This is a genomic window from Stenotrophomonas sp. AS012628 (genome assembly GCF_010608305.1).
GTDB classification, from domain to species: domain Bacteria; phylum Pseudomonadota; class Gammaproteobacteria; order Xanthomonadales; family Xanthomonadaceae; genus Stenotrophomonas; species Stenotrophomonas geniculata.
The window spans coordinates 1-54900 of the sequence record NZ_VMBJ01000024.1; the positions used below are offsets into that span (position 1 = coordinate 1).

At 66.2% G+C, this 54900-nt stretch carries 58 protein-coding genes and 2 tRNA genes (1 of these 60 only partly in view); 25 read left to right on the top strand and 35 right to left on the bottom strand.

Features of this window, described 5'->3' with window-relative positions:
* Positions 1 to 74: 74 nt before the first annotated feature.
* From ampE to G5A07_RS12060, 5 genes are all read right to left on the bottom strand, one after another.
* Positions 75 to 962, bottom strand: coding sequence for a regulatory signaling modulator protein AmpE (ampE, locus tag G5A07_RS12040; protein WP_019336615.1), 888 nt, complete (start codon positions 960 to 962; stop codon positions 75 to 77).
* A gap of 146 nt (positions 963 to 1108) precedes the next feature.
* Positions 1109 to 2014: an NAD(+) diphosphatase gene (nudC, locus tag G5A07_RS12045; RefSeq protein ID WP_191863359.1), complete on the bottom strand. Its 906-nt coding sequence runs from the start codon at positions 2012 to 2014 to the stop codon at positions 1109 to 1111.
* Positions 2015 to 2174: 160 nt separating this feature from the next.
* Positions 2175 to 2567: an iron-sulfur cluster insertion protein ErpA gene (erpA, locus tag G5A07_RS12050; protein WP_010482634.1), complete on the bottom strand. Its 393-nt coding sequence runs from the start codon at positions 2565 to 2567 to the stop codon at positions 2175 to 2177.
* Between the two features lie 31 nt (positions 2568 to 2598).
* A complete protein-coding gene (locus tag G5A07_RS12055; RefSeq protein WP_010482635.1) occupies positions 2599 to 3063 on the bottom strand; it encodes a polymer-forming cytoskeletal protein in 465 nt (154 codons plus the stop codon).
* Positions 3064 to 3067: 4 nt separating this feature from the next.
* Positions 3068 to 3811, bottom strand: a complete 744-nt coding sequence (locus tag G5A07_RS12060; protein ID WP_005411304.1) for a DUF6776 family protein — start codon at positions 3809 to 3811, stop codon at positions 3068 to 3070.
* A gap of 179 nt (positions 3812 to 3990) precedes the next feature.
* On the opposite strand from G5A07_RS12060, the gene G5A07_RS12065 reads away from it, so the two are divergent.
* The 3 genes from G5A07_RS12065 to G5A07_RS12075 are packed head-to-tail and all read left to right on the top strand — an operon-like array spanning position 3991 to position 8772.
* Positions 3991 to 4608 carry a DUF4126 domain-containing protein gene (locus G5A07_RS12065; RefSeq protein ID WP_010482636.1) on the top strand — a complete coding sequence of 206 codons (618 nt, stop codon included), beginning with the start codon at positions 3991 to 3993 and terminating at the stop codon, positions 4606 to 4608.
* Between the two features lie 44 nt (positions 4609 to 4652).
* Positions 4653 to 6539 (top strand): EAL domain-containing protein, encoded by a 1887-nt coding sequence (locus G5A07_RS12070; RefSeq protein WP_191863360.1) that lies wholly within the window; start codon positions 4653 to 4655, stop codon positions 6537 to 6539.
* Position 6540: 1 nt separating this feature from the next.
* Positions 6541 to 8772 (top strand): ATP-binding protein, encoded by a 2232-nt coding sequence (locus G5A07_RS12075; protein ID WP_191863361.1) that lies wholly within the window; start codon positions 6541 to 6543, stop codon positions 8770 to 8772.
* 1 nt (position 8773) lies between these two features.
* Here G5A07_RS12075 and bfr read toward each other — a convergent pair whose 3' ends face one another.
* The 4 genes from bfr to G5A07_RS12095 form a co-directional block, all read right to left on the bottom strand.
* Positions 8774 to 9244, bottom strand: a complete 471-nt coding sequence (gene bfr / locus G5A07_RS12080; protein ID WP_019336610.1) for a bacterioferritin — start codon at positions 9242 to 9244, stop codon at positions 8774 to 8776.
* 142 nt (positions 9245 to 9386) lie between these two features.
* Positions 9387 to 9596 (bottom strand): bacterioferritin-associated ferredoxin, encoded by a 210-nt coding sequence (locus G5A07_RS12085; protein WP_005411309.1) that lies wholly within the window; start codon positions 9594 to 9596, stop codon positions 9387 to 9389.
* Positions 9597 to 9696: 100 nt separating this feature from the next.
* On the bottom strand, positions 9697 to 9888 hold the full coding sequence (locus tag G5A07_RS12090; RefSeq protein ID WP_231298738.1) for a hypothetical protein: 192 nt from the start codon (positions 9886 to 9888) through the stop codon (positions 9697 to 9699).
* Positions 9889 to 9998: 110 nt separating this feature from the next.
* Positions 9999 to 10622 carry an RNA pyrophosphohydrolase gene (locus G5A07_RS12095; RefSeq protein WP_010482644.1) on the bottom strand — a complete coding sequence of 208 codons (624 nt, stop codon included), beginning with the start codon at positions 10620 to 10622 and terminating at the stop codon, positions 9999 to 10001.
* A gap of 121 nt (positions 10623 to 10743) precedes the next feature.
* Between G5A07_RS12095 and G5A07_RS12100 the strand changes: the two genes are divergently transcribed.
* Both G5A07_RS12100 and G5A07_RS12105 read left to right on the top strand, forming a co-directional pair.
* Positions 10744 to 10820: transfer RNA gene (locus G5A07_RS12100), tRNA-Met, on the top strand.
* 55 nt (positions 10821 to 10875) lie between these two features.
* Positions 10876 to 10950, top strand: a tRNA-Gln gene (locus tag G5A07_RS12105).
* Between the two features lie 300 nt (positions 10951 to 11250).
* Here G5A07_RS12105 and rpsI read toward each other — a convergent pair.
* Together rpsI and rplM are read right to left on the bottom strand one after the other, a co-directional pair.
* Entirely contained in the window at positions 11251 to 11643 is a 393-nt protein-coding gene (gene rpsI / locus G5A07_RS12110; RefSeq protein ID WP_005411311.1) for a 30S ribosomal protein S9, read from the bottom strand.
* Positions 11644 to 11645: 2 nt separating this feature from the next.
* Positions 11646 to 12074 carry a 50S ribosomal protein L13 gene (gene rplM, locus G5A07_RS12115; protein WP_005414692.1) on the bottom strand — a complete coding sequence of 143 codons (429 nt, stop codon included), beginning with the start codon at positions 12072 to 12074 and terminating at the stop codon, positions 11646 to 11648.
* 197 nt (positions 12075 to 12271) lie between these two features.
* On the opposite strand from rplM, the gene coq7 reads away from it, so the two are divergent.
* On the top strand, positions 12272 to 12916 hold the full coding sequence (gene coq7, locus G5A07_RS12120; RefSeq protein ID WP_191863362.1) for a 2-polyprenyl-3-methyl-6-methoxy-1,4-benzoquinone monooxygenase: 645 nt from the start codon (positions 12272 to 12274) through the stop codon (positions 12914 to 12916).
* Between the two features lie 85 nt (positions 12917 to 13001).
* Here coq7 and sugE read toward each other — a convergent pair whose 3' ends face one another.
* A complete protein-coding gene (gene sugE, locus G5A07_RS12125; RefSeq protein ID WP_005411314.1) occupies positions 13002 to 13322 on the bottom strand; it encodes a quaternary ammonium compound efflux SMR transporter SugE in 321 nt (106 codons plus the stop codon).
* A 167-nt stretch (positions 13323 to 13489) separates the two neighbouring features.
* A complete protein-coding gene (speD, locus tag G5A07_RS12130; protein ID WP_006473908.1) occupies positions 13490 to 14284 on the bottom strand; it encodes an adenosylmethionine decarboxylase in 795 nt (264 codons plus the stop codon).
* Between the two features lie 149 nt (positions 14285 to 14433).
* Between speD and crp the strand changes: the two genes are divergently transcribed.
* Both crp and G5A07_RS12140 read left to right on the top strand, forming a co-directional pair.
* Positions 14434 to 15123 carry a cAMP-activated global transcriptional regulator CRP gene (crp, locus tag G5A07_RS12135; protein WP_010482649.1) on the top strand — a complete coding sequence of 230 codons (690 nt, stop codon included), beginning with the start codon at positions 14434 to 14436 and terminating at the stop codon, positions 15121 to 15123.
* Between the two features lie 62 nt (positions 15124 to 15185).
* Positions 15186 to 15947: a sulfite exporter TauE/SafE family protein gene (locus tag G5A07_RS12140; protein WP_010482650.1), complete on the top strand. Its 762-nt coding sequence runs from the start codon at positions 15186 to 15188 to the stop codon at positions 15945 to 15947.
* Between the two features lie 97 nt (positions 15948 to 16044).
* Here the strand turns inward: G5A07_RS12140 and G5A07_RS12145 are convergent, their stop codons facing one another.
* The 7 genes from G5A07_RS12145 to G5A07_RS12175 form a co-directional block, all read right to left on the bottom strand.
* On the bottom strand, positions 16045 to 16761 hold the full coding sequence (locus G5A07_RS12145; RefSeq protein WP_010482651.1) for a haloacid dehalogenase-like hydrolase: 717 nt from the start codon (positions 16759 to 16761) through the stop codon (positions 16045 to 16047).
* Positions 16758 to 17552, bottom strand: a complete 795-nt coding sequence (gene trpC / locus G5A07_RS12150) for an indole-3-glycerol phosphate synthase TrpC (protein ID WP_134958853.1) — start codon at positions 17550 to 17552, stop codon at positions 16758 to 16760. Before trpC ends, G5A07_RS12145 begins: the two co-directional genes overlap by 4 nt.
* A gap of 74 nt (positions 17553 to 17626) precedes the next feature.
* Positions 17627 to 18658: an anthranilate phosphoribosyltransferase gene (gene trpD, locus G5A07_RS12155; RefSeq protein ID WP_191863363.1), complete on the bottom strand. Its 1032-nt coding sequence runs from the start codon at positions 18656 to 18658 to the stop codon at positions 17627 to 17629.
* Positions 18659 to 18674: 16 nt separating this feature from the next.
* The gene (locus G5A07_RS12160; RefSeq protein ID WP_049448425.1) at positions 18675 to 19262 is read right to left on the bottom strand and encodes an aminodeoxychorismate/anthranilate synthase component II; all 588 of its coding nucleotides are present in this window, start codon (positions 19260 to 19262) and stop codon (positions 18675 to 18677) included.
* A 2-nt stretch (positions 19263 to 19264) separates the two neighbouring features.
* Entirely contained in the window at positions 19265 to 20044 is a 780-nt protein-coding gene (locus tag G5A07_RS12165) for an SIMPL domain-containing protein (protein WP_010482656.1), read from the bottom strand.
* Positions 20045 to 20111: 67 nt separating this feature from the next.
* On the bottom strand, positions 20112 to 21587 hold the full coding sequence (gene trpE, locus G5A07_RS12170; RefSeq protein ID WP_049411792.1) for an anthranilate synthase component I: 1476 nt from the start codon (positions 21585 to 21587) through the stop codon (positions 20112 to 20114).
* 178 nt (positions 21588 to 21765) lie between these two features.
* Positions 21766 to 24123, bottom strand: a complete 2358-nt coding sequence (locus tag G5A07_RS12175; RefSeq protein WP_191863364.1) for an XVIPCD domain-containing protein — start codon at positions 24121 to 24123, stop codon at positions 21766 to 21768.
* A gap of 105 nt (positions 24124 to 24228) precedes the next feature.
* Here G5A07_RS12175 and G5A07_RS12180 point away from each other — a divergent pair, with 105 nt between their 5' ends.
* Positions 24229 to 25092: an ankyrin repeat domain-containing protein gene (locus G5A07_RS12180; RefSeq protein WP_224328685.1), complete on the top strand. Its 864-nt coding sequence runs from the start codon at positions 24229 to 24231 to the stop codon at positions 25090 to 25092.
* 15 nt (positions 25093 to 25107) lie between these two features.
* On the opposite strand, the gene yegS is transcribed toward G5A07_RS12180, so the two are convergent.
* The 5 genes from yegS to G5A07_RS12205 form a co-directional block, all read right to left on the bottom strand.
* Complete coding sequence (gene yegS, locus G5A07_RS12185) at positions 25108 to 26043, bottom strand: lipid kinase YegS (protein WP_010482660.1); 936 nt, start codon at positions 26041 to 26043, stop codon at positions 25108 to 25110.
* A gap of 200 nt (positions 26044 to 26243) precedes the next feature.
* The gene (locus G5A07_RS12190) at positions 26244 to 26843 is read right to left on the bottom strand and encodes a hypothetical protein (RefSeq protein ID WP_049480640.1); all 600 of its coding nucleotides are present in this window, start codon (positions 26841 to 26843) and stop codon (positions 26244 to 26246) included.
* Between the two features lie 7 nt (positions 26844 to 26850).
* A complete protein-coding gene (locus tag G5A07_RS12195; protein ID WP_049480638.1) occupies positions 26851 to 27330 on the bottom strand; it encodes a GNAT family N-acetyltransferase in 480 nt (159 codons plus the stop codon).
* Positions 27331 to 27390: 60 nt separating this feature from the next.
* A complete protein-coding gene (rpe, locus tag G5A07_RS12200; protein WP_032127160.1) occupies positions 27391 to 28065 on the bottom strand; it encodes a ribulose-phosphate 3-epimerase in 675 nt (224 codons plus the stop codon).
* A gap of 57 nt (positions 28066 to 28122) precedes the next feature.
* On the bottom strand, positions 28123 to 28452 hold the full coding sequence (locus tag G5A07_RS12205; RefSeq protein ID WP_005411327.1) for a DnaJ domain-containing protein: 330 nt from the start codon (positions 28450 to 28452) through the stop codon (positions 28123 to 28125).
* Positions 28453 to 28593: 141 nt separating this feature from the next.
* Between G5A07_RS12205 and G5A07_RS12210 the strand changes: the two genes are divergently transcribed.
* The 8 genes from G5A07_RS12210 to G5A07_RS12245 all read left to right on the top strand — a co-directional run bounded on the left by G5A07_RS12210 (position 28594) and on the right by G5A07_RS12245 (position 36399).
* Positions 28594 to 29520: a phosphoribosylaminoimidazolesuccinocarboxamide synthase gene (locus G5A07_RS12210; RefSeq protein ID WP_008266180.1), complete on the top strand. Its 927-nt coding sequence runs from the start codon at positions 28594 to 28596 to the stop codon at positions 29518 to 29520.
* A gap of 135 nt (positions 29521 to 29655) precedes the next feature.
* Complete coding sequence (locus G5A07_RS12215) at positions 29656 to 30141, top strand: Mpo1-like protein (protein WP_191863365.1); 486 nt, start codon at positions 29656 to 29658, stop codon at positions 30139 to 30141.
* Positions 30142 to 30473: 332 nt separating this feature from the next.
* Complete coding sequence (locus tag G5A07_RS12220) at positions 30474 to 33305, top strand: monovalent cation/H+ antiporter subunit A (protein ID WP_191863366.1); 2832 nt, start codon at positions 30474 to 30476, stop codon at positions 33303 to 33305.
* A complete protein-coding gene (locus tag G5A07_RS12225; protein WP_010482669.1) occupies positions 33305 to 33697 on the top strand; it encodes a Na+/H+ antiporter subunit C in 393 nt (130 codons plus the stop codon). Before G5A07_RS12220 ends, G5A07_RS12225 begins: the two co-directional genes overlap by 1 nt.
* A complete protein-coding gene (locus tag G5A07_RS12230) occupies positions 33694 to 35229 on the top strand; it encodes a monovalent cation/H+ antiporter subunit D (protein WP_191863367.1) in 1536 nt (511 codons plus the stop codon). Before G5A07_RS12225 ends, G5A07_RS12230 begins: the two co-directional genes overlap by 4 nt.
* Positions 35226 to 35732: a Na+/H+ antiporter subunit E gene (locus tag G5A07_RS12235; RefSeq protein ID WP_049435698.1), complete on the top strand. Its 507-nt coding sequence runs from the start codon at positions 35226 to 35228 to the stop codon at positions 35730 to 35732. Before G5A07_RS12230 ends, G5A07_RS12235 begins: the two co-directional genes overlap by 4 nt.
* A complete protein-coding gene (locus tag G5A07_RS12240) occupies positions 35729 to 36013 on the top strand; it encodes a K+/H+ antiporter subunit F (RefSeq protein WP_005411334.1) in 285 nt (94 codons plus the stop codon). The genes G5A07_RS12235 and G5A07_RS12240 overlap by 4 nt, the downstream gene beginning before the upstream one ends.
* Positions 36010 to 36399, top strand: a complete 390-nt coding sequence (locus tag G5A07_RS12245; RefSeq protein WP_010482673.1) for a Na+/H+ antiporter subunit G — start codon at positions 36010 to 36012, stop codon at positions 36397 to 36399. The genes G5A07_RS12240 and G5A07_RS12245 overlap by 4 nt, the downstream gene beginning before the upstream one ends.
* 135 nt (positions 36400 to 36534) lie before the next feature.
* Here the strand turns inward: G5A07_RS12245 and G5A07_RS12250 are convergent, their stop codons facing one another.
* A complete protein-coding gene (locus G5A07_RS12250; protein WP_100446899.1) occupies positions 36535 to 37500 on the bottom strand; it encodes a sodium:calcium antiporter in 966 nt (321 codons plus the stop codon).
* Between the two features lie 74 nt (positions 37501 to 37574).
* Positions 37575 to 38231, bottom strand: a complete 657-nt coding sequence (locus G5A07_RS12255; protein WP_019338588.1) for a hypothetical protein — start codon at positions 38229 to 38231, stop codon at positions 37575 to 37577.
* A gap of 125 nt (positions 38232 to 38356) precedes the next feature.
* Between G5A07_RS12255 and G5A07_RS12260 the strand changes: the two genes are divergently transcribed.
* Positions 38357 to 38893: a hypothetical protein gene (locus G5A07_RS12260; protein ID WP_191863368.1), complete on the top strand. Its 537-nt coding sequence runs from the start codon at positions 38357 to 38359 to the stop codon at positions 38891 to 38893.
* Positions 38894 to 39096: 203 nt separating this feature from the next.
* Here G5A07_RS12260 and hmgA read toward each other — a convergent pair whose 3' ends face one another.
* Positions 39097 to 40404 (bottom strand): homogentisate 1,2-dioxygenase, encoded by a 1308-nt coding sequence (hmgA, locus tag G5A07_RS12265; RefSeq protein ID WP_191863369.1) that lies wholly within the window; start codon positions 40402 to 40404, stop codon positions 39097 to 39099.
* A gap of 102 nt (positions 40405 to 40506) precedes the next feature.
* Positions 40507 to 41619 (bottom strand): 4-hydroxyphenylpyruvate dioxygenase, encoded by a 1113-nt coding sequence (hppD, locus tag G5A07_RS12270; protein WP_191863370.1) that lies wholly within the window; start codon positions 41617 to 41619, stop codon positions 40507 to 40509.
* A gap of 129 nt (positions 41620 to 41748) precedes the next feature.
* On the opposite strand from hppD, the gene G5A07_RS12275 reads away from it, so the two are divergent.
* Together G5A07_RS12275 and G5A07_RS12280 are read left to right on the top strand one after the other, a co-directional pair.
* On the top strand, positions 41749 to 42243 hold the full coding sequence (locus G5A07_RS12275) for a MarR family winged helix-turn-helix transcriptional regulator (protein ID WP_049467584.1): 495 nt from the start codon (positions 41749 to 41751) through the stop codon (positions 42241 to 42243).
* 547 nt (positions 42244 to 42790) lie between these two features.
* Positions 42791 to 43018 carry a hypothetical protein gene (locus tag G5A07_RS12280; RefSeq protein WP_191863371.1) on the top strand — a complete coding sequence of 76 codons (228 nt, stop codon included), beginning with the start codon at positions 42791 to 42793 and terminating at the stop codon, positions 43016 to 43018.
* A gap of 690 nt (positions 43019 to 43708) precedes the next feature.
* Here the strand turns inward: G5A07_RS12280 and G5A07_RS12285 are convergent.
* The 5 genes from G5A07_RS12285 to G5A07_RS12305 form a co-directional block, all read right to left on the bottom strand.
* Entirely contained in the window at positions 43709 to 44722 is a 1014-nt protein-coding gene (locus tag G5A07_RS12285; RefSeq protein ID WP_191863372.1) for a hypothetical protein, read from the bottom strand.
* A 71-nt stretch (positions 44723 to 44793) separates the two neighbouring features.
* Positions 44794 to 45933: a hypothetical protein gene (locus tag G5A07_RS12290; RefSeq protein WP_191863373.1), complete on the bottom strand. Its 1140-nt coding sequence runs from the start codon at positions 45931 to 45933 to the stop codon at positions 44794 to 44796.
* Positions 45934 to 46159: 226 nt separating this feature from the next.
* Entirely contained in the window at positions 46160 to 46765 is a 606-nt protein-coding gene (locus G5A07_RS12295) for a thioredoxin family protein (RefSeq protein ID WP_049411763.1), read from the bottom strand.
* A gap of 19 nt (positions 46766 to 46784) precedes the next feature.
* The gene (locus G5A07_RS12300) at positions 46785 to 48284 is read right to left on the bottom strand and encodes an oligopeptide:H+ symporter (protein WP_043399407.1); all 1500 of its coding nucleotides are present in this window, start codon (positions 48282 to 48284) and stop codon (positions 46785 to 46787) included.
* Positions 48285 to 48465: 181 nt separating this feature from the next.
* Positions 48466 to 49341, bottom strand: a complete 876-nt coding sequence (locus tag G5A07_RS12305) for a tryptophan 2,3-dioxygenase family protein (RefSeq protein WP_019338596.1) — start codon at positions 49339 to 49341, stop codon at positions 48466 to 48468.
* Between the two features lie 335 nt (positions 49342 to 49676).
* Between G5A07_RS12305 and pdhA the strand changes: the two genes are divergently transcribed.
* From pdhA to G5A07_RS12325, 4 genes are read left to right on the top strand one after another with little or no spacing between them, the layout of a single operon-like run.
* A complete protein-coding gene (pdhA, locus tag G5A07_RS12310; RefSeq protein WP_054172659.1) occupies positions 49677 to 50759 on the top strand; it encodes a pyruvate dehydrogenase (acetyl-transferring) E1 component subunit alpha in 1083 nt (360 codons plus the stop codon).
* On the top strand, positions 50752 to 51819 hold the full coding sequence (locus tag G5A07_RS12315; RefSeq protein ID WP_019338598.1) for an alpha-ketoacid dehydrogenase subunit beta: 1068 nt from the start codon (positions 50752 to 50754) through the stop codon (positions 51817 to 51819). The genes pdhA and G5A07_RS12315 overlap by 8 nt, the downstream gene beginning before the upstream one ends.
* A gap of 1 nt (position 51820) precedes the next feature.
* Positions 51821 to 52174, top strand: a complete 354-nt coding sequence (locus G5A07_RS12320; protein WP_005411349.1) for an SH3 domain-containing protein — start codon at positions 51821 to 51823, stop codon at positions 52172 to 52174.
* Entirely contained in the window at positions 52171 to 53559 is a 1389-nt protein-coding gene (locus G5A07_RS12325; RefSeq protein WP_191863374.1) for a dihydrolipoamide acetyltransferase family protein, read from the top strand. Before G5A07_RS12320 ends, G5A07_RS12325 begins: the two co-directional genes overlap by 4 nt.
* Positions 53560 to 53679: 120 nt before the next feature.
* On the opposite strand, the gene G5A07_RS12330 is transcribed toward G5A07_RS12325, so the two are convergent.
* Entirely contained in the window at positions 53680 to 54066 is a 387-nt protein-coding gene (locus tag G5A07_RS12330) for a VOC family protein (protein ID WP_191863375.1), read from the bottom strand.
* Positions 54067 to 54419: 353 nt separating this feature from the next.
* On the opposite strand from G5A07_RS12330, the gene G5A07_RS12335 reads away from it, so the two are divergent.
* Positions 54420 to 54900, top strand: the 5' portion of a protein-coding gene (locus tag G5A07_RS12335) for a S1 family peptidase (RefSeq protein WP_191863376.1). Its footprint extends 1007 nt past the window's final position; only the first 481 of its 1488 coding nucleotides appear in the window; it begins with the start codon at positions 54420 to 54422; its stop codon lies beyond the right edge, outside the window.

The window sequence follows — 54900 nt, forward strand, 5'->3', positions numbered from 1 at the left end:
CAACCCAGAGCCGCTTTGGCTTTGGCTTTGGCTTTGGCCTCTGCAGGTGCAGGGCTGCAAGCCCTGCAAAGCAACTACGTCACCCAGCCTGCAATCACCAGCAGGGCGAGGATCGCCAGCCACAGCAGCAGCATCCGCCACACCAGGCTCATCGCATCACGCAGGTCCGGCAGCCGCTGCCACACCGGCAACAGCCCCGCCTCGGTGTAATCGTGCGCGTCCTCGCGCAGCTCGGCGTTGACGCTGGCCCGCGCCACCGCGCCCAGGAACCCGATGTTGCCGGCCAGGCGCTCACCATGGGCCTGGCGCCAGGCCTTCCACGCCGTATCGAAGTTGCCCACCAGCGCCATCGAGAACGCCATCAACTGCGCCACCGGCCATTCGATCCAGCCCAGCAGGCGCTGCGCCAGCGCCAGCGGCTCCACCGGCACGCGGGCACGCATCGGGCTTTCCGCCATCAATGCCAGCAGGCGATAGCCCAGCGCACCGGCCGGGCCCAGCAGCAGGAACCAGAACAGCACCGCGAACCAGCGCCGCAGTGCATTGAGCACGGTCGCCTCGACCAGCGAGGGCACGTCCTCGCGCAGGCTGCCCCCGGCCGACTGCAGGTTGCGCACGGCCGCCTGTCGTGTCGCCGCGTCATCGGCATCGATGATGGCCTCGATATCGCGGTCCAGATCGCGTGGCCCCCAGCACCAGGCCAGCACGCCCACGCCCAGCAACAGCGACGGCAGACCGAACAGCACCCCGCGCAGCAACCACGCCAGCAGCACCATCAGCAGCAGCGGCGGCAGCAATGCCAGGGCCACGCCTGCCTGACCCTGCCAGGCCTTGCCGCCGCGCGCGTCCAGCCAGCCCAGCCAGCGCCGGAAGCCGTCGAAACGGCGCAGCGAGGCGGCAGCGGCCGGGGCAACATGGCCCAGGGCCAGCGCCACCAGCACGGCGGCCAGAGTGGTGAACATGGCAGGTCTCCCTACGAAACAGAACGCTCGGCGCCGCTACCTTACCTGTCGCAGCGGCGCCCTCAGCGGTGAACCGGACTGTAACCCGGGCCGTGTTCAGGTGGCGGCAATACAGCTGCCATGAACGGACCGGCAGCGGTTCGGGTTCAGCCCTTCTGCTGGCGGTACCAGTGTTCGATCAGGCCGCGCGAAATCGAGATCGGCGGCGACAGGCGGATGCCCTGGCCATCGTCCTCCACATCGCGTGCCAGTGCCGCGCCCACCTCGTCGGCGCTGAACCAGCGCGCGTCTTCCAGCTCGCCATCCACGGTCGGCAGGTCATCCTGCGCCTGTGCACGGAAACCGATCATCAGCGCGCCCGGGAACGGCCACGGCTGCGAGCCGAGGTACTGGCAGGCGGTCACCCGCACCTTGCTCTCCTCGTGCACTTCGCGCACCACGGTCTGCTCGAAGGTCTCGCCGGGTTCGACGAAGCCGGCCAGCACCGAGTAACGCCGCGGTGCCCAGTTGGACTGCCGGCCCAGCAGCAGCCGGCCCTGGTTTTCCACGGCGACGATCACGGCGGGATCGACACGCGGGTAGTGCTCGGTGGAACACTGCGCGCAACGACCGACGAAGCCGCCACGGGCAAACGCCACGGCGCCGCCGCACACACCGCAGAAGCGGGTGCGCGAATGCCAGTAGGACATGCCGCGGGCATAGCTGAAGGCGGTCGCATCGGCCATCGACCACAGCAGAGCGGCCTGGCGCAGGTCGAGGCGACGTGGTGCGGTGACCGTGACGCCGGCGGCTTCAACCGAGAACCACGCTTGTTCCCCGCGCAGGCCGAGGAAGATCGCGGAGCCGGGACCACCACCGATGTCGGCGCCGGTCAGCGCCAGCGGCTGGTCGTCATCGCCGGTGAAGGCGCTGCCGTCCTGATCGAGCACGAGAATGCGCGCACCCGGCCACAGGCGCGCCAGTGCATCGGCATCGTCGCGCAGGGCATCGGCGCGCTCCAGCGGTTCGCCAACGAAGGCGAAACCGGAAAGCGGCGAAGAAGTATTGGGCATCCGGCAAGCGTGCCGCCAATCGATGCGGGTGGCAAGGTCGGCGCTGTGCGCAATCTGCTGTTGTGGGCTGGAGGGCACAGAGCATCCACGCATGGCGTGGATCTACTGATCCGCTCTGGCAGGTGCCAACCTTGGTTGGCACATCCTGGCCACAGGGCTCTTACATGCTGAAGCTGCTGCCGCAGCCGCAGGTGGTCTTCGCGTTCGGGTTGCGAATCACGAACTGCGCACCGGTCAGGCTCTCGGTGTAATCCACCTCGGCGCCCATCAGGTACTGCAGGCTCAGCGGGTCGACCAGCAGGGTCACCCCGCTGGTCTGTACCGCCAGGTCGTCCTCGGCACGGTTCTCGTCGAACTCGAACCCGTACTGGAAGCCCGAACAGCCACCGCCTTCGATGTACACGCGCAGGGCCAGGTCGGGGTTGCCCTCTTCCTGGATCAGGGATTTGACCTTGGCGGCCGCCGACTCGGTGAAGTTCAGCGGGCGCTCCAGCGACTGGTAATCGGGCGCGGCAACCGGGGTGGTGCCGGGCAGGGAGACTAGCGTGCTCATGCCGTCAGCATGGGGGTGCCGACGATGGCTTTCAAGCCATCGCCTCGGCCAGCTTGCGGCGTGCGGCGGTGTCACCCTTGCCACCATTGGCCTCTTCGCCTTCCGGAGCCGGCAGGGCGGCCATCGGGGCGCTGGCATGGATCAGGCGACCGTTCAGCTGGGCGCCCGCATTCATCTCCACCACCTGGTAATGGACGTTGCCATTGACCCGTGCGCTCGGGGTCAGTTCGACCTTCTCGGTGGCATGCACGTCGCCGTCCAGGCGGCCACTGATGACCACCACCTGGGCACGGATCTCGCCCTCGATCACGCCATGCTCGGCGACCGTCAGGGTCGCGCCACTGGCGCCTTCGGCGGCGATCACCTTGCCGTGGATGCGGCCTTCCACATACAGGCCCCCACTGAATTCCACATCACCGCGGATCACCACCTGGTTGCCGATCAGGGCATCCACCACCAGCTGGCCTTCACGGTTGGATTTGCTGCTTCCGAACATCTGCCTACTCCCCTTTGCTGGCCGGCGCACCGGCCTGTTTCCAGTCGAATACCTGGGTGGTACCCCCCGTACCACTCCCCAATGTCACCCGCACGCGTTGCGGGGTGAAGTCAGCCGGCAGCATCACGCTGCCGGTGAGCTGCTGGAAGTACCGGAACGAGTAATCCTGTCCCGGCACCTTGCTGCGCTGGTGCAGATCATCCCAGCTGATCGTGGCCAGCTTGCCGTTCTTGACGCCTTCCACGGTGAAGCGCATCTGCCCCTGGCTGATGGCGCCACGGTTGAGGTTCTGGGTCAGCACCGCGGTGTACTGCCAGGTGCCGGCCGCTTCCGGGCTGAACTCGATCGAATGGGTGTTCAGGCCCTTGCGCTGGCTGGTGGAGCCCACCAGGCGCTCATAGAAGGCGACGTCGGCGCGCAGGCCGGCGATTTCCTCATCGCGCTCGGCCAGCGAGGACTGCACCTCGGTATTGGCGGCGCGGCTGATGCGGTCGGAAGCTTCCAGCGTGGCCTGCTTCTGGCGCAGTTCGGTCAGCTGCGCCTGCAACGTCTCGGCACGCTTCTCGGCAGCCTGCAGGCGCTGGCCTTGTGCATCGCGCGGCGTGGCCATCCAGCAGCCACCCAGCACCGCCAGCACCAGGCTGAGCAGCCAGATGCCGCCGATCACCAGCAGGCGGCGACGGTCGGCCGGTGGTTGTGGTGCGCCGGGCAGGCGGACCTGCACGCGCATGGGAGGACGGTTGGTCATGGGTGGATTCCGGGGCATCGCGAGGGCGACACCGGTACGGCCCCTGTGGCAAACGACGGGCTAGTGTATGACAGGACGGGTGGGTTTCCTGCGCAGTGGCGAGCCACGGTCTGTGGCGTTCAGGCATGCCATCGTTGATAGTGTGGTCCCCTGCACAGTTCCGTCGCCGGAGCATCGCCATGACCGAAGCCCACCTGTTCGTGATCGGCATCCTGCTGGCCTGGCTGGCCGGCATCCGCGTCTACCTCACCGTGTTCGGTGTCGGCCTGGCCGGCCTGCTCGGCTGGGTCGACCTGCCGCCGGCCCTGCAGGCCACTGAATCGTGGTGGGTGCTGGGCACCTCGGCGGCGCTGGCGGTGACCGAATTCTTCGCCGACAAGATTCCCGGCGTCGACTCGGCGTGGGATCTGGTGCAGACCCTGGCACGCGTGCCAGCGGGGGCTTTCCTCGCCGCCGCCACGCTGTCGCCGGATGGGCAGCTGGGCACCGGTGCGCTTGCCGCCGGTGCCGGTGTGGCACTGGCCAGTCATGGCCTGAAGGCCGGCACCCGCGCCCTGCTCAATACCTCGCCCGAGCCTGCCAGCAACTGGGTGGCCTCCGCCGCCGAGGACACCGTGGTGGTCGGTGGCCTGGCCCTCGCCCTGGCACACCCGTGGATCGCGCTGATCGTGGTGCTGGCCTGCAGCCTGGCCGGTGCGCTGCTGGTGTGGCTGGTCTGGCGCGCCCTGTGGAAGGGTGTGCGCTGGCTGGCACGCGGTGCGTCGCCCGACAGTCCACGCCAGCCCGGTACCGGTTGATCGCCGGGCTTGTCGCATAATGGACGCGAACACCAGGAGCACCGATGGCCGCAAACGAATCCCCCGCGGGCGCCCGCCCGGGACGCGCTGAAACCCCTCCGGCCGATCATTGGCAACGCTGGACTGCTGAACCGGCGAACGCCGTCGCCGCAGCGCCGGCAGCAGTTCCGCCGCTGGCAGCCTCCGACGCACCTGCATCGATCGGCAGCGCACCACCGCCGCTGCCGGGCCCGGCCGTGCTGGCCGAGGCTGGCAACAACGACCAGGCGCCGCCGCCCTCCGATTCGCCCTACCGCGTGCTGATCGTCGAGGACGACCGCGCGCAGGCCCTGTTCGCACAGAGCGTGCTGCATGGCGCCGGCATGCAGGCCATCGTGCACAGCGATGCCGACGGTGCGTTGCAGGCGATCAAGGAGCATCGCCCCGACCTGATCCTGATGGACCTGCACCTGCCCGGCCTGGACGGCATGCGCCTGACCGCGCTGATCCGCCAGCAGCCTGGCCTGCAGTTGCTGCCGATCGTGTTCCTGAGCGGCGATCCGGATCCGGAGCGCCAGTTCGAAGTGCTCGACAGCGGCGCCGACGATTACCTGAGCAAGCCGATCCGGCCGCGCCACCTGATCGCCGCCGTGGCCAACCGCATCCGTCGCGCACGTGCGCAGGCGGCAACCCTGCCCGGTGCAACCGGCGCACCGGCCACCAGCAATCCGGAAACCGGCCTGCCGACGCGTCACCACGTGCTGCAGCAGCTCAATGCCGCCCTCGCCCATCGCGACCGGGGTGGCGTGTTCTTCGTTGAAGTGGCCAGCGCGCTGGGCCTGCGAGAACGCTATGGCTACGCCGCCTTCGAGCGCCTGATGGTGCAGGCCGGGCAGCGCCTGGCCGAGGCCGGCCATCCACACCTGCTGGCACGCCTGAACGACAACAGCTTCCTGCTGCTGGCCCGCAATACCGATGAAGACAGCCTGGAAAGCATCGCCGCGACCCTGCGTGAGCAGCTCTCGGCGCGCGCCTTCGTGATCCGCGACGATGAATCGGTGCACCTGCGCGGCGTGGTAGGTTACGCGCCGCTGTCGCCGGGCTTCGACGATGCCAACGCTGCACTGGAAGCGGTCGAGCGCACCACCCTGCAGGCACGCCTGCTCAGCGCCGGCGTGGCGGGCCACGTGCACCGCCAGGCCGTCACCGAACAGGAACACCTGGCACTGCTGGAAGGCCAGCTGGAGCTGGCCTATCAGCCGATCGTCGCCGTCGCCGGTGGCAACACCGCGCAGTACCAGCTGCTGCTGCGCCTGCGCCAGGCCGATGGCACGGTGCTGGCGGCCGGCCAGGTAATTCCCGCCGCCGAGGCGGCAGGCCGCATCGCCGACCTCGACCAGCAGGTGATGGACCATGCGCTGGGCCTGCTGGACCTGTACCGGCACGCAACGCAGCCGCTGAACCTGTTCGTCTCGCAGTCGCTGCGCACTCTGCAGCGCGATGCCTTTGGCGACTGGCTGCTGGAATCACTGCAGCAGCGTGACCTGCCCGGCAGTGCTCTGGTGATCGACGTGCGCCTGCCCGACGCGCTGATCCACACCGTGCCGCTGCAGCAGTTCTGCCAGCGCATGGCCGGCGCCGGCGTGCGCTTCTGCCTGAGCCAGTTCGAGCCCAGCGGCGAAGCCGATGCACTGCTGACCCAGCTGCCGCTGTCGTTCGTGCGCATGGCCGCGCGCTTCTCCAGCAGCCATTCCAACCCGGCCACGCGCGAGGAACTGCGCAAGGCGATCGAACAGGCGCATGCGGCCGGGCTGCAGATCATCGGCCAGCAGATCGAAGACCCGCAGGCCGCGGCCGCGATGTGGGTCGGCGGCGTCGATTACATCCAGGGCAACATGGTGCAGTCGGCCGGCAGCGACCTGAACTTCGACTTCCACAACGCGGTGCTCTGACGTGCCGCTGTGGGGCGTGCTGCTGGTTGCCCTGACCGCGGCCGCCATGGCGATGCTGTTGGGCCTGCGCCTGCGCACGCGCGGCCGGGCACTGGCCCAGCTGCAGCGCGAGCACAGCGCGCTGGCCGCCGACCGCGACCAGCTGCGCCATACCACCGAACGCCAGGGCCAGCTGGAACAGCAGCTGCTGCAGGCCAAGCAGGCCGCCGAAGCGGCCGTGCTGGCCAAGGGCGAGTTCCTGGCCACGATGAGCCACGAGATCCGCACCCCGCTCAACGGCATCCTGCCGATGCTGGAGCTGATCGCGCGCGGGCCGCTGGGCGAGGACCAGCGGCAGATGCTGGCCACCGCTTCTGCCAGTTCACAGCAGCTGCTGCGCATCGTCGACGACATCCTCGACTACTCCCGGCTGGAAGCACAGGCGCTGGAACTGGAGATCACCAGCTTCAACCTGCGCGACCTGCTCGATGGCGTGGTGCAGCTGATGCAGCGGGCCGCCGACGCCAAGGGCCTGGTCCTGGGCCTGCAGCTTGACCCATCGGTGCGCCTGCCGGTGCGCGGCGACCCCGTGCGCCTGCGCCAGGTGCTGAGCAACCTGCTGGCCAACGCAATCAAGTTCACCGCCCGCGGCCAGGTGCAGCTGCGCGTGCTGCGGCTGGGCGAAGGTGCCGCGCAGCACCAGCTGCGCTTCGAGATCATCGATACCGGCATCGGCATCGACGACACACTGCAGGCACGCCTGTTCCAGTCCTTCAGCCAAGCCGACGCATCCACCACCCGCATCTACGGCGGCACCGGCCTGGGCCTGGCCATCTGCAAGCGCATCATCGACCTGATGCACGGGCAGATCGGCGTGCAGTCCACGCCTGGCCAGGGCGCTACGTTCTGGTTCGAGATCCCGCTGCTGAAGGTTCCTGGCGACCTGCCGGCGATGGCGCGCGCGCCAGCACCGCTGCTGCTGTTCAGTGCCGATGCAACGCTGCAGGCACGCATCGAGCGCATCGCGGCCCATCATGGCCTGCTGGTACACGCCATGGCGCAGCTCGATGCCGTGGTCGAGCGCCTGCGCGCGGTGCCGAGGCCCGGGCAACCGGCACCGACCTGGCTGCTGGTCGATGCACGTGCGCGCCGCATCGGTGAAGCGACGCTGCAACAGGCGTTGGCCGAACGTGGCGAGGACGATGCCCTGCAGGTGCTGTGGCTGCAGGACGATACCCTTCCGGCACGCCCGCGCCAGCGGCAGCTACCCTCGCATTTCGACGACGCTGCGCTGCATGCACTGCTGGCTGCACCGGTCGCGCATGCGCGCCCTGCCGCGCTGCTGGCCAACGCCGAACAGGGACAGCCCACGCCCACGCTGCCGCCGTTGCACCTGCGCGTGCTGCTGGTGGAAGACAACACGGTCAACCGGATGGTGGCCGAGCATCTGCTGCGCGTATTCCAGTGCGAGGTGCGCAACGCCGCCGATGGCGAGCAGGCGCTGGCCGCCCTTCGCGAAGGCGGCGTGGATGTGGTGCTGATGGATTGCCAGATGCCGGTGCTGGACGGCTACGCCGCCACGCGCCACTGGCGTGCGGAAGAAGCGGAAACCGGGCGCACGCGGTTGCCGATCATCGCGATGACGGCCAACGCCATGGCCGGTGATCGCGAGCGCTGCCTGCAGGCCGGCATGGACGACTATCTGTCCAAGCCGATCGCACGTGCCACGCTGCATGCGCTGTTGCAGCGCTGGGGTGGCGGGAAAGCTGCATCACCTGGACAGCCTTCTGTAGAACCGAGCCATGCTCGGCTGACGGCCAATTGCAGTCGCACGCCATCAGCCGAGCATGGCTCGGCTCTACAGAATCCGGAAAAGCAGGTGGCGCCAGCACCGCAACCGGTGCTCGACCGTGATGTGCTGGACGAACTGCACGCGGTGATCGGCGATACCGCCCTCCAGATCGTCTCGGTGTTCCTGGAGGATGCGCCGGCGATGGTGCAGCAGCTGCAGCAGGCCGCGCAGAACGGCGACGAACCCCGCCTGCAGGCGGTCGCGCACAGCCTGAAATCATCAAGCGCGAACGTGGGGGCCTTGTCGCTGTCGGCGGTGGCGCAGCGGATCGAACATGAGGCCCGCAGCGGCAGCCTGCAGCGCCCCGCCGTAGCGGTAGCGCTGCTGGTTGCCGAATTCGCCCGTGCGCGCGTGGCACTGACGGGCTACCTGGCACAGCATCGCGCCGGCCAGGCCGGCTGAGTCAATCTTCCAGCTTGCTCAGCAGGTACTTCGGCTCGCCGATGCGCTCGATCAGGTCGAGCTGGGTTTCCAGCCAGTCGATGTGCTCTTCTTCCGAGTCGAGGATCTTCACGAACAGCTGGCGGCTGACGTAGTCACCCACCGAATCGGAATAGGCCACGGCCTCGCGCAGGGTGACCACGCCATCGCGTTCCAGCGACAGGTCGCACTGCAGGATCTCGGTCGGGTTCTCGCCGATGCGCAGCTTGCCCAGCGCCTGGAAGTTCGGCAGGCCTTCAAGGAACAGGATGCGGTCGGCGAGCATGTCGGCATGCTTCATCTCGTCGATCGATTCCTTGTACTCATGTTCGGCCAGTTCCTTGATGCCCCAGTTCTTCAGCATCTTGGCGTGCAGGAAGTACTGGTTGATCGCGGTCAGCTCGTTGTAGAGGACCTTGTTGAGGAATTCGATGACCTTGGTGTCGCCCTTCATGGGGATGCTCCTGCACGCTGAAAACGCAGGCACTTTAACGCCTTGCGTGCGGTCGTGAAGGAACGCGAATCGTGCGCATTGGCCTATGCGGCCACGCGTGAAGGATGCGGAAGCGCGGCGTCAACGCGCCGCGAAAGAGGCGTCAGGCGACCTGGGCCAGACCGAGGACCGGCAGCGGCAGATCGTGGGTGGCACGTGCCTTGGCCAGCAGGTCGCCGGCCATGTCTAGGCAGGAACCGCAGGTCGCGCCACAACCGGTACGCATGGTCAGCTCGGCCACCGTGCTGACGCCATGGCTGGCGGCTTCGCGGATCTGGTGGTCGGTGACTCCGTTGCAGATGCAGACGTACACAGGCGTGAACCGGGCTGACAGGCCAAGAGTGGCCTGTTGGCTATTCCAATGGAAACGAGAATGGTTGTCAATCAGAGACCTGAACCATTCTCGATACGGTTCAGAGTGCGATCGAATACAACAGGGCCAGCACCGGCGTACTGAAGAACATGGTCAGCCAGTGCAGGCCACCGCCTGCCGCCCTCAGGCGCAGCAGGTAGTCCGCCAGATACAGGGCACCGGCACAGTTCACCAGGATGAGGACCATGCCCAGCCCAAGCGGGATCGTTGCGCTGCCGCCAAGCACCACCACGCCCAACACCATCCAGGGCAGGCTGGCCAGCCGGACAACCAGGCCCTGCTGGAGATACCCGGCGGGGACGCGTTGTGACGGATCGACCCGCGGCCTGCGCGGCCTCCCCATCAAACCGCCCCCGGCTCACCCTTGGCCTTGCGCGGCCAGTAGCCACCGCGCTTGGGCGTGCGCTTACGGGGCCTGTCGTGGCCGGCAGCGTGACCCGGCATCCAGGCCTCCGCAGCGCTCTTGGGCATGGCGGTGACGCCCTGCCCGGCCACCCCGCGCGCCAACGGCGCCAGATGTCGCAGAGCGCGCGCATAGACGCCACGCTTGAACATCACCACGTGCTCCACCGGGTACCAGAAGTCCACCCAGCGCCAGTGGTCGAACTCGGGTGAATCGGTATGGTCCAGCTGCACATGTGATTCGTCGCCGGTCAGGCGCAGCAGGAACCAGACCTGCTTCTGGCCGATGCAGACCTGCCGCTCATTGCGGCGGATGGCCCGCGCCGGCAGCTTGTAGCGCAGCCAGCCGGGCGTCGCCCCGAGCACTTCCACGTGCTCAGGCAGCAGGCCGGTCTCTTCCTGCAGTTCACGATACATGGCCTCGACAGGCGTCTCGTCGGTGTTCATGCCACCCTGCGGGAACTGCCAGCCGTCCCGGCGCACACGTCGTGCCCAGAACACCTGGCCGTCCTGCCGCATCAGCACAATGCCGACGTTCGGTCGATAGCCGTCCGGATCGATCACGATGCGGACTCCTAAGAAAATCTACTGGTCGGGACTATCCCATGCCCTCTGTCGACCCACAAGCACGACACAAAAGTGTTGACAGGGTCGATACACATCCGCAGAATAGCGGGCTCACCAAGGCTATGTAGCTCAGCCGGTTAGAGCACAGCACTCATAATGCTGGGGTCGGTGGTTCGAGTCCACCCATAGCCACCACACTGAAAATCAAGTTGTTTTTCAGTGTGAAAAGTGAGAAAATAGTTGCACGTTTTGCCCCGTCGCCAAGCGGTAAGGCACCTGACTCTGACTCAGGCATTCGGTGGTTCGAATCCATCCGGGGCAGCCAAATTAAAAGCAAAAGGCCAGATCGAAAGATCTGGCCTTTTGCTTTTAATTTGGTCGCGCATTCCACCTGATCCCCGCGCCTGTCGGCGCGCCCCCTTGAACATCAAGGGGGCTCTCCTCCAGAGAGGGGCCCGGGGTCGGATCCTTTTCCAAAGGAAAAGGCTCTGACCCCACCTCATCGCCAGCCGCTGGCCGGCAACCTCGAAACGCGTAGCCCCAGAACGACAAAAGCCCGGCCGAAGCCGGGCTTTTGCTTTTCCATCCAGCGGGCTCCCGAAGGAGCCCAACCAGGCGCGGTAGATCAGCGCTTGGAGAACTGGGTGGCGCGGCGGGCCTTGTGCAGACCGACCTTCTTACGCTCGACTTCACGGGCGTCACGGGTCATGAAGCCGGCCTTGCGCAGCTCGGACTTCAGGGTTTCGTCGTACTCGACCAGAGCACGGGCGATGCCCAGACGGATCGCACCGGCCTGGCCGGTGGTGCCGCCGCCAGCGGCGGTGACCAGGATGTCGAAGCTTTCGGTGTTCTTGGTCAGCTCGAGCGGCTGGCGCACGATCATGCGCGCAGTCTCACGACCGAAGAACTCGTCCAGCGGACGGCCGTTGACGGTGATGTTGCCCGAACCCTTGCGCAGGAACACGCGAGCGGTGGAGGACTTGCGGCGGCCAGTGCCGTAGTTTTGAGTGATAGCCATGATTAGATATCCAGAACCTGCGGCTGCTGTGCGGCGTGCGGATGCTCAGTGCCGGCGTAGACCTTGAGCTTGCGGTACATCTGGCGACCCAGCGGGCCCTTCGGCAGCATGCCCTTCACGGCGATCTCGATCACGCGCTCCGGGTGGCGCTCCAGCGCCTGTGCCAGGGACTCGGTCTTCAGGTTGCCGATGTAACCGGTGAAACGGTGATACATCTTGTCCTGCAGCTTCTTGCCGGTGACGGCAATCTTTTCTGCATTGATGACGACCAGGTAGTCGCCGGTATCAACGTGGGGGGTGTAGACCGGCTTGTGCTTGCCGCGCAGACGGCGGGCCAGCTCGGTGGCGAGACGGCCCAGGGTCTTGCCCTCGGCGTCGACGAGGTACCAGTCGCGCTGGACGGTCTCGTTCTTGGCAGTGAAAGTGCTCATGAAGAACTCTAGGTTAGGTCGGGCTCATTGCGGCGAAAGGCTCACCGGAACTCTGCCACGCGTTGTGAAAAGGTGAAGCGTAAGAGGCGGGATTGTACGCAGGTCAGCCCCCCGTTGCAAGCCGGCCCCTGACCGGGTTGGCAGGGGGACGGGGCCGGGCGAGAATCGCGGGGTCTTCCGCCCCACCGTGTACCGCCATGACCGTGCTCCGCCAGATCACCCCGCTGGACCACCTGCTGACCGAGGCGCAGCGCGCCCTGGACACGGTGTTTGGCAACCCGCCGGCGGCCCGTCCCTACCCGGCTACGGACACCGACGAGCCCGGCATGGACCGCACCGAACGCCGCCACGCGGCCGGCCTGATGCGGATCAACCATGTCGGCGAAGTCTGCGCGCAGGGCCTGTACTTCGGCCAGGCCGCCGTGGCCCGCGACCCGGCCACGCGTGAACACCTGCTGGAAGCGGCCCAGGAAGAGACCGACCACCTGGCCTGGTGCGCCACCCGCCTGGGCGAACTGGACAGCCGTCCGAGCCTGTTCAACCCGCTCTGGTATGCCGGCAGCTACACCATCGGCACCCTGGCCGGGCTGCGTGGCGACGGCTGGAACCTGGGCTTCGTGGTCGAGACCGAGCGCCAGGTGGAAGCCCATCTGGACGAGCACCTGGTCGACCTGCCGGCCAGCGACCTGCGCAGCCGCGCGGTCATCCAGGTGATGAAGGAAGACGAGGCCCGCCATGCGGAGCACGCCGAGCAGGCCGGCGCACGCCGCCTGCCGTTCCCGATCCCGGGCGCGATGGCGCTGGCCTCCAGGGTGATGAAGACCATCGCCTACCGCATCTGAAGGGTTGTCCGCACCAACGGCGTGGGCCTACCAAGAGGTGCGGCGGGGCCTGACGGTGGGGCGCGACCGTTGGTCGGGCCATCAATCAGTTCGGCGACACCAGCTTCAGGCCGATCACACCGGCCACGATCAGGCCCACGCAGGCCAGGCGGGCCGGCGATGCGCTGTCGTTGAACAGGTAGATGCCCAGCACCGCCACGCCCATGGCGCCGATACCGGTCCAGATCGCGTAGGCCGTGCCGACCGGGATGCTCTTCATCGCCTGGCTCATCAGGTACAGGCTGATCAGCGCGGACACGACCGTGGCAGCAGTGGGAAGGGGTTTGCTGAAGCCTTCGGAGTACTTCATTCCGAGGGCGAAACCAATCTCGAACAGGCCGGCCAGCAGCAGGTAGATCCAGGGCATGGGTGGGGGCTCCTTACCTTTTTGAGAAAAACGAAACGGCCCGGTGTTTTCACACCGGGCCGTGGGTCGGTACATCACCGTGGAACCACGTCGCTTGCGCGACACCAGTTCCACGGGGCGGGTCGTCCCGCCTGGGCGGCGATGCCTGCCGGCATCGCGCATGGGGCTTACTCGGACAGGTTCCGGCCGTGGAACAGCTCTTCGATCTCGCGCTTGAGCAGCGCTTCGATCTTCATGCGTTCCTTGAACGACAGGTTCTTGGCCTTTTCCTCGAACAGGTACTGGTCCAGGTCGAAGTCCTTCAGGTGCATCTTCGTGTGGAAGATGTTTTCCTGGTAGACGTTGACGTCGAACATCTCGTAACGCGACTTGATGTTCTTGGCCAGGAAGTTCTGGATCGAGTTGATCTTGTGATCGATGTAGTGCTTCTTGCCCTTCACATCGCGGGTGAAGCCACGGACGCGGTAGTCCATGATCACGATGTCCGACTCGAGGCTTTCGATCAGGTAGTTCAACGCCTTCAACGGCGAAATGACGCCGCAGGTGGCCACGTCGATGTCGGCGCGGAAGGTGGCGATACCTTCCTGCGGGTGCGTTTCCGGATAGGTGTGCACGGTGATGTGCGACTTGTCCATGTGCGCGACCACAGCGTCGGAGATCAGCTCCTTGCCGGCCTGCTTCTTGTCGATCACCGGTTCTTCGGAGATCAGGATGGTCACCGAGGCACCCTGCGGGTCGTAGTCCTGGCGGGCCACGTTCAGGATGTTGGCGCCGATGATCTCGGCGACATCGGTCAAGATTTGAGTCAGCCTGTCGGCGTTGTACTCTTCATCGATGTATTCAATGTAACGCTGACGCTCCTCTTCGGTGCGCGCGTAACACACGTCATAGATGTTGAAGCTCAGCGCCTTGGTGAGGTTGTTGAAACCCTGCAGCCTCAGGCGAGGCAACGGCTTGACCACGGCGGTCGATTCCTGTGTAAGAAGGGAAAGGGGGAATTATGGGGCAAACTGTCCCCGGGGGGAACGTGAAGATCGCTCACATCTGGCACACTGTTTGCCCTTAACAATTGCGCTGGTTAAGCTCCGCTATCGACCCCGTGAATCCGTTCATGCGCAGAGGGAGCGCTCCTATCGTGTCAACCGTGCGCCTAGCTAGCAGTCCACTGGCCCTGGATATCGCCACAATCGATCGTTTCCTGGCGCACAGCCACAGGCGGCGATACCCCACCCGTACCGACGTCTTCCGACCCGGTGACCCGGCGGGAACCCTGTATTACGTCATCAGCGGCTCGGTTTCGATCATGGCCGAGGAAGATGACGATCGCGAGCTCGTGCTGGGCTACTTCGGTGCTGGCGAGTTCGTCGGCGAGATGGGCCTGTTCGTTGAATCGGACCGCCGCGAGGTGATCCTGCGGACCCGCACCGCCTGTGAGCTGGCCGAAATCAGCTACGAGCGCCTGCATCAGCTGTTCCTCGGCCCGCTGTCGGCCGATGCCCCGCGCCTGCTGTACGCGCTGGGCCAGCAGATCTCCAAGCGCCTGCTCGACACCAGCCGCAAGGCCAGCCGACTGGCATTCCTGGACGTCACCGACCGGATCGTGCGCACCCTGCACGACCTGGCGCAGGAACCGGAAGCAATGAGCCACCCGCAGGGCAGCCAGCTGCGCGTCTCGCGCCAGGAACTGGCGCGCCTGGTCGGCTGTTCGCGCGAAATGGCCGGCCGCGTGCTGAAGAAGTTGCAGACCGACGGCCTGCTGCATGCCCGCGGCAAGACCGTGGTGCTGTACGGCACCCGTTGACCGTTGAGCACCCGGTGGGTGCGGACCTTGGTCCGCACTCCTTCGCGCGCTAGGCTCGGGGCATGGAGCTGAGCAGCGAATTCTGGTGGTTCATCCTCATCGGCCTCGGCGCGCAGCTGGTCGACGGCGCGCTGGGCATGGCTTTCGGCCTGGTCTCATCGTCGGTGATGCTGAGCATGGGCCTGCCGCCGGCGCAGGTCAGCGCCAGCATCCACACCGCGGAAGTGTTCACCACCGGCGCCTCGGGTGTGTCGCACCTCGCCGCCGGGAATGTCGATAAACGCCTGTTCCTGCGCCTGGCTTTGCCCGGCGCGGTGGGCGGCGCGGTGGGCGCCTACGTGCTCACCCAGATCCCGGGCGAGATCATCCGGCCACTGATCTACCTGTACCTGCTGGTGCTGGCGATCATCATCCTGGCCCGCGCGGCCGGACGCTGGATGCCCAAGGGCGAAATCCGCCGGGTACCGGTGCTGGGCTTCTTCGCGGGCCTGCTCGACGCCAGCGGCGGTGGCGGCTGGGGGCCGATCGCCACGTCCACCCTGCTCGCTCGTGGTGGCCAGGCGCGCACCACCATCGGTACGGTCAATGCGGCGGAGTTCGTGGTCACGCTGACGGTGTCGGCGACCTTCCTGCTGTCGATGGGGGTGCAGCACCTGCAGATCGTCGCCGGCCTGCTGATCGGCGGCATGATGGCCGCGCCGGTGGCGGCGATCCTGGTCAAGCGGGTGAAGGAGCGCTGGGTGCTGGTGGCCGTTGGCGTGCTGGTGCTGGGCATCAGCCTGTTCCAGATCGGCCACGCGGTGTACGGGCACCTGTATCGCTGAGGCATTCCCTGTAGAGCCGGGCCATGCTCGGCTGATCGCGCACGGATACCGCAACGAAGAGCAGCCGAGCATGGCTCGGCTCTACAACAGGCTCGGATCAGGCCTTGTCGCCACCACGGTCCACGCAGCCCCAGTTGAGGATGCGGGTGCCGGCCGGCAGCACGCGGCGGAAGAAGTCCACCCTGCCCGGCTTCGGGTTCACCACCACCGGCGCCTTGGCCGCCAGCAGCAATGGCAGGTCGGCAGTGCTGTCGGAGTAGGCGATATCGATATCGCCGTAGCCGCGCTCGCGCAGCATGCGCATCTTCTCTTCGTTGTGGCAGTGGCGGGTCGGGCCGACGCCGCCCAGCCGTGGGCCAACCTCGGTGCCGATCACCGGTACGTCCTGGTGGGCGACGAAAGCCAGGATCGCCCGTGCCAGCTCTGGCGGCGCGCCGGTGGCAACCACCACGCGGTCGCCCTTGGCGCGGTGCGCGGCGAACACCTCCAGCGCCTGCGGCAGCAGCTTGGCGCGCATCTGCGCCTCATTGCGCAGCACATAGGCGTCGATGACCTTGTTGAAATCACGCGCGCGGTGCAGGCCGAAGCTGCCGATCCACACATAGACCGAAATACCGGCACGACGGGTCGGCAGCAGCGCCACCATCGGCCCGGCGATCGGCGTGACCAGCAGCGCCGCCAGCATCCGCAACGGGTTGCGCTTGATCAGCGAGGCGAACAGGTGAGTGCCCGAATCGCCGTCGTAGAGGGTGTGGTCGAAATCGAAGACCACCAGCGGCGCATCGTCGCGCGGCGTCGGATAGTGCGTTTTCATGCCGCGAAGAATAGCTGACGCAGGCCCTCGCCCGGCTCTTCCACGCGCATGAAGGCCTCGCCGACCAGGAACGCATGGATGCCGGCATCGCGCATCAGCGCCACGTCCTGTGGGCCCAGGATGCCACTCTCGGTCACCAGCAGGCGGTCACGCGGCACCGCCTTCTGCATGTCCAGCGTGGTCTGCAGCGACACTTCGAAGGTGCGCAGGTTGCGGTTGTTGATGCCGATCATCGGTGCCGGCACCTGCAGCGCACGCTCCAGTTCGTCGATGTCATGCACTTCCACCAGCACGTCCATGCCCAGCGACAGTGCCAGTTCGGACAGGGTGGCCAGCTGGGTGTCGTCCAGCGCGGCGACGATCAGCAGGATGCAGTCGGCGCCCAGCACGCGCGCCTCGTACACCTGGTAGGCGTCAATCACGAAGTCCTTGCGCAGCACCGGCAGCGTGCAGGCCTCGCGGGCCTGCTGCAGGTAGACGTCGGCACCCTGGAAGAAATCCACGTCGGTCAGCACCGACAGGCAACTGGCGCCACCGAACTCGTAGCTGACGGCGATATCGGCCGGGCGGAAATCCGGGCGGATCACGCCCTTGGACGGGCTGGCCTTCTTCACCTCGGCGATGACCGCGGGGTCGCCATTGGCCACGGCCGCCTGCAGGGCGCGCACGAAGCCACGTACCGGCGGGGCGCTGGCCACGGCGGCCTGAAGCGCCTCGAGCGGGCGCTGGGCGCGGCGCTGGGCCACTTCTTCGGCCTTGCGGGCCAGGATCGTCTGCAGGATGTCGCTCATCGTCGTCGGTTCGGTGCGGGGGCGGTGAGGACGGCCATTATCGGCCATCAAAAGGGTCAGGCTGAACCGCGCGCTCAGGCAACCAGCGCGCGGGTAGTCTCCACATACTGCTGCAGGCGCTGGCGGGCGCTGCCGTTGGCGATGGCTGCACGGGCACGGGCCAGACCATCGCCGATGTCGCTGGCCACGCCGGCCACGTACAGCGCGGCGCCGGCATTCAGCGCCACGATGTCCAGTGCCGGTCCCTGCTGGTAGTCCAGCACGGCGCGCAGCATGGCGATGGACTGCTCCGGGCCGTCCACGCGCAGGTTGCGGCTGGCCGACATGGCGATGCCGAAGTCTTCCGGGTGGATCTCGTACTCGCGCACCTTGCCGTCGCGCAGCTCGCCCACCAGGGTGCCGGCGCCCAGCGAGATCTCATCCATGTTGTCGCGGCCCCAGACCACCATGGCGCGCTCGGTGCCCAGCTCGCGCAGCACGCGCGCCTGGATGCCCACCAGATCGGGGTGGAACACGCCCATCAGCACCGACGGCGCGCTGGCCGGGTTGGTCAGCGGGCCGAGGATGTTGAAGATGGTGCGCACGCCCATCTCGCGGCGGACCGGCGCGACCACCTTCATCGACGGATGGTGGATCGGCGCGAACATGAAGCCGATGCCGGTCTGCTCGATGGCCGCGGCCACCTGGGCCGGCTGCAGTTCGATGGCGGCACCCAGTGCTTCGACCGCATCGGCGCTGCCGGACTTGGACGACACGCTGCGGTTGCCATGCTTGGCCACGCGCGCACCGGCTGCGGCCGCCACGAACATCGCGCAGGTGGAGATGTTGAAGGTATGCGAGCCATCGCCACCGGTACCGACGATGTCGACCAGGTGGGTGGTATCGGCCACCGGCACCGCCAGCGCGAATTCGCGCATGACCGTGGCCGCGGCCGCGATCTCGTCGATGGTTTCCTTCTTCACCCGCAGGCCGGTGAGGATGGCGGCGGTCATCATCGGCGAGACATCGCCGCGCATGATCTGCCGCATCAGGTCGACCATTTCGTCGAAGAAGATTTCGCGGTGCTCGATGGTGCGTTGCAGGGCTTCCTGGGGGGAGAAGCTCATGGGAATGCTCCTTGGATCAGGCCGCCGGACGCTGCAGGAAATTGCGCAGCAGGGCGTGGCCGTGTTCGGTGAGGATGGATTCGGGGTGGAACTGCACGCCCTCCACCGGGAACTGGCGGTGACGCAGGCCCATGATCTCTTCGATCGAGCCGTCCTCGTTCTCGGTCCAGGCGGTCACTTCCAGCGCATCGGGCAGGCTGTGCTTGTCCACCACCAGCGAGTGGTAGCGGGTGGCCTGGTAACGATCCGGCAGACCGGCGAACACGCCCTTGCCTTCATGGCGGATGGGCGAGGTCTTGCCGTGCATGATGTTGCCCGCGCGGATGACCGTGCCACCGTAGACCTGGCCGATGCCCTGGTGGCCCAGGCACACGCCGAGGATGGGCGTGGTCGGGCCCAGGCGCTGGATCAATTCCAGCGACACGCCCGCTTCGTTGGGCGTGCACGGGCCAGGCGAGATGACGATGCGCTCGGGCTTCTGCGCGGCGATCTCGTCCACGCTCATCGCATCGTTGCGCACCACCTTCACTTCGGCGCCCAGCGTCTGCAGGTACTGCACGAGGTTGTAGGTGAAGCTGTCGTAGTTGTCGATCATCCACAACATGGTCAGGTTCCGTCGCTTATCAGGAAAATGGCGTATACGTTTTCGGTGTAGGTGATGGGGCCGGCTTCAATGGACTCCGGTGCACCGGGCGCAGGTGCCGAGGCCGGTGCATAGCTGCCGGTCACCGAGATCCTGTCCAGATACTCACCATCCTCGCCCGGCTGCGGCCATTGCCCGGCCTGGATGCCGTAGGCGAAGTCCGGCGCCACGTCGGAGATGCTGTACAGGCCACGCACTTTCGTTCCATAGGCCTTGGCCAGGCCCTGCGCGGACTCGCGGGTCTTGGCCGCTGCTTCGCCCTTGAGTTCGCGTCGCAGCGCCACTTCGCCCGAGTAGGTCGGGGCCACGCTGCTGACCTGCACGTTCTCGTTGGCCTTCAGCGCACCCAGCACGTCCTGCATCGCCTTCACGCTGGCGAAGCTGGCACGCAGCTGGCGCGACACGCGGGTGCCGATGAAGACCTGCCGGTTCTGCTCATAGCGCGTCGCCGGACCGATACGCAGGTTGTCCGCGCGCACGCTGCCTTCCACCGCCTTGTGCTGCTTGAACAGCGCCAGCACGCGCGCGACGTTGTCCTGCACGCGGTGGCGCGCGGCGTCGGCATCCATGTCGGTCTCTTCGATGTTCAACTGCAGGCCGAACCTGTCCGGCATCACCACGCGGCGCGCCTCGCCCTTCACCAGCAGGTGCGGCTGCGAGGGAATGGTATTGGCCTGCGCCCACGCAGACGGGGCCATCGTGGCCAGCAGTGACGACCACAGCAATGCGCTCAGCAGCTTCATGCGGTACTCCTTGTCTTGAATGGGAACAGCGGACGGTGCCGCGGCGCAGGCCACGGCACGGAAAGGCTCACAGGCCCTTGGCGGCCTGGGCGACGGCGCGGAACAGCGCGCGGCCCTTGTTCATCGTCTCGTCCCATTCCTTGTCCGGGTCCGAGTCGTAGACGATGCCGGCGCCGGCCTGCACGTACAGGCGGCCATCCTTGATCACCGCGGTGCGGATCGCGATCGCGGTATCGGCATCGCCGTGCCAGCCGATGTAGCCGATGCTGCCGGCATAGACATTGCGCTTGATCGGTTCCAGCTCGCGGATCACCTCCAGCGCGCGGATCTTCGGCGCGCCGCTGACCGTGCCGGCCGGGAAGGTGGCGCGCAGCACATCGGCATAGCTCAGCCCCGGCTGCAGCTGCCCGGTCACTTCGCTGACGATGTGCATGACGTGGCTGTAGCGTTCGATCACGAACTGCTCGCCCACTTCCACGGTGCCGGCCTTGGACACGCGACCGGCATCGTTGCGGCCGAGGTCGATCAGCATCAGGTGCTCGGCGCGTTCCTTCGGATCGGCCAGCAGTTCGGCTTCCAGCGCCAGATCCTGCTCGACGGTGGCACCGCGCGGACGGGTACCGGCGATCGGGCGCACGGTGACTTCGCCATCCTGCAGACGCACCAGGATTTCCGGCGACGAGCCGACCACCTGCAGGTCGCCGACATCCAGGAAGTACATGTACGGCGACGGGTTCAGTGCACGCAGCGCGCGGTACACATCCACCGGGCGCGCCTTGAACGGCACGCTCAGGCGCTGGCTGAGCACCACCTGGAAGATGTCACCGGCGCGGATGTATTCCTTGCTGCGCTGGACCGCATCGACGAAGCCTTCGCGGGTAAAACCGGAGACGAAATCGGACTCGTCCAGCACATCACTGTTGAGCGGCGCGGGATAACCGGCGCCCGGTGCGCGCAGCTTGGCGGTCAGTGCATCCAGGCGGGCCTGGGCCTGCTCGAAGGCGCCCTCGACCCGGGGGTCGGCATGCACGATCAGGTACAGCCGGCCCTTGAGATTGTCGAACACCGCCAGCTCATTGGAATCCAGCAGCAGGATGTCCGGGGTGCCCAGTTCATCACGGCCGGCCGGCGGCGCCAGGCGCGGTTCGATGTAGCCGATGCATTCGAAACCGAACCAGCCGACCAGGCCACCGGTGAAGCCCGGCAGGCCGTCCAGCTTGGGCACCGAGTGAGCACTGCGCAGCGCCTCGACCTCGGCGAACGGGTCGGCCACCTCGCGGGTTTCCACCATCTGGCCGTCTTCGCGCACGGTCAGCGTATGGCCGTGGAAGGCGTACACGCGGCGCGCCGGCAGGCCGATGATCGAGTAACGACCAAAGCGCTCGCCGCCTTCGACGGATTCAAACAGGTAGGTATTGGGGCCGTCGGCGAGCTTCAGATAGACCGAAAGCGGCGTGTCAAGGTCGGACAGCACTTCACGGACGACGGGAATATGGGTGTGGCCTTCAGCGGCCTGCTGCTGAAACTGAGCGTGCGAGTTCAAGACGACTTTCCTTCCGGGACACAGCGTTATGGGGGCGGACGACGGCAACGGGCCACCATCGCCACCAACGGCGTGCGGAAGAAAGGGTATGCGGGGTCGTCAGGCTGGACACCCCTTGACTGTATCGCAGCCGGGGCGGGAGGGGAACCCCGCCGCCGCGGCGCGGTTCATTCGGCCATTAGCCCATCCGCCGGGCGTTCTCCTGGGCCTCCAGCCCCTGTTGCTGGGCCAGTCCAGCCGCCGTCACCTGTTCGCGACCGGTGTTCAGGGCGTCAACCTGCGCCGTGCTCACGGCCAGCGGCTGGGCCATGCCGGCCGCCACGTCCACGTGCGCATGTCGGCGGTGGGCCGCCTGCAGATCCGGGGTATCGACCGCGAATGCCCGCGTGCGGTCGTCACTGAGCAGCACATGGGAAATGGCCTGCAGCCCATCGCGCTTGGCCTGCGCAGCCAACGCCCCGGCCAGCTGGTCGCTCTGCAGGTTCGGGATGCGGCCATGTGCCACATCGAGGCCGTGCACGCCGGTCTGCGCGCCCTTGAACAGATGGAAGTCGATGTGCCCCGGATCGTTCAGCGCTGGCATCTTCGCGGCCCCCTCCTGCAGCTGCGCATGCGGCCGTCCAAGCAGCTTGCGCGCGGCCGCCTCCTGGCTCGCGATTGCCGCGTCGAGACTGGGGTTCATCGTCTCGCTCATGCCATGCCGGTCCACCGACTCCCCCATGGTCGCACTGCCGCGCCCGATCACCCACGACGTCTTGGCAAGGTTGACCAGGTTCTGCGGCAGTGCCGGCGTGGGCAGGTGCGTGGCAATGCCCTTGTTGGCCATCGCACCCAGCCCGACGGTGCCGGCCAGCACGGCCGGCGCCTGCGAGGTCAGCCCGGTGATCTGATGGCTGCTCCAGTTCATGCCCATGTGGAAAGTCGCGCCGTACACGGCATAGCCATTGCGCAGCCCATTGGCCACGCCATGCACGCCCTGCTGCAGCTGGCCGCCCAGATGATGGCCGCCGGCGCGGATGCGGCCGGCATCCGCCGCTGCTTCACGGGTGGCTTCACGGGCCTTGGTTTCGTGTTGATTGCGGGCCGCGTCACCGTGCTCGCGCATCTGCCTGGCCATGTCGTCGGCACCGAGCGCACCCAGCACGCTGGCCCCGATGTTCCAGCCGTAACTGCCCTTGGCCTGCACGCGGTGGCTGACCGATTCGACCAGACCCTGCAGCTCGCGTCCCTTGGCAATGACCGTCGCACCGCCTTCGATGCCGACCCGCATGCTCTTTCCACCGTAGTCGACCACGGTGCCGATCGCATTTCCCTGCAGGGTCGACGCACGCTCGACGGCCACGCCGGACAGGCTCATGCCCCGGCCCGCCAGCGCGCCGACCTGCTCGACATGTTCACCGGCAACCCGTCCGGCACGCATGCCACGCGCACCTGCGATCAGCACCTCGGCCAACGGGCCACCGTATTCGGCAAGCTGGCTTGGCGCTTCTCGATGGCGGCGGTCCACCACCTTTCCATTCACTTCGGTCTTGGCATCCAGCAACAGTTCCATCCTGCCCGCGGCCACCGGAACATTGCGCAATGCCTCCGCCCCGGATTTCGACGCCAGCTGGTCAACCAGCTGGGCGGTGGCCGTCTGCGCACCGGCCGGCATCATCTCCTGCAGCTTGCGGGTAACCATCTGCTGCACGCCGGGCTGGCGCAGCAGCTGGCTGGTCTCGCTGGCCAGCAGGCCAAAGCCCTGCCGGTGATGCTCGTTGAGCCGCTTCAATCCGTTCTGCACATCGTTGAGCACTTCACCCGAGGTCTGGTAGGTGTGCACCGTGTCGCGCGTATTGAACACCGGCAATCCGTGGGATTTCGCGTAGCGATCGGCGGTGGCCGGATGCAGGCCCGCCGAATTGAAGGTGGTCGCACGTACACCGGTCACCGCCGAAGCGGCGGAGGCCATGCCGCCGCCAAGCGAATGACCGGCGAGTTCAAAGTGGGTACCGGAGGTCTTCAAGCGACTCGCCAGTGCCATGGCCCGATCGTAGTAGTCACTCTGCATGCCCACGCCCTGGCGTCCGTTGTTGAGGAAATCCTCGCCTCCGGACTCACGCCGCCCGCCTTTCGCCCGGGGATCGATGATTTCGCCCGTGGATCCCTTGAACACCAGCACCGGCTTGGCGTCATCACCGAACACCCTTTTGTCCGGAATGTAGATCTCTGCGCGGAAACCCGAGTCGTTCGGCCGCATCAGCTTCTTCAGGTCGGCTGCCCCCAGGCTGATGCCCGCTGCTTTGAGCGTGTCCGGGTCGGTCACGGCACTGGCTCGCGTCCACCCGACCGGCGGTTCTCCTTTGCCCTTTGCCGAGGCATACACATCATCAGCAAGCGAACCCAGCTCGCGGGCGTGATAGGTCTCGCGCAGGCGCGCCGCTTCGGTGGCGTGTCCACCGCCCTGCAGTTGCTCGACCAGGTGCTGCTGCGCCTGGACGCGCCTGGCGCGGGCCTGCAGCAGGCGTTCCTGCTGCTCGGGATCGTGACCGCTCATGGCAGACTCCATTGCTCAGCAGTGAAGACGTGGTCATCCAGGACCTGCTGGAATGACCACGGCCAACGCTATCATCCCCCGAACGCGTCCATGTCAAGGAATCACATGCACCGTCACCCTCACAGTTCCTTTACGCCATTCTCCTGGCTGGCGATGATGCTGCTGATACTGCTGAGCGCCTGCGCGCGCACGTCTTCACATGGCGCGGAGCGCTATTTCGAAGGCAAGGCCCTGGAGCTGGCCATTGCCGCCGAACAGGGAGATGCGGCGACGATCACGCGCCTGATCAAGACCGAAGGCGTGAACCCCGACAAGGAGTTCTCGAAGCAGGATGGCATTCCGCTCATCGCGTGGCCGTTGCGCGCGCGGAACCTGGAAGGCCTGCGCGCGATGCTCGACAACGGCGCCAATCCGAATGCACGGCGTATTGAAACGCTGGACGGCGAGACGTTCCGCCACAACAACGCCATGGTCTATGCCGCGAAGATGGACGATCCGCGCTACCTGGCCCTCCTGCTGGATCATGGCGGCGACCCGGACACGCGCACCTCCAATACCGAAACGCTGCTGTTCCAGGCCTTCATTTCCGGCAACCTGTGGAAGAACATCCAGCTGCTGGTGGAGCGCGGCGCACACGTCAACGAATCCAACATCGGCCAGGCCGATACGGTCCTGAGCTGGTACACCGGCCGTGGCGGCTTCGAGCAGGCCTACTGGCTGCTTGAACATGGTGCGGACCCCACGATTGCATCGCCGTCATCGGCGCAACCGGGCGCGCCCGATCGGATGGCCATGGTCGAAGCGATCTACTGGGAAATCACCACACCGGACCTGCTGCCGTGGCAGAAGAAGTGCCAGCAGTGGCTGATCGATCACGGCATTGCCCGGCCGCCGCTGCCGCAGTACATCCGCGAGAAGCGTGAAGCATTCGGGTTCCCGGCGAAGGAGCAGGACATACCGCCGTTGTAGGACTTCCGGTGCGGCTCAGCGCGGCTCGGACAACAGTGCACAGCCCACGGGCAGGTGCATCCGCACCCTGCCCGGCACGCACGCGATGCGGAACTGGCGCGCCTGTACCGGTTCACCGTCCAGGTTGAGCGTCAGCGGGCGCTCGGACTCCACCTGCAACCATGGCAGCCGCGCGCGCGTTGCCAGCTGTTCCAGCGCGGCCTGGGTGCCGGACTTCAGCATCTGGCCGAGCGTGGCAGTGACTTCCCCCTCCAGCTCCGGAAGCACCGTCACGTCCAGCTGCCCATCATCGATCAGTGCCTGCGGGCACAATTGCTGGCCACCGCCTGCCTGGCGGCCATTGCCGATGCCGAGCGCGATGAAGTCGCCTTCCCACGCGAAGTCCGGGCCGGACAGCCGCGCGGTGATCGGCTCGATGCGACCCAGCTTGGCGATGCCGGTGATCACGTAGGCCAGCCCGCCCAGCATCTTCTTCAAGCCGGCATCGGTCTCCACCGTTACCTGCGTGCCAAAACCACCGCTGGCAAGGTTGGCGCACCACCAGTGGGTGCCATCGGCGTCCACGCGCAGGAGATCGATCGCATGCGGCGTCGCCTGCCCGATCAAGCCGAAGGCCTCCTTCGGCTCGGTGGGAATGCCGGCAGCAGTCGCGAAGTCGTTGGCGGTCCCCATCGGAATCAGCGCCAGTGATGGCAGCGCATCCGCCGGTTCCTCACGGTGGGCCAGGGTCTCGGCCACCGCACTGAGCGTGCCATCGCCACCAGCAGCCACGATCACGTCCACGCCATGATCAATCGCCTCGGCCACGTAGCGTTCGGCGTCGCCGTCCTCCCAGGTCACCCGCACTTCCAGCTGCACGCCCTGCCCGCGCCAATGGCCGACGGCGTCGCGCAACTCATCGTTGCCAGCGGATTTGCCATTGAGGATCAGGCGCCAGCGCGGTGCGGCCATGTGGTGCTTCCAGGACGGGGGCGCACAGGCTAGCAATGCGCTGTTTGTCCGCGGTGAATGTCACGCAGATGTCATTCAGCAACCGGAGAATGGAAGGCCATAGCAGGGACGACGGATGGAGGCAGGATCAGCCTCCCACGCATGCAGCGAGGCCACGCCGGGGTTTGGCGTGGTCTTTTTTTTTGCCTTGCCGCGACGGCTCAGAGATAGGCGTCGATCGGGCTGTGCAGCAGGCAGCTGTCAAAATCATCCACGTCGCGCAGCTCTGCGGGCTCGATGCCGTGCTGCTGCAGGAGGATGGCGAGTGCCGCCATGCCATCGGCAAACCGGCGCTCGACCCGCGTCAGCGGATCCTGCATGGCCAGGTCATAGTCGAAGCCATAGGCGGTTTCGGTGAAGCGTGCGGCGTGGGTGACAAGACGCGCCTCGAAGGCACCGTAGGCATCCGGCAGGACATGCACGAACCGGCGCAGGTCGTCCTGTGCTGGGAGCTCTGCTGCCAGCGGATGCCCCTGCGCGATCCGCTCCAGGGGAGGCAGCAGCGGTGCTGGATAGCGGCGCTGCCACAGCACCAGCGCGCGCTCGACATCATGGCCGCACCGCTGCAGGTCGGCGGCGGCCTCATCCACCGGGGCGCCCGTGCGCTGCCTGTACTCGGCAACCAGCCGGCGCACGATCCAGGCATGCGCCACGGCAAGATCCCCGCCCGATTCCATCAGTGCCTGCCTGCAGATACGGATGGACGCGGGCAGCTGCTGGCGAAGCAGGGTGATGCGTTGCGGCAGGGTCAGCGCATCCACTTGGCGGCTACCCGGCAAATGCCTTCAGGGCAGCGCCTTCCAGCCGGTACACGGTCCACTCGTCCTGCGGCTTGGCGCCGGCGGCGGTGTAGAACTCGATGGCCGGGGTATTCCAGTCCAGCACCGACCATTCGAAGCGGCCGCAGCCTTCGGCCACGGCCTGCCGGGCGATGTATTTCAGCAGCGCCTTGCCTGCGCCGACGCCGCGCTTTTCCTGGCTGACGTACAGGTCTTCCAGGTAGATGCCCTTGCGGCCCAGCCAGGTGGAGTAGTTGTAGAAATACACCGCATAGCCGATGGCCTCACCGTCGGCTTCGCAGATCAACGCGCGTGCGGTCGCGTCGGCACCGAACAGGCTCTCGGCGATGCCGATCTCATCGGTCTGCACCGAATGCTCGGCCTTCTCGTAGATGGCCAGCTCACGGATGAAGTGCAGGATCAGGCCGGCATCGGCCACGGTGGCCGGACGGATGTTCAGGAGTGCCATGAGCAGAAGCAGGGGGACGGAGGGGATCAGGCGAGCTTAATCCCCTCCGTCCCCTTTTTGTCAGCGCGCCGCAGCGACGTTGGCGCGCATCTGCGCGATCACGTCCTGGTAGCTGGTCTTGGCGTTGAAGATGGCCGAGCCGGCGACGAAGGTGTCAGCGCCAGCGGCGGCGATCTCACCGATGTTGTCGGCCTTCACGCCACCGTCGATCTCCAGGCGGATGTCCTTGCCGCTGGCGTCGATCATCTTGCGCACCACGCGCAGCTTGTCCAGCGCCGAGGGGATGAAGGCCTGGCCACCGAAACCCGGGTTGACCGACATCAGCAGCACCAGGTCCAGGTCATCCAGCACCCAGTCGAGGATGTCCACCGGGGTGGCCGGATTGAGCACAATGCCCGGCTTGCAGCCCAGCGAGCGGATCAGCTGGATGGTGCGGTGCACGTGGCGACTGGCCTCCGGGTGGAAGCTGATGTAGGTGGCACCGGCTTCGGCGAAGTCCGGGATGATGCGGTCCACCGGCTCAACCATCAGGTGCACGTCGATCGGCGCGGTGACGCCGTGCTTGCGCAAGGCCTGGCAGACCATCGGGCCGATGGTCAGGTTCGGCACGTAGTGGTTGTCCATCACGTCGAAGTGGACCCAGTCCGCACCGGCGGCGAGGACGTTGTCGACTTCCTCGCCGAGGCGGGCGAAGTTGGCGGAGAGAATGGACGGGGCGATGAGGCAGTTGGACATGGCCGGGGCCTTCGGAACGGGGAAAGGATTCTCCCGCCCGCAGGCGGGACTGTCGGGTCAGCGCTTGCGCAGGGTCTTGATGCGGTCGTAGGCGGCGTTGATCCGCCGCGACTTCTGCTCGGCCTGCTGCTGCAGCTCGGGGGCGGCACCGCCCAGCTTGTCGGGGTGGTACTGCGAGATCAGCTTGCGATAGGCGCGCTCTACCTCGGCATCGGTGGCCTCGGAGGTCAGCCCCAGCTCCCGGTACGGGTTCTCCTTGTTCAGGCGGAACCAGTCCGAGTCGAAGGCATGGCCGATCAACAGGCCGACCACCGCGCCAAACAGCGGATTGGGCCGGAACAGCAGGGCGCCGGCGATGAATCCGAGCAGTTTTCCGTACCAGCGCATGGCGCTCCGGGGTCGACCGACGAAATGGACGCTCATTTTACGTCACAGCGGGCCCGGACGGCTTTACACTAGGCCGCCCGCTGGTCAGCGGGCCCGCCGGGTCCGTTGGGCAGCCGTATCGACAACGCCCCAGGAGTGCCCGTGCCAACCACGCTGTTGCAATCCGATCTCCCCGGCCTGCCCTTGCGCCATCGCGGCAAGGTGCGTGATGTGTTCGATATCCCGCGCGAGCGGCTGCCTGCAGGGACCCCGCCGGGCGACTACCTGCTGATGGTGGCCACCGATCGCCTGTCGGCGTTCGACGTGGTCCTGCCCGACCCGATCCCGGGCAAGGGCGAGATGCTCTGCCAGGTGTCCAACTTCTGGTTCGCCAAGACCGCGCACCTGATGCCCAACCACCTGACCGGCATCGACGTGGCCAGCGTGCTGCCCGAGGGCGTGGATCCGGCCCTGTACGCCAAGCGTGCGGTGGTCACCCGCAAGCTGAAGCCGGTGCCGGTGGAAGCGATCGCCCGCGGCTACCTGATCGGCAGCGGCTGGAAGGACTACCAGCGCACCGGGAAGGTCAGCGGCATCGACCTGCCCGATGGCCTGCGCCAGGCCGAGCAGCTGCCGGAGCCGATCTTCACCCCCTCGACCAAGGCCGCCGTCGGCGACCATGACGAGAACATCGATTTCGATGCGATGGTGAAGCAGGTCGGTGCGGACCTGGCCGAGCGCGTGCGCGATGCCACCCTGCGCATCTACAAGTTCGCCGCCGACTACGCCCGCGAGCGTGGCATCATCCTGGCCGATACCAAGTTCGAGTTCGGTACCGACGCCGATGGCCGCCTGTACATCATGGACGAGATGCTGACGCCGGATTCCTCGCGTTACTGGCCGGCCGACGAGTACGAAGTGGGCACCAGCCCGCCGAGCTACGACAAGCAGTTCGTGCGCGATTACCTGGAGACGCTGGACTGGGGCAAGACCGCCCCGGGCCCGAGCATCCCGGCCGAGATCATCGAGCGCACCCGCGCCAAGTACGCCGAGGCGCTGCAGCGCCTGGCCGGGATCAGCGTCGACTGATCCGCCTGCGCCCCCGGACCGCCGGGGGCGTTTCATTTTGGTGGTAGTGCCGGCCGCTGGCCGGCAACCTCGGCGAATCCGCAGCCAGACATGGCCTGGCTCTACTGTCGGCCCTGGCGGGAGTATGCTGGCCGCATGCAGACATCCACCGAGCTTGCGCGGCCGATCGACCGCTATTTCGCCAGCTACTCCGACGACCACCGCAATGTGATCAACCAGCGCATCCACGTGGTGGCGGTACCGGCGATCCTGTGGTCGGTGGTGGCCCTGCTGTGGTGCCTGCCGCCGCTGATCACCTGGCTCCAGTACGGCATCTGGTCGGCGTTCGCGATGTTCAGTGCGTGGTGTTTCTACAACAAGCTGTCGCGCCCGCTGGGCATCGGCATGCTCATCCAGTTCTTCGTGTTCGGCTGCCTGTGCCGCCTGCTGGAGGCCGAGATCGGCCTGCAGGCCCTGCGCTGGCTGGCGGTGGGCGTGTTCGTGGTGGCCTGGGTAGCGCAGTTCATCGGCCACACGTTCGAGGGCCGCAAGCCCAGCTTCCTGACCGACCTGACCTACCTGCTGATCGGCCCGGCCTGGGTGATGGCCAAGTTCTACCGCAAGCTCGACTGGCGCTATTGAACTGCGGGCGGCCGACGGCGGCCGTCGTTTCCTGAACGGGCAGATTCCGTCACCCGCACTCCACGACGGCCCTGCCAGCCTGCCCCGGTGACTCGCTCCCCACTTCCCGCCCGTCGACGGCAGCCCCTGTGCGACAGGGCCTGCGGTCTCCCTGCGTGGGCGTAGGGTGTCCCCGAGGGCAACCGGGGAAGGACTGCAGGAACGTGATGCTGCACCGCAGAAAAAATGAATCAGCGAACGTTACATGCAATTGATCGCTGTTCGATGGGTTTCGGCGACATTTCGCGGCCTGTTATCCTCCCTGACCTGCTCGTGAATCATGGATTCCCTGCATGCTCCCCAGCCTGCCCCTGCTGCTGGCCCTGCCGTTCCTGATGGCAGCGGCTGTTGCGGCCTTCCCCCGTAGTTCGCGCTCGACTGCTGCCTGGCTGGCGGCGCTGGCGCCGTTGGGCGGGCTGGCCATCCTCGGCTGGCTGACCCCGTCCGTACTCGACGGCCAGGTGGTGCGGACGATGGTCCCTTGGCTGCCGCAGATCGGCCTGGACTTCACCCTGCGCCTGGACGGGCTGGCCTGGATGTTCGCCGGGCTGGTACTGGGCATCGGCGCGCTGGTGGTGCTGTATGCGCGCTACTACCTGAGCCAGCAGGACAACGCGCACCGCTTCTACTCCTACCTGCTGCTGTTCATGGGCGCCATGCTGGGCATGGTGCTGTCGGGCAACCTGCTGTTGCTGATGATCTTCTGGGAAATGACCAGCATCAGCTCGTTCCTGCTGATCGGCTTCTGGTCGCACCGCCAGGACGCCCGCGAAGGCGCGCGCATGGCGCTGGTGATCACCGGCGGCGGCGGCCTGGCCCTGCTCGGCGGCGTGCTGCTGATCGGCCGCATCGTCGGCAGCTTCGACCTGGACGTGGTACTGGCCGCCGGCGAGCAGATCCGCGCCAGCGCGCTGTATCCGTATGCCCTGTTCCTGGTGCTGGCCGGCATCTTCACCAAGAGCGCGCAGTTCCCGTTCCACTTCTGGCTGCCGCACGCGATGGCGGCGCCGACCCCGGTCTCGGCCTACCTGCACTCGGCCACCATGGTAAAGGCCGGCGTGTTCCTGCTGGCGCGCCTGCATCCGGCACTGGCCGGCAGCGACCTGTTCTTCTACACGGTCAGCGGCATCGGCGCACTGACCCTGCTGATCGGCGCCTGGAATGCGATCTTCCAGCATGACCTGAAGGGCCTGCTGGCGTACTCGACCATTTCCCACCTGGGCCTGATCACCCTGCTGTTCGGGCTGTCCACGCCGATGGCGGTGGTGGCCGGCGTGTTCCACATCCTCAACCACGCCACCTTCAAGGCCTCGCTGTTCATGGCCGCCGGCATCATCGACCACGAAACCGGCACCCGTGACATGCGCAAGCTCGGAGGCCTGCGTAAGCTGATGCCGTTCACCAGCGCGCTGGCGATCATCGCCTCGCTGGCGATGGCCGGCATCCCGCTGCTCAACGGCTTCCTGTCCAAGGAAATGCTGTTCGCCGAGGCACTGACCGCCGGTGGCGGCCCGGGCGCGATGCGCACGGCGGTGTCGATCGCCGCGCTGCTGGCCGGCGTGCTGGGCGTGGCCTACAGCCTGCGCTTCGTGCACGACACTTTCTTCGGCCCCGGCCCGCACGACCTGGACCGCGTGCCGCATGAACCGCCGCGCTGGATGAAGGTGCCGGTGGAACTGCTGGTGGTGATCTGCGTGGCGGTAGGCATCGCCCCGGCACTGACCGTGGCGCCGGTGCTGCATGCCGCTGCGGCCTCGATCCTCGGCAACGCCATGCCCGAGTACAGCCTGGCGGTGTGGCACGGTTTCAACCTGCCGCTGGCGATGAGCGCGATCGGCGTAGTCGGTGGCGTGGCGCTGTACTTCGGCCTGCGCAGGCTGATCAACCTGCACGGCGTGGAAACCCGCACCACCGGGCGCAACGTGTTCCATGCACAGCTGGATGCGATCTCCGCGCTGGCCATGCGCCTGACCAACGGCATCGCCAATGGCAGCCTGCAGCGCATGCTGCTGGGCCTGGTGCTGGTGGCCATCACCGTGGCCGCCGCGCCCTACATCGCCAACCCGGCCTCGCCGAACTGGACCAAACCGCAGCCGATCCCGCTGCTGGGCTGGGCGCTGTGGCTGGTGATGATGGCCTGTGCGGTGGCCACCCTGCGCGTCTACAAGCAGCGCCTGCTGGCGGTGCTGCTGGTGGGCGGTGTCGGCCTGATGGTGGCGCTGACCTTCGTGTTCCTGTCCGCACCCGATCTGGCCCTGACCCAGCTGCTGGTCGAGATGGTGACCCTGGTGCTGATGCTGCTGGGCATGAACTACCTGCCCGCGCAGTCCGGACCGGAGCGGCCGCGCTGGCGCAAGCGGCGCGATGCGGTGATCGCCATCATCGCCGGTGCCGGGCTTGGCGCGCTGGCCTATTCGGCGATGACCCTGCCGCCCAACACCATGGCCGGCGAGCTGCTCGCCCGCGCCCTGCCCGAGGCGTACGGCCAGAACGTGGTCAACGTGATCCTGGTCGACTTCCGCGGCTTCGATACCTTCGGCGAGATCACCGTGTTCGGCATCGCCGCGCTGGTGGTGCACGCCCTGCTGCGGCGCACGCGGATGGCGCCGGAGCAGATCATGCCCGGCCCGCCGATCAAGCTGCCGGTACCGGCCGACCTGGCGCAGATCATGTTCCCGCTGACCCTGACCGTGTCGATCTTCCTGTTCCTGCGCGGCCACAACGCGCCGGGCGGTGGCTTCATCGCCGGCCTGGTGCTGGCGGTACCGCTGCTGATCCAGTACGTGATCCAGGGCACCGCGTCGGTGGAATCGCGCTTCGGCTTCGACTACATCCGCTGCATCGGCATGGGCCTGCTGATCGCCCTGCTCAGCGGCAGTGCCTCGATGCTGTTCGGCGTACCGTTCCTGACCAGCGGGCACCTGGACCTGCACCTGCCGCTGATCGGCGACGTGCCGCTGGCCAGTGCCATCGGCTTCGACATCGGCGTCTACCTGGTGGTGTTCGGCGGCGCCATGCTGATGCTGTCGATGATGGGCACGATCAAGCCGTCGCGTACCCGCACCGCCCGCAAGGGTGAGATCGACCTGCAACGCCGTTCGGCCCGCACCGGGGAGATGCACTGATGGAACTGGCCCTGGCTACCGCGATCGGCGTGCTGACCGCCATCGGCATCTACCTGCTGCTGCGTGCGCGCAGCTTCGATGTGATCCTCGGCATGACCTTCCTGTCCTACGCCACCAACCTGCTGATCTTTGCCGGTGGCCGCGTGGTGCTGGGCAAGGCGCCGGTGCTGCAGGAAGGTGTGGACAGCCATCTCGGCAACTACACCGACCCGTTGCCGCAGGCACTGGTGCTGACCGCGATCGTGATCGCCTTCGCGATGACTGCCGTGAGCATCGTGCTGGCCATGCGCAGCCGCAGCGACAACCACAGCGACCACGTGGACGCCCACGAACCGGATGACGACCTGCAGGATGAGCGCGTGCCGCCGCGCCAGGACGAGGACCGCGCATGAATCATCTGGTGATCCTGCCTATCCTGATTCCGCTGCTGGGTGCTGCACTGTCGCTGTTCGTCGAACACCGCCGCTATGGCCCCAGAGTGCAGCGCGCGGTGGCCTGGGCCGCGCTGTCGGCGCTGGCCCTGGCGGTGGGCCTGCTGTTTGCCAGCACGGCCAGCGGTGACATCAACGTCTACCTGCTGGGAGACTGGCCGTCGCGGCTGGGCATCGCGCTGGTGGCCGACCGGCTGTCGGCGTGGATGCTGCTGACCACCCTGCTGCTGGCCATTCCCTGCCTGCTGCATGCCTGCTCGGGCTGGGACCGCCGCGCACCGCACTTCCATGCACTGTTCCAGTTCCAGCTGGTGGGCCTCAACGGTGCGTTCCTGACCGGCGACATCTTCAACCTGTTCGTGTTCTTCGAGGTGATGCTGATCGCCTCCTACGGCCTGCTGCTCAGCGGTGGCCGCGGCCTGCGCATGCGCATCGGCCTGCACTACGTGGTGTTCAACGTCACCGCCTCGACCCTGTTCCTGATCGCGCTGGGCCTGCTGTACGCCTCGCTGGGCTCGCTGAACATGGCCGAGCTGTCGCAGCGCATCGCCGAGGTGCCAGCGGCGCAGCTGACCCTGGTGAAGGCGACGATGGGCCTGTTGCTGCTGGTGTTCTGCGCCAAGGCCGCACTGATGCCGCTGTACCTGTGGCTGCCGGAAGCCTATTCGCGCGCGCCGGCCGCTGTGGCTGCGCTGTTCGCGATCATGACCAAGGTCGGCCTGTACTCGGTGCTGCGCATCCAGATGCTGTGGTTCGGCGACGATGCCGGCGCGATGACCGGCTATGGCCGCGACTGGCTGCTGTGGGCCGGCGTGGCAACGCTGGTGCTCGGTGGCCTGGGTGCGCTGGCCGCAACCCGCCTGCGCGTGCTGATCTCCTACCTGGTGATCGTGTCGGCAGCCACGCTGTTCATCGCCTTCTCGGTAGGCACGCCGCAGGTGCTGTCAGCCGGCCTGTACTACTTGCCACACAGCAGCTTCGTCGCCGCCGCGCTGTTCCTGATTGCCGACCTGATCCGCCGCCGACGTGGTGGCGCCAGCGACCGCAAGGAAGTGGTGGCACCGATGCCGGGCAAGGAAACCCCAGCGGTGCTGTTCCTGATCGGCGCAGTGTCGGTGGCCGGCCTGCCGCCGCTGTCCGGCTTCCTGGCCAAGGCCGCGCTGCTGGCTGGCATGCCGGCACAGTACACCGCCCCCGTCTGGACCGCGGTGCTGGTCAGCAGCCTGCTGGTGATCATGGGCCTGACCCGCGGCGGCATCCGCCTGTTCTGGCGCGTGCCACCGGTCGATCCCGAGGCACCGAAGCCGCGCAAGGCACGCCTGCGCCGGGTCGAGCTCTACGCCGCCTGCATCCTGCTGGGCTACGGCATCGGCATGACCCTGGGCGCCGCCCCACTGATGCGCTACACCGACGCCACCGCCGCACAGCTGCTGCACCCCAGTGAGTACGTGCAGCAGCTGCGTGCGACCACGCCGGAGATCCGCCAGCCATGACCGCCCAGCGCTCCCTGTTCCGCCGCGTCATTCCCTCGCCGATGCTCAGCATCATGGTGGTGGCGTTCTGGCTGCTGATGTCCGACAGCTTCACCCTCGGCCAGATCGTGCTGGGGCTGGTGCTGGGCGTGGTGGTGCCGCTGTTCGCTGCACGCCTGGACCGCGAGTTCGCGCGCATCGGCACCCTGCGCCCGTTGCCGAAACTGCTGTGCGTGACCCTGTGGGACATCCTGATGTCCAACATCCGCGTCGCCATCCAGGTGCTCGGCCCGGAGAAGAACATCCACCCCGGTTTCATCTGGTTGCCGCTGGACATCGCCAACATCCACGGCATCGCCGCGCTGACCAGCATGATCACCCTGACCCCGGGCACGGTCTCGGCCGCGCTCAGTGACGACCGCAAGTACCTGCTGGTGCACGTGCTGCACCTGGAGGACCCGCAGGACCTGATCGATACGATCAAGCGCCGTTACGAGGCGCCGTTGATGGAGATCTTCCCATGACCGGTTTTGAAGTCATCCAGACCACGCTGGTGGTGTGCATGCACGTGGTCGGCCTGGCGATGCTGCTGGCCACCTGGCGCCTGCTGCGCGGGCCGACCGTGCCCGACCGCATCCTCGCGCTGGACACGCTGTCGGTGACCGCGATCGCCGAACTCATGCTGTTCGGCATGTACCTCAACTCACCGATCTACTTCGAGGCCGCGCTGATCATCGCCATGCTCGGCTTCGGCAGCACCGTGGTGCTGAGCAAGTTCGTGCTGCGCCGGGACATCGTCGAATGATCACCGCGATCCAGATCGGCCTGTCGATCCTGCTGCTGTTCGGCTGCTTCTTCATCCTGGTCGGCGCACTGGGCCTGGTGAAGCTGTCCACCTTCTTCAAGCGCCTGCACGCACCGACCAAGGCCAGCACGCTGGGCGTGGGCTGCGTGCTGGTGTGCTCGGTCTGCTACCACATCTTCCTGGGCCAGGACCCGCAGCCGCGCGAGCTGCTGATCACCGTGTTCCTGTTCATCACCGCGCCGATCAGCGCACACATGATGGCCAAGGCCGCGCTGTCACTGCTAATGGAAACCCGCCCCAGCCTGCCGGGCAACGAGCCGGCCGCCGAAGAGCAGCTGCCGCCGCCGGAACCGGTGCGGGAAGAAGAGACCACGCAGGGCCGGTAAATCCGGTAGCGGCCGACCTTGGTCGGCGCATTGTTTGCGCGAGTGCCAACCAAGGTTGGCACCCACCGGGTGATCGGTGGTGGGTGCCGACCGTTGGTCGGCACGAAATCAACCGCATCCACGCATGGCGTGGATCTACAACGCCGGTGCGCCCACCAGCAGCAGCTCCAGCACGAACCAGCCGACGAACGCGACCAGCAGGATTGCGCCCTCGCCGCGGCTGATCTTCAGGTCGCCACGCAGCATCGGGTACAGCACCAGCGCGAACGCCAGCAGCGCCGGCAGCTCCAGGCGCACGAACGAGGCCGGCAACGCCAGCGGCTGCAGCACTGCCATCGCACCAATCACCAGCAGCAGGTTGACCACGCTGGAACCCAGCACGTGGCCCAGCACCATGTCGCCATGCCCGCGACGCGCGGCGGCGATGGCGGTGGCCACCTCCGGCAGTGCGGTGCCGATTGCCACCGGCAGCAGGCCGACCAGCAGGGGCGTCCAGCCCAGGGCTACGCCGAAGTCCGCGGCGGCGCCCACCACCAGGCGCGCGCCCCAGTACAGGGCCAGCACGGCGATCAGCACCCGCAGCACGTTCAACGGCAGGCTGGTGCGGCTCAGTGCGGATTCGGCGATGGCCGCCTGCACCTCGGCGCTCTCGCTACGGCCACGGCGCAGCAGCAGCACCTGCACCACGATGAAGCCGGCCAGCAGTATGCCGCCCTCCCAACGTGCGAGGCCGCCATCAAGCCCGAACAGGATCAGCAGCACACCCGCCGCCAGCAGCGACCACCACAGCACCGTCTGCAGGCGTGCGCGCAGCAGCAGGGGCGCAGCCATGGCCGCCACGGCGAGGGTCAGGCCCAGGTTGACGATGCTGCTGCCCACCGCGTTGCCCAGGGCCAGCTCCGGTTGGCCCACCGCCAGCGCGCGCGCATTGACCGCCAGTTCCGGCAACGAGGTGGTTACCCCGAGCAGCAGCAGCCCGGCGGTGAACGGGCTGGCCCCGAAACGCTGGGCCAGGCCGGACACGGCCTTGACGATGGAGTCCCCGCCCAGCGCCAGCAGCAGCAGGCCGAGCAGGAACCAGGCAATGGCAACGGCGATCATCGAGCACTCCCCCCAGCAGTGGTGGCGCGATTCTACGCTTGGCCCGCACGCGCGGCTGGGCCGTGGATCAAGGATCAGCCACACCCTTCCGCATAATCGACCTGCGGGGTCTGCCCGACGCGCCAGGCACCCACCCGGCCATCGGCACCGAGCGCGAAGTCGATCACCGCCCCGCCCTCCTGCGCCGGGCGAACGCGCAGGTGCTGGGCCTTCTCGTCGTACTTGTCAGGGCCGACATCGGCCCGCTCCGGATACAGCACCTGCAGCTCACCCAGGGTCATGCCGACCTTGCCGCCGCCTGGTGCGGTGATGGCGGCGCTGCGCACGTCGTAGCGCACCAGCTTGCGGCCTTCGATCATCAGGCGCGGGTCCTCGGCATCCTGCGGGCGCAGGAAGTAACAGCCATCGTTGCCATCGTCAGCCGGCAGCGGCTTGCCGGCGGCATCGGTGCCCAGCCCCTGCAGCGGCGTGCCGAAGCCGGCGCGCACGTCGGCGATGCCGGCCCCCAGCTTCGCACCAGCGAAGCCGTCCAGGCGGGCTGGACTGTCCTTGCGGAGGTCGTTCGCCGGGCGAGCCGCCAGATCAGGATCCGTCGACTGGGCGGGGCCGGTCGCCGAGGCGGTTTCCGCCGGAGTGTCGCTGCCGCTGCCGGCCGCCCCCTGCTTGTCGGGGCCGCCACTGCAGGCGGCGAGCGAAAGGAGCAACAGACCAGCAATCGGGAGGTGCTTCATCGGTGCGGTTCCCTGGCACGAAGATGGCTGCACGCTAGCCCATCCGGTGTGCAGGCGCTGCATTGTCATCGCGGTTTCATCGCCCTCGTTCAGGCTCGGCGAGCACCGACCTGGCCGTCCCTTCCATGCAACCGCGCAAGACCGATCTCGCCCGAACCGCGCTGCAGGCCCACCGCGCGCCGCTGGACATGCGCCAGCGCCGGCTGCTGATCCTGTGCGACGGCCAGCGCACCGTTGCCGACCTGACCGGTCTGCTCGGCCAGGAAGCACCGGCGATGGTCATCCAGCTGGTACAGGCGGGGTACCTGAGCACCGGCACGGGCGCCACGACCCCGGCACCGTCGACCGCAGCCGCGGCAACGCCGGTGCCCACGCCGCCGGCAGCCACACCTGCTGCACCCGCGATCGAACGTCGCCGCTCGCTGGTGGCCGCGCGCATCTACGTGCTGGGCATATTGGAGATGCAGCGCCACCCGCAGGCGGCAGCACTGTTCCGTGACCTGCAGCAGGCGCGTGCGGAAGAAGAGGTGCTGCAGCGGCTGCAGTCAGCGATGCAGATGCTGCCCGGGCTGACCTCAGAGGGCTATTGCCAACGCGTGCGGCAGCGCCTGCTGGAGGCGTTGCCGCTGGAGCATTGCGACGCGTTCGCCGAAGTGGCGTAAGCGCAATTTCCGGCGGAGAGCATCCACGCATGGCGTGGACCTACTGCATCTCGACCGCCTTTCGCTAGATCCACGCCATGCGTGGATGCGATCAGGATCCGTGCCGACCAACGGTCGGCACCCACCAAGGCAGCGGTTGGTAGATCCGCGCCATGCGTGGATGCGATCACGATCTGTGCCGACCAAGGTCGGCACCCACCACGCTAGCGGGACGACCGGAAGTTGTTACGCAGGCCGTTCCAGCACTGCTGGTAATCGCCCTGGCGGTGGCCGGCGGCCAGCGCCTGTGCGGTCGGGCGGATCACCGCACGGGTCTCGAACATGAAGGCCATCGTGTCCTTGATCACATCGGCCTTGGACAGATCGGCATTGGACGCCTTGTCAAAGGTCGGCGCGTCCGGGCCGTGACCGCTCATGCAGTTGTGCAGCGACGCGCCACCCGGCACGAAGCCTTCGGCCTTGGCATCGTAGGCGCCATGCACCAGGCCCATGAATTCGCTGGCGATGTTGCGGTGGAACCACGGCGGGCGGAACGTGTTCTGCGCCACCAGCCAACGCGGCGGGAAGATCGCGAAGTCCATGTTGCTGGTTCCCGGCGTGTCGCTGGGCGAATGCAGCACCAGGAAGATCGACGGGTCCGGGTGGTCGTAGCTGATCGATCCGATGGTGTTGAAGCGACGCAGGTCGTAGCGGTACGGCGCGTAATTGCCGTGCCAGGCCACCACGTCCAGCGGCGAATGGTCGATCGGCGCACGCCACAGGCGGCCTTCGAACTTGGCGATCAGTTCGAAGTCGCCATCCACATCCTCGAACGCCGCATGCGGGGTCTCGAAGTCGCGCGGGTTGGCCAGGCCGTTGGAACCGATCGGTCCCAGGTCGGGCAGCTTCAGCAGCGCACCGTAGTTCTCGCAGATGTAGCCGCGGCTCGGGCCATCGGGCAGTTCGACGCGGAAGCGCACGCCGCGCGGGATCACCGCGATCTGCTGCGGCTCGATCTCGATCACGCCCAGCTCGGTCAGCAGGCGCAACGCGCCCAGCTGCGGCACGATCAGCAGCTCGCCGTCGGCGTTGTAGAAGTAGCGGCCGACCATGTCGCGGTTCGCGGCGTAGAGGTGGATGCCAACACCCGCGTGTGCATCGGGCGAGCCGTTGCCGCCCATCGTGTACAGGCCCTCGACGAAGTCGGTCGGCAGCTCCGGCAGCGGCAGCGGGCTCCAGCGCAGCTGGTTCGGCGAGGCCGGCTGTGCACCGAAATCACACTGCAACTGCGACTGCGCAAATGGAGTGAACTCGCCATGGGTCACCGCCGGGCGGATCCGGTACAGCCAGCTGCGGCGATTGCTGCCGCGCGGCGCGGTGAAGGCGGTGCCGGTCAACTGTTCGGCGTACAGGCCGTGGGCCACCTTCTGCGGCGAGTTCTGCCCGACCGGCAGCGCGCCGGCGACGGCCTCGGTGGCCAATTCGTTGCCGAAGCCGGACTGGTAGCCGCGGGCGGTGATGGCGGGGGACATGGGGGCTCCTGGGTACGGCGAGACCGGAACGGAAAGCAGCCGAGCATGGCCCGGCTCTACAGATGGGCAGGCGCCGGGACTGGCCCGGCGCTACCGATGACCTTACAGCACGCCGCGGCGGATCTGGTCGCGTTCGATGCTCTCGAACAGCGCGGTGAAGTTGCCTTCGCCGAAGCCTTCGTTGCCCTTGCGCTGGATGATCTCGAAGAAGATCGGGCCGATGCAGTTCTGGGTGAAGATCTGCAGCAGCTTGCGCTGGTGGGTTTCCGGATCGGCATCGATGAGGATCTTGTTCTTCGCCAGGCGCGGCACGTCTTCACCGTGGTTCGGCACGCGCTGGTCGATCACATCGAAGTAGGTCTCCGGCGTGTCGAGGAAATCCACGCCCTGCGCGCGCATCGCTTCGACGGTCTCGTAGATGTTCTCGGTGAAGCAGGCGATGTGCTGGATGCCTTCGCCCTTGTACGCGTCCAGGTACTCGTTGATCTGGCTCTTCGGGTCGGACGATTCGTTCAGCGGAATGCGCACGATGCCGTCCGGCGCGGTCATCGCCTTGGACACCAGGCCGGTCTTCAGGCCCTTGATGTCGAAGTAGCGGATCTCGCGGAAGTTGAACAGGCGCTCGTAGTAGTCCGACCACTGCTGCATGTTGCCGAAGTACAGGTTGTGGGTCAGGTGGTCGATGAAGGTCAGGCCGAAGCCGAACGGACGCAGGTCGGCGCCGGCGATCGGCTCGTAGTCGCCGTCGAAGATGCTGCCGGCCGCACCGTAGCGGTCGACCAGGTACAGCATGCAATCGCCGATGCCCTTGATGACCGGGGCGCTGACCGCCTTGCTGTCCGGCTTGAAGGCGATGGCTTCAGCGCCGTTGCCCAGCGCGGTCTGGTAGACCTCCTGGCCCGGCTTCTTGAAGCGGATGGCGAAGCCGCAGGCGCACGGACCGTGCTTTTCAGCGAAGTCGGCCGCGAACGAATCGGGGTCTTCATTGACCAGGAAGTTGACGTCGCCCTGGCGATAGACGGTAATCGGACGCTGCTTGTGCTTGAGCACCGCGCTGAAGCCCATCTTCCGGAAGTACTCGTGCAGCTCCTGGCCACGGCCGGCCGGGGCGGCGAATTCGACGAACTCGAAGCCGTCGATGCCCATCGGGTTCTCGAAGGTGGTGACCTGCATGCCGGGGTTGGGGTGCGAGGCGGTCGGGACTGCGGTATTCATGGCGTGGCTCCGAATCGGTACCGCATCGGTACAAACCAGGTGCGGGCAGGTAGGGACCCGGCGAGAATGCAGGGTCTGGACCTACCCCTTATAGTTACACTTGAAACCACCAGCAAGGTGCACCGCAACATGAGCCCCGCCGATCCCGTTTCGACCCGCCTGCGTGCCTCGCACGTCCTGCTCGACCTGGAACAGTTCCTGCCGTACCGGCTGAGCGTGCTGTCCAACCGGGTCAGCGGCAACATCGCCAAGCTATACGGCGATCGTTACGGTCTGGCGATTCCCGAATGGCGGGTCATCACCATCCTGGCGTTGTACCCGGGCTCCTCGGCCAGCGAGGTCTCCGACCGCACGGCGATGGACAAGGTGGCGGTCAGCCGCGCGGTGGCCCGCCTGCTGGAGCGCGGCTTCATCAAGCGCGAGACCCACGGCGACGACCGCCGCCGCTCGGTGCTGGCGTTGTCCGCAGCCGGCTTCGAGGTCTACGAGACCATCGCGCCGATGGTGATCGAGATCACCCGCAAGCTGATGTCGGTGCTGAGCGAGGAGGAGGAGCAGGTGCTGGAGAAGCTGATCCTGCGCCTGGCCGGCGATGGCCTGGAGCGGATGGGCGAAGGGGTGTGAGGGGTTTCCGGGGCTGCGCCCCGGGCTCCGTAGAGGCAAACGAGCAACTGCCGAAGCGAAGCTGGCCTTCTGGGAGAGGCGGGGTGGATGGTGTCGTGGGCGGCTCTATTGTGGATCAGGTGCACGCCATCGATAAAGTGTAACGCGCGTTGTTCATTGCCCGCCGACGAACGGCCTTTCGTCCGGATTCGACTTAGCCTGTCGTGTTTGCCACGAGATGTTTCGGTATCGGGCCGGTAAAGTTCTGCTCGACAGAGCGGCTGTATCGGAATTCGCGCATCGAGTGGCATTGCCTATTGGACGAGCCGCCTCATTGGCTTGAGGGTGGGGACGCAGCGGAGCACCGCTGCCGGGGTTGAAAGCCCGATGATCCGAAGGAAACCACGCCGCACCCGCCGTCGCCCATCGCGGGCGACGGCGACTCGCGCTGCACCGCTTTGGCGGGCGGTGCGTGGGGCCGCTTGGCCGCCGTTCTTCCTTCGGATCACGGTCTTTCAACCACGCATCGCCTGCCGCCTTTCCGGCGGCCTGGTCACGGAGCTTCGTCATGACACGCCCCAATCACCCCACCACCGCACCCATCGACCATGAAACCGACCTGCAGCGCATCGACGAGGCGCTGGCCACGTTGCAGAACGTCGCCGATGCGTGGTTTCAACATCATCGACTGAAGCGGTGTGAACCGGGCCTGCTACTGTCATTGAACCGGCTGCTCGACCTGACCAGTCTCGCCAAGGGCTACGCCAGTGCGCTGCGGGTGATTGCCGAGGAGTAGCGTCATTCCACGCATGGATTAACCAATGAGAACATTGTCGTATCAGTGGTACGACATTTCGGCTGCGGCATTTCGACCCGCGGATAACGATTATCCGCCAGAGAACACCTCATCACCTCAAGCCCGACCCAGCTAGGGTGCGCCTCCGCCACAGCAACTACGTGGCCTAGTCAGGGATACGAAGTCCACATAGCCGTAGGCTAGGGGCGCCCATTCCGTCTGCGGATCCTTTTCTTCACGCCGTCAACGAGGCTGCTATTAATTTGCACAACGACGGCTCGCTCCCCTTCCGCGAGTGCGCCCCAAAGAGACGCGACAACAGAGAAGAAGCAGAGGCAACAAAATACAGATACAAATCTAGATAGCCATGAATTACCCATCTCATAAAGTGACAACACTATGGTCACGAATACGATAGAACAAAGCGAGAAGCAAGACCTGTAGAGCGCACGAACCATAGACCTGTACTTTGCGCGCTCGGGCACTTGCTCCACGGTAGCCCCCGATGCCAATCCGCCAAGCATTCTTGGGAAAACGATCGCAATCCATATACCAAACACTGTCACCACGAGGCCTGCGAATGCCGCCTCCGCATTCAAAACAGTAAGCGCTCGTTCACGCGATAAATCGCCCACCCCACCGCCGAAAAGGACGGCAGCCAATGAGACGAAAATATCGCGAACACGAAACTCAATCACCCTCAAGCGCCTCAATTATTGCGCCACCACTAGCCTGAAGAAACTCGGAAAGATCGTCCAAATCAATCATTCCGTGCTCATTTCTACCAACATTGATCGACGCTCTTTTCCTGGCGATAGCTCCGCTCAACCAGTGAATTCTCTGAGAATCCTTGGCAAACGTAAAGCCCACATCATCCCAACCTTCGTCGGCCACATCCATCGCCTTTTCTATGACAGACTCAAGCTTCTCCGGAGTAAATCGCGCCTTCATCTCAATATGAAATGGAATGTCGGCTCGAAGCCTATTATTGACCGGAAGACCTATTATTGAAAAAGCCGAATCCACAAATGCCCGCTCTTGCTCCACCTGCGGGCTAACACTCGCACGCTTAATAACCTTTCTAATCTCGTCAAATCGGGCCTTTATCTCGTCGATGTTTGCAGCAACTCGCCTCAGAGTCGTCCGGAAATATGGCTCAACCTCTTGATATACATCGCCATCATACTCGTAGCCCAACAGCTGGTCATCGTCACCCCAAGAGCACCATCGGGAACTTGACCGAAGGAACTCTTGAATATATCTCTGAAACTGGCGACTACCATTAAGCCTCTGTTCAAACCGCAAATTCAGTACAAGACCCTTATTTGAGTCGATAAAGAAAAATGCGGGATAGCCTGGGAGACTGAAACCATCGACCTCGATTGCACTGATACTAGGCGATCCAATCTTGGAGTCGATCGCGACCACCTGGACTCCTTCATCGATTGCTGGAAGCTCGTTCCACGTGCAGAGCATCCAGTGATTAGTTGCACCGAATCGTTTGATATCGATACAAAATGCCCTGAGAAAATCATCATCCTCAACCGGCGTATAAGTACTGGACTCACCAATTGACTCCAAGCCCTCTGTCCAACCCCTAAAATCGCTCAGAACTTGAAACAAGGTTGCGAACTGATGAGACTCTTCGTCATCGTAGAATCCGCATCTTGCAACCTTATAAAGCGTGTAGGTCACGTCTTCCATAATCCCCCCTATCCTTTACTTGCCAATGTAACGCCATTGCTAAAGGCGAAGCAATCTGGCGCGAATACCCCTCAGCTCAGATGCTTGCGGCGCGCATGGATCCACGGCACCGCCAGCGCGGCAATGGCACCACCGGCGAAGCCGAGCGAGGCGGAAACCGTGGCCGCTTCGACTGCCCCCGGCAACGCCAGCGCGGCAGCCACCAGCAGCAGCGACGGCAGGCCGACGAAGGTGCCCAGGAAGAAGTGCCAACGCGGCGACCAGGTGTTGAGCTGCAGCAGGCTGACCGGCTGCCAAGCATCGGATGCGGCATCTTCGGCGATCTTCGCCACAGCCTTGGCCAGATCTACTTCCGGCAGCGCGCGCCCCTGCCGTGCGGTGGCCAGCAGCTCGGCCACGGCCTCCACCGGCGGGAAGCTGGACGGCCACGCCACCGGGGCCGGCACGCCGTAGGCGGTCAGCACCGGCACGCTCAGCCACGGCGCTACCAACGGACGCATGCGGCGGCGGCCGTGCACGCACCAGATCTGCGGCTGGCCGTGCGCCGTGACGCTGTACAGCGCCAGTTCGTTGGCCGGCGGATAGCCGAGCATGGTCACTCGCGCCGCCAGACTGTCCTGGCCCATCGCACGCAGGAAACCAGGGCGGCTGCGTCCTTCCTGCATCCACGCCAGGCCCAGCGCCCCCACCAGGTACGCCTCCGCGACGTCCTTGCTGCCCGCAGTGGCGCGCTCATCACTGGCCAGGTACCAGGCCAGCGATTTCGGTTCGGGCACATCGTCCAGTCCCCAGCGGCTGTCGTCCCCCAGCACATGGCGCACTGGCAGGCGCGCGGGCGCGGTCTCGCCACGCTCGCCCGGCTGCAGGAACGGCAGCACGCCCTGGATGAAGGTGGACAGTTCGATCGCACGCACGCCATGGCCCTGCCATTCCGGCGGCAGCAACCCGGCCAGCTGGCCGTCGGCGGCCAATGCATCGAGCCGTGATTTCTGCTCGACCAGTTTCTGCACCGCACCCTTCAACACCACGTTGTCGGGCAGCGCGATCTGCGGCAGGCGATGGCGCGGCGGCACCAGTTCAACACTGTCCTCGCCGGTGCCGGCGTCATCCAGCAGCGCCTCCTGCGGCGGCAGGGTCACACCCTCGCCTGCTTCGCCTTCGGCCAGAGTACTGGCAGGTTCGGGCAGTCGTTCGGCGTGGTCGCTGTGCATGGGCGTTCCGGTAGGTTGCATCGACGGGGCGTCGACTGAGGTCCTTGCCGGTAACGGCGTACGTGCGGTGAAGTTGAGATGCCGATTCGAAGAGTGTGACGGCGCGCGCAGTAGATCCGCGCGGGGCGTGGATGCGCCACAGTGCCGACCAACGGTCGGCACCCCCCGGGTTGGTGGCCAGCAGATGGCATCCACCAGAGCATGCCGGCCAGCGGCCGGCACTACCCTATTCCGGTTTGTCAGGTGCCCACTGCTTGAGGAACGCGGTCACGCGCGCGGGCTGGAAGGCTTCGCCCTTGCGCAGCTCGCCGGTGGCCTGCGATACCAGCAGGCCGCCATCGGCGTCGAGCACCAGCAGGTACGGGTAGTCGCGCTCCATCATCGGGAACTGGGCGAAGAAAGCGGTATTGGGTTGTTCGTCGCTGGCGTTGACCTTTACCCACACGTAGTGGGCATCGCGGAAGCGGCGCAGATCACCGTTGCCTTCCACCAGCTCGTCCAGCGCCCGGCAGCGATCGCAGGCGGCATTGCCGACCTCGAGCAGGATGCGCTTCTTGCCGCGCTGGGCTTCCACCTTGGCGGTGGCCAGATCGTCGGCGGGGTTGCGGGCCGGGTCGAACTGCGCGCCGAGCCCGGCGATGGCGGCAATATCCGCCGCCACCGGGGTGTTGCCCGAGGCCACCGGTTCGCTGGGGTCAGCGACCGGTGGCTCGGTGGGTCGGGTATCCAGCGGCTGCGTAGGCTCGGCGGCGGCAGGCGGTTGCGGTTGGGAACAGGCGCCGATCAGCGCCGCACAGACCACCACCACTGCTCCACCGAGCTTCATGCGCATGCCTTCTACCCTCTCATCGTTACTTGACGCCGTGCATCAGCTTGTTGATCAGCGGGGCGATCAGGAACAGCACCACGCCGGAGCCGATCAGGGCCCAGAACCCGAAGGTATACCCCTTCAGGGCCGACTCGACCGTCATGCCGCCTTCACCACTGACCACGCCGGCGAAGATGCCCGACAGGTTGTTGCCGATGCCGGTGGACAGGAACCAGCCACCCATGCCGAAGCCGACCAGGCGCACCGGGGCCAGCTTGGTCACCATCGACAGGCCGATCGGCGACAGGCACAGCTCACCCACGGACTGGATGACGTAGACCATGAACAGGGTCCAGAACGGGATCTTGCCGTCCACGACCATCTGCGACAGCGCGTACATCAGCAGGGCGAAGGCGGCGCCATTGAACAGCAGGCCCAGGCCGAACTTGCGCGGGATGGACGGATTGGCGCGGCCCATGGCCACCCAGATCCAGGCGATGATCGGGGCCAGGGTGATGATGGCCACCGAGTTGACCGACTGGAACCACGCGGTCGGGAACGTCCATTCACCGAACTGGCGGTTGACGATGTTCTCGGCCAGGAAGGTAAACGAGCTGCCGGCCTGTTCGAAGAACATCCAGAACATCACGTTGAAGGCGAAGATGATCAGCATGGCGATCACGCGGTCGCGCTGCACCTTGCCCTCGCGGATGCCCTCGACCAGCAGCAGGATGGCCAGCGCGGTGAACATCGCACCCAGGATCCAGGCCAGCGCGGTGGCGCCGGTGGCCAGCAGGAAGTACGCGACCGGGATGGCGACCACGGCACCGGCCAGCACCATGATGATGCGGCCGAAGCCTTCAGCGCCGGCCGGCGGTGCACCGATGCCCTTCAGGCCGGCGCGACCGATGTAGAACCACACCAGCGAGATCAGCATGCCCACGCCCGAAGCGATGAACACGACCTTGTAGGACGGCATGGCATCGGTACCGAAGACCTTGCGGGCCAGGTACTCGGTCAGCACCGGGGCGATCATCGCGCCAATGTTGATGCCCATGTAGAAGATGGTGAAGCCCGAATCGCGGCGCTCGTCCTTCAGGCCGTACAGCTTGCCGACCATGGTCGAGATGTTCGGCTTGAACAGGCCATTGCCGACGATGATCGTGGCCAGGCCGAGCTTGAAGATGTGCTCCTGCGGCAGCGAGATCATGAACAGGCCGGCGGCCATGATGATCGCGCCGGTCAGGATCGATCGCTGATAGCCCAGTACCCGGTCAGCCACGTAGCCACCGAAGATGGCTGCGGCATACACCAGGGCCAGGTAGGCGCCGTAGATGCGGCTGGCGTCGCCTTCACCGGCAGCGCTGCCGTTGTAGAACTGGGCAACGATGTACAGCACCAAGGCCCAGCGGATGCCATAGAACGCAAAGCGCTCCCAGAACTCGGTCATGAACAGCATCCACAACGGGCGCGGGTGGCCCAGCGTGGTCTTGAAGTCCGGCAGCGCCGGCTCTGGGGTGTTCGCAGTGGCGTTTACGCTCATGCGGGTTTCCTGGTTCGGTGGATGACGAGCACGTCCGCTGTGCAGTTGGAGCAACGCGCGAGGATCACCGACTTCTGGCGTTCACGTCAAATACACGCCGTTTGAGGCAGGTGCCAGCCTGCTCGCTGAACTTGCATCTGAAACGATCCAGCCAGTGGCCGGGATCCAAGCTGAATACGGATCAGCCCTGCGCTGACGGGGGCCCGGCCTGCAGGCTGGTACGCACCTGGAACAGCTCGGGGAAGAAGGTCAGTTCCAGCGCCTTGGCCAGGAAGCCCACCCCGGACGAGCCGCCGGTGCCGCGCTTGAAGCCGATCACCCGCATCACGGTGCGCATGTGTCGGAATCGCCATAGCTGGAAGGCGGTCTCCAGGTCCACCAGGTCCTCGCACAGCGCGTACTCGCGCCAGTAGCGGTCGGTGTCCTGGTAGATGCGTTCGAAGACCGGCTGCAGTGCGTCGTCGGCCACATGCGGCTGGGTCCAGTCGTGGTTTTCATACACGGCCGGTACGGCGTGGCCGAAGCGGGCCAGGTACTTCAGGAACTCCTCGTACAGGCTGGGCGCCTCCAGCACGGTGCGCAGCTGCGCCTGTCCGGCCGCATCGTGCTCGAACACCTGCAGCATCTGCGCGTTCTTGTTGCCCAGCAGGAACTCGATGTAGCGGTACTGCAGCGACTGGAAACCCGACGACGGGCCCAGCACGTCGCGGAAGCCCATGTACTCGGACGGGGTCAGCGTTTCCAGCACCGACCACTGCTCGGTCAGCTGGCGCAGCACCTGCTTGCTGCGCGCCAGCACCTTGCGGCACTGCCAGACTTCATCGCGCTGCAGGAAGCCGATTGCGGCACGCAGTTCGTGGCCCAGCAGCTTCAGCCACAGCTCCGAGGTCTGGTGCTGGATGATGAAGAGCATCTCGTCATGGTGCGGCGGGTTGGACAGCGGCTGCTGCGCGCTGAGCAGCTGGTCCAGCCGCAGGTAGCCGCCGTAGGTCAGGCGCCCCTGCAGGTCGGTGTGGATGCCGGCTTCGAGATCGCGTTGGTTGTTGTCGACGGACATGGGCGGGACCAGATCGGGGGCGGCAAGGGTAGCGCGTTGCCGCCGCGCTGGCAGCCGCCGGGCCCATACCCGGGCGTGCGGTTGGCCGTGGAGCATCGGCCGATCCCGGGCCTGCGCGTGGAACCGTCCAGGCCGTTGTACTGGCGGTCAGCCAGAGGCGTATTCTGATGCTTTGCAGCAACGACTGAATACGTTGTTGTTATTGGCCCCCCACCCGCCGGCAGGGGTAAAACGGGGAATCGCCGTGTTGCGGCGCAGGAAGGCTATTCCGTACGCGTTCCTTAACATGGCGATTCATATCATTTGTAACTTCTCTGTCGAAGGTGCAGTACGCAATGACGGTTGCCGCTGAATTCAAGATCGAATACCTGCAGTACCTGGATACGGACGGCACGCTCGTCCGCGACGACCTGCCCGCGTCGCTGCGCGACCCCAAGGTCCTGGTACCGCTGTTCAAGCAGATGCTGTTCGTACGTACGTTCGACAGCAAATCCATCGCGCTGCAGCGCACCGGCAAGCTCGGCACCTATGCCGCCTGCCTGGGCCACGAGGCTGCGCACGTGGGCATCGGTGCTGCGATGCAGAAGGACGACGTGTTCGCACCTTCGTACCGCGAGTATGGCGCGATGTTCATGCGTGGCGTGCGCCCGCACGACGTGCTGATGTACTGGGGCGGCGACGAGCGCGGCAACGACTACGGCGGCAATGCGGCCAAGGACTTCCCGTTCTGCGTGCCGATCTCCACCCAGTGCCTGCACGCCGCAGGCGCTGCGCTGAAGTTCAAGCTCAACAAGGAACCGCAGATCGCGGTGGCCGTGTGCGGCGACGGCGGCAGCTCCAAGACCGACTTCTACGCGGCACTGAATTCGGCCGGCGCCTACAAGCTGCCGCTGATCCTGTGCATCGTCAACAACGGTTGGGCCATCTCGGTTCCGCGTTCGGCCCAGACCGGTGCCGAAACGCTGGCGCAGAAGGGCCTGGCCGGCGGCCTGCATTGCCTGCAGGTGGACGGCAACGACCTGATCGCGGTGCTGGCGGCAATGGAGCAGGCGCGCGAACGTGCGCTGGCCGGCGACGGTGGCACCGTGCTGGAACTGATGACCTACCGCCTGTCCGACCACACCACCGCCGATGACGCGCGCCGCTACCGCGACGACGCCGAGGTGAAGGATGCCTGGCAGCGCGAGCCGATGCTGCGCCTGCGCAAGTACCTGATCAACGCCGGTGTGTGGAGCGACGAAGAGGAAAACGCCTGGGTTGCCGAGTGCGGCACGCGCGTGGACGAGGAAGTGAACCTGTACCTCAACACGCCGGTGCAGCCGGTCGAGGCGATGTTCGACTTCCTGTATGCCGATCCGCCGCCGGACCTGCTGGCCCAGCGTGCCCAGGCGATCGCCCTGGAGAAGCGCCATGGATGAGATCAAGAACGGCGCGCCCGGCGCGCACACCAACGCCGCCGACAGCGCTGCTGTCGCGCGCGGAGAAGAGAGCATGACCACCACGCCGATCACCCTCATCGAAGCCATCACCCAGGCGCTGGCCTGGGAGCTGGAACACGACCCGTCGGTGCTGGTGCTGGGCGAAGACGTGGGCGTCAACGGCGGCGTGTTCCGCGCCACTGCCGGTCTGCAGCAGCGCTTCGGTTCCGAACGCATCCTCGACACCCCGCTGGATGAAACCACCATCGCCGGCCTGACCATCGGCCTGGCCGCGCAGGGTATGAAGCCGGTAGCAGAAGCCCAGTTCGATGGCTTCATGTACCCGATGGTCGACCATATCGTCTGCCACGCCGCACGCCTGCGTTACCGTACCCGTGGCCGCCTGCACTGCCCGATGGTGCTGCGCGTGCCGTGGGGCGGTGGCATCCGCGCGCCGGAACACCACAGCGAAGCCAACGAGGCGATCTTCACCAACGTGCCGGGCCTGCGCGTGGTGCTGCCGTCGTCGCCGCAGCGTGCGTACGGCCTGCTGCTGGCCGCGATCCGCGAACCGGATCCGGTGATCTACATGGAGCCCAAGCGCATCTACCGCCAGTACAAGGAAGTGGTCGTCAACGACGGCGAAGCCTTGCCGCTGGACGTCTGCTTCGTGCTGCGCGATGGCACCGACGTGACCCTGGTGACCTGGGGCGCGCAGGTGAAGGAAGCACTGGAAGCGGCTGACAAGCTGGCCGGCGAAGGCATCAGTGCCGAAGTCATCGACGTGGCCACGCTGCGCCCGCTGGACTTCGCCACCATCGCCGAATCGGTGGCCAAGACCGGCCGCTGCGTGATCGTGCAGGAGGCCCCGAAGACCGCGGGCTTCGGCGCCGAGATCGCCGCGCGCCTTGCCGAGGAATCGATCTACGACCTGCTGGCGCCGGTCGAACGCGTCACTGGCTACGACACCCACATTCCGCTGTTCCGCCTGGAAATGAAGTACCTGCCGAGCGTTGAGCGGATCGTGGCTGCAGCCAAGCGCGCGGTGGCGGCCGGCTGACGTGCGGGCCCGCCTTCTGGGGGCTTACCGCAGCCAGTATCCCAACCCGCTCCGGTTCCACACCGGCCAGATCGTCGAAGTAGGTGTCCGTGACGAGGAATGGCCGGCGTTTGCCTGGGTACGCACCAACGATGGGCGCGCTGGATGGGCGCCCATCGCCTGGTTGCAGCTGCTGGACGAGGGTCGCGCCGAAGCCCTGTGCGACTACGACGCCCGCGAGCTGGATGTGGAAAGCGGCGAGATGGTGAAGCTTCATCACGAACACGGTGGGTGGTGGTGGTCCGAGCGCGCCAATGGCGCGACGGGCTGGCTGCCGGCCCGCGAACTGGAACTGCTGGAAGAGAACTGCAAATGAGCCAGACCAAGAACTTCAACCTGCCCGACCTGGGCGAAGGCCTGCCGGACGCGACCATCGTCGAGTGGTTCGTCAAGGAAGGCGATGTGATCAAGCTGGACGAGCCGCTGGTCTCGATGGAGACCGCCAAGGCCGTGGTGGAAGTGCCCTCGCCGTTCTCCGGCAAGGTGCTGAAGCTGTCCGGCGGCGCCGGCGACATCATCCCGACCGGCTCGGTGCTGGCCAGCTTCGAACTGGACCCGAACCTGCCGCAGCGTGCCGATGGCCAGGACACCGGCCACAGCCATGGTCACGCCGCACCTGCCGCTGCACCGACGCCGCCGCCGCTGCCGGCCGCTGCCGCACCGGTCGCCGTGGAAGAAGCCAAGCCCGCCGCGGCCGAGCGTGATGACGCCGGTACCGTGGTCGGCGCGATGCAGAGCTCCAATGCCGTGCACGCGGAGCAGGCGCTGGCCGTCGGTGGCGTCAAGGCCGTGCCGGCCGTGCGTGCGATGGCGCGCAAGCTGGGCGTGGACCTGAGCCGCGTGCCGGCCACCGGCACCGATGGCGCCGTGACCATGGCCGACGTCAAGCAGGCCGCCGCCAACGGCAGCGCCAAGCTGGGCGCTGCTCCGGCGCCGGTCGCTGCCGCCGCGTATGCCGCGCCGGCCCCGGCGCAGGTGTCTGCCCCGGTGCAGAGCGAAGCCCGCACCCCGCTGTCTGCCGCCGGCAAGCCGATGCGCACCCAGCCGCCGGGCGTGGTCGCCAAGGGCCAGCCGGAACCGCTGAAGGGCGTGCGCCGCAACATGGCCCGCGTGATGGCCGACGCGCACAGCAAGGTCGTGCCGACCACGCTGAACGACGACGCCGACATCCATGCCTGGCTGCCGGGCAACGACGTCACCGCGCGCCTGGTGCGTTCGATCGTGGTCGCCGCGCAGAAGGTGCCGGCGATGAACGCCTGGTTCGACGGCGAATCACTGACCCGCACCCTGCATGCGCAGGTGGACATCGGCATCGCCGTGGACACCGACGACGGCCTGTTCGTGCCGGCCCTGCGCAATGCCGATATGCTGGATGCACGTGGCATCCGCGAAGGCGTCAACCGCCTGCGCGAGCAGGTGGAATCGCGTTCGATCGCCGCCTCGGAACTGAGCGGCTACACCATCTCGCTGTCCAACTTCGGCATGTTCGCCGGCCGCTACGCGACCCCGGTCGTGGTGCCGCCGTGCGTGGCCATCGTCGGTGCCGGCCGTGCCCGCCACCAGATGACCCCGGTGATGGGCGGCGTGGAAGCGCACAAGGTGATCCCGTTGTCGGTCACCTTCGACCACCGCGCGGCTACGGGTGGTGAAGCCGCCCGCTTCCTGCGCGCGATGATGGACGACCTGGCGCTGGCCAGCTGATCCAGCTGATCGGTGGGTGCCAACCTTGATTGGCACATGAACTGGAAAAACGCCGGGCACTGCCCGGCGTTTTTTTGTGCCCGCATCCACGCATGGCGTGGATCCACAAAATGCCCGCGATCAATCGCGAGCGACCATACCCTCGGCGCGGCTGTAGACACGCAGGCGGTGCCCGTCAGGATCCGCTCCGACGAAGGTGTGGCCGAACTCCAGCGTCACCGGCGCCTGCAGGATCTCCACGCCGAGCGCGCGCCACGCATCATGTGTCTGCTGCACCGTCTCGGGGTCGGCAACCAACATAGCCAGTTCCGCGGCGCCGGCCTGCGCGGACACCGGCGGCTGCACGTCATCGCGCTGCCACAGGCCGAGCGCGGCGCCATCACCGAGCAGGAACAGCGCAAAGCCGGGCGACTGCTCGACCGGCGGCTTGCCGAGGATGCCGCTGTAGAAGGTGGCGCTGGTGGCGACGTCGCGCACGTACTGCAGCAGGGTGCTGGGCGTGAACATGGGGAAGCTCCGTTGTGGGGAGCGATCATGGTGGAACACGTCTGCTGACAGATTCTGTCAGTAGATCAAGCAGATGAAGTCGACCGGGTAGAGTCGATCGTCGTTCGAACATCTCGCGTATTGCGGGCATTTCCGCCATCGGATGGAAAAACAGGCGACCCACTGTGATCTCGCGACATATCGCAAAGCCAAGTCATGATGGGAGCTGTCGTCGGCGATGAACCTTCGCTCTTTTGAAGCCCCCCGGACCAATCAAAGGGAGACGCAGTTACCAGTTGCAACAGACAGAAGTGATTTAGAGTCAAATGCAGACGGAACGCAACTTCACATAATGCACATGAAAAGGAAAGTTCATGACCACAATACGCAGATATCTCCCGTTATTGGCAGCCATCATCACCGCTTCTCCCGCCTTTGCGGACGACGCCCCCAAGGATGTGGCAATACAGCACTACGCGGAAACCATGCACATAGGCACGTTCGAAGCCGCGCAACGAATGGATGCGGAACGGGCCGCCGGTAAACTCAGCGCACGGCTTCAGAGGGAGAAGCCTGAGACGTTCGCCGGCCTTTACATCGAGCACTCCCCTGAATTCAGGATCGTCGTGAAGTTCACTGGCGATGCCTCGGGCCAGCTATCTGCCTATACCAAAGATCGCCTCTACGTCGCGGAAAATTCGCCACGCTCTCTCGAGCTTCTCCGCGCCACCCAGGCGGAAGTGTCCGAGCAGCTCGTCAAGGCGGGCATCGAATTTGCGGCCACGGTAGACATAAAGAATTCCATCGTCGAGGTATATGTACGCGATCCCGATGCCGTACGCGCCAGACTTTCCA

Coding starts and splice junctions, on each gene's coding strand:
- ampE (WP_019336615.1), bottom strand. CDS start 962: ATGTTCACCACTCTGGCCGCCGTGCTGGTGGCGCTGGCCCTGGGCCAT.
- nudC (WP_191863359.1), bottom strand. CDS start 2,014: ATGCCCAATACTTCTTCGCCGCTTTCCGGTTTCGCCTTCGTTGGCGAA.
- erpA (WP_010482634.1), bottom strand. CDS start 2,567: ATGAGCACGCTAGTCTCCCTGCCCGGCACCACCCCGGTTGCCGCGCCC.
- G5A07_RS12055 (WP_010482635.1), bottom strand. CDS start 3,063: ATGTTCGGAAGCAGCAAATCCAACCGTGAAGGCCAGCTGGTGGTGGAT.
- G5A07_RS12060 (WP_005411304.1), bottom strand. CDS start 3,811: ATGACCAACCGTCCTCCCATGCGCGTGCAGGTCCGCCTGCCCGGCGCA.
- G5A07_RS12065 (WP_010482636.1), top strand. CDS start 3,991: ATGACCGAAGCCCACCTGTTCGTGATCGGCATCCTGCTGGCCTGGCTG.
- G5A07_RS12070 (WP_191863360.1), top strand. CDS start 4,653: ATGGCCGCAAACGAATCCCCCGCGGGCGCCCGCCCGGGACGCGCTGAA.
- bfr (WP_019336610.1), bottom strand. CDS start 9,244: ATGAAGGGCGACACCAAGGTCATCGAATTCCTCAACAAGGTCCTCTAC.
- rpsI (WP_005411311.1), bottom strand. CDS start 11,643: ATGGCTATCACTCAAAACTACGGCACTGGCCGCCGCAAGTCCTCCACC.
- rplM (WP_005414692.1), bottom strand. CDS start 12,074: ATGAGCACTTTCACTGCCAAGAACGAGACCGTCCAGCGCGACTGGTAC.
- coq7 (WP_191863362.1), top strand. CDS start 12,272: ATGACCGTGCTCCGCCAGATCACCCCGCTGGACCACCTGCTGACCGAG.
- sugE (WP_005411314.1), bottom strand. CDS start 13,322: ATGCCCTGGATCTACCTGCTGCTGGCCGGCCTGTTCGAGATTGGTTTC.
- crp (WP_010482649.1), top strand. CDS start 14,434: ATGCGCAGAGGGAGCGCTCCTATCGTGTCAACCGTGCGCCTAGCTAGC.
- G5A07_RS12140 (WP_010482650.1), top strand. CDS start 15,186: ATGGAGCTGAGCAGCGAATTCTGGTGGTTCATCCTCATCGGCCTCGGC.
- G5A07_RS12145 (WP_010482651.1), bottom strand. CDS start 16,761: ATGAAAACGCACTATCCGACGCCGCGCGACGATGCGCCGCTGGTGGTC.
- trpC (WP_134958853.1), bottom strand. CDS start 17,552: ATGAGCGACATCCTGCAGACGATCCTGGCCCGCAAGGCCGAAGAAGTG.
- trpD (WP_191863363.1), bottom strand. CDS start 18,658: ATGAGCTTCTCCCCCCAGGAAGCCCTGCAACGCACCATCGAGCACCGC.
- G5A07_RS12160 (WP_049448425.1), bottom strand. CDS start 19,262: ATGTTGTGGATGATCGACAACTACGACAGCTTCACCTACAACCTCGTG.
- G5A07_RS12165 (WP_010482656.1), bottom strand. CDS start 20,044: ATGAAGCTGCTGAGCGCATTGCTGTGGTCGTCACTGCTGGCCACGATG.
- G5A07_RS12175 (WP_191863364.1), bottom strand. CDS start 24,123: ATGAGCGGTCACGATCCCGAGCAGCAGGAACGCCTGCTGCAGGCCCGC.
- G5A07_RS12180 (WP_224328685.1), top strand. CDS start 24,229: ATGCACCGTCACCCTCACAGTTCCTTTACGCCATTCTCCTGGCTGGCG.
- yegS (WP_010482660.1), bottom strand. CDS start 26,043: ATGGCCGCACCGCGCTGGCGCCTGATCCTCAATGGCAAATCCGCTGGC.
- G5A07_RS12195 (WP_049480638.1), bottom strand. CDS start 27,330: ATGGCACTCCTGAACATCCGTCCGGCCACCGTGGCCGATGCCGGCCTG.
- rpe (WP_032127160.1), bottom strand. CDS start 28,065: ATGTCCAACTGCCTCATCGCCCCGTCCATTCTCTCCGCCAACTTCGCC.
- G5A07_RS12205 (WP_005411327.1), bottom strand. CDS start 28,452: ATGCGCTGGTACGGAAAACTGCTCGGATTCATCGCCGGCGCCCTGCTG.
- G5A07_RS12215 (WP_191863365.1), top strand. CDS start 29,656: ATGCAGACATCCACCGAGCTTGCGCGGCCGATCGACCGCTATTTCGCC.
- G5A07_RS12220 (WP_191863366.1), top strand. CDS start 30,474: ATGCTCCCCAGCCTGCCCCTGCTGCTGGCCCTGCCGTTCCTGATGGCA.
- G5A07_RS12225 (WP_010482669.1), top strand. CDS start 33,305: ATGGAACTGGCCCTGGCTACCGCGATCGGCGTGCTGACCGCCATCGGC.
- G5A07_RS12230 (WP_191863367.1), top strand. CDS start 33,694: ATGAATCATCTGGTGATCCTGCCTATCCTGATTCCGCTGCTGGGTGCT.
- G5A07_RS12235 (WP_049435698.1), top strand. CDS start 35,226: ATGACCGCCCAGCGCTCCCTGTTCCGCCGCGTCATTCCCTCGCCGATG.
- G5A07_RS12240 (WP_005411334.1), top strand. CDS start 35,729: ATGACCGGTTTTGAAGTCATCCAGACCACGCTGGTGGTGTGCATGCAC.
- G5A07_RS12245 (WP_010482673.1), top strand. CDS start 36,010: ATGATCACCGCGATCCAGATCGGCCTGTCGATCCTGCTGCTGTTCGGC.
- G5A07_RS12250 (WP_100446899.1), bottom strand. CDS start 37,500: ATGATCGCCGTTGCCATTGCCTGGTTCCTGCTCGGCCTGCTGCTGCTG.
- G5A07_RS12255 (WP_019338588.1), bottom strand. CDS start 38,231: ATGAAGCACCTCCCGATTGCTGGTCTGTTGCTCCTTTCGCTCGCCGCC.
- G5A07_RS12260 (WP_191863368.1), top strand. CDS start 38,357: ATGCAACCGCGCAAGACCGATCTCGCCCGAACCGCGCTGCAGGCCCAC.
- hmgA (WP_191863369.1), bottom strand. CDS start 40,404: ATGTCCCCCGCCATCACCGCCCGCGGCTACCAGTCCGGCTTCGGCAAC.
- hppD (WP_191863370.1), bottom strand. CDS start 41,619: ATGAATACCGCAGTCCCGACCGCCTCGCACCCCAACCCCGGCATGCAG.
- G5A07_RS12275 (WP_049467584.1), top strand. CDS start 41,749: ATGAGCCCCGCCGATCCCGTTTCGACCCGCCTGCGTGCCTCGCACGTC.
- G5A07_RS12280 (WP_191863371.1), top strand. CDS start 42,791: ATGACACGCCCCAATCACCCCACCACCGCACCCATCGACCATGAAACC.
- G5A07_RS12285 (WP_191863372.1), bottom strand. CDS start 44,722: ATGGAAGACGTGACCTACACGCTTTATAAGGTTGCAAGATGCGGATTC.
- G5A07_RS12290 (WP_191863373.1), bottom strand. CDS start 45,933: ATGCACAGCGACCACGCCGAACGACTGCCCGAACCTGCCAGTACTCTG.
- G5A07_RS12295 (WP_049411763.1), bottom strand. CDS start 46,765: ATGCGCATGAAGCTCGGTGGAGCAGTGGTGGTGGTCTGTGCGGCGCTG.
- G5A07_RS12300 (WP_043399407.1), bottom strand. CDS start 48,284: ATGAGCGTAAACGCCACTGCGAACACCCCAGAGCCGGCGCTGCCGGAC.
- G5A07_RS12305 (WP_019338596.1), bottom strand. CDS start 49,341: ATGTCCGTCGACAACAACCAACGCGATCTCGAAGCCGGCATCCACACC.
- pdhA (WP_054172659.1), top strand. CDS start 49,677: ATGACGGTTGCCGCTGAATTCAAGATCGAATACCTGCAGTACCTGGAT.
- G5A07_RS12315 (WP_019338598.1), top strand. CDS start 50,752: ATGGATGAGATCAAGAACGGCGCGCCCGGCGCGCACACCAACGCCGCC.
- G5A07_RS12325 (WP_191863374.1), top strand. CDS start 52,171: ATGAGCCAGACCAAGAACTTCAACCTGCCCGACCTGGGCGAAGGCCTG.
- G5A07_RS12330 (WP_191863375.1), bottom strand. CDS start 54,066: ATGTTCACGCCCAGCACCCTGCTGCAGTACGTGCGCGACGTCGCCACC.